The organism is Grimontia celer, assembly GCF_900055185.1.
Lineage (GTDB): Bacteria > Pseudomonadota > Gammaproteobacteria > Enterobacterales > Vibrionaceae > Enterovibrio > Enterovibrio celer.
The window spans coordinates 1,787,815-1,845,485 of sequence record NZ_FIZX01000001.1; the positions used below are offsets into that span (position 1 = coordinate 1,787,815).

53 protein-coding genes and 1 pseudogene (1 of these 54 running past the window's edge) are annotated in these 57,671 nt (G+C 48.1%); 17 read left to right on the plus strand and 37 right to left on the minus strand.

Annotation, left to right across the window (positions count from 1 at the left end; translation table 11 throughout):
- Positions 1–1,084, plus strand: partial view of an ATP-dependent RNA helicase DbpA gene (dbpA, locus tag GCE9029_RS07845; protein WP_062662370.1) — the 3' portion only. Its footprint begins 302 nt before the window's first position; 1,084 of the gene's 1,386 nt are visible here — the last part of the coding sequence; its start codon lies off the left edge, out of view; its stop codon occupies positions 1,082–1,084.
- An 81-nt stretch (positions 1,085–1,165) separates the two neighbouring features.
- Here dbpA and GCE9029_RS07850 read toward each other — a convergent pair whose 3' ends face one another.
- Positions 1,166–3,667, minus strand: coding sequence for a CoA transferase (locus GCE9029_RS07850; RefSeq protein ID WP_062662373.1), 2,502 nt, complete (start codon positions 3,665–3,667; stop codon positions 1,166–1,168).
- A 148-nt stretch (positions 3,668–3,815) separates the two neighbouring features.
- A complete protein-coding gene (locus GCE9029_RS07855; protein ID WP_231870055.1) occupies positions 3,816–4,829 on the minus strand; it encodes a LysR substrate-binding domain-containing protein in 1,014 nt (337 codons plus the stop codon).
- 412 nt (positions 4,830–5,241) lie between these two features.
- On the opposite strand from GCE9029_RS07855, the gene GCE9029_RS07860 reads away from it, so the two are divergent.
- Positions 5,242–6,402: an iron-containing alcohol dehydrogenase gene (locus GCE9029_RS07860; RefSeq protein ID WP_062662375.1), complete on the plus strand. Its 1,161-nt coding sequence runs from the start codon at positions 5,242–5,244 to the stop codon at positions 6,400–6,402.
- A gap of 11 nt (positions 6,403–6,413) precedes the next feature.
- The gene (locus GCE9029_RS07865; protein WP_062662377.1) at positions 6,414–7,907 is read left to right on the plus strand and encodes a CoA-acylating methylmalonate-semialdehyde dehydrogenase; all 1,494 of its coding nucleotides are present in this window, start codon (positions 6,414–6,416) and stop codon (positions 7,905–7,907) included.
- 45 nt (positions 7,908–7,952) lie between these two features.
- Here the strand turns inward: GCE9029_RS07865 and GCE9029_RS07870 are convergent, their stop codons facing one another.
- The 20 genes from GCE9029_RS07870 to GCE9029_RS07955 form a co-directional block, all read right to left on the minus strand.
- Positions 7,953–8,810 (minus strand): bile acid:sodium symporter family protein, encoded by an 858-nt coding sequence (locus tag GCE9029_RS07870; protein ID WP_062662379.1) that lies wholly within the window; start codon positions 8,808–8,810, stop codon positions 7,953–7,955.
- A gap of 71 nt (positions 8,811–8,881) precedes the next feature.
- Positions 8,882–9,943, minus strand: a complete 1,062-nt coding sequence (gene nadA, locus GCE9029_RS07875; RefSeq protein ID WP_039849941.1) for a quinolinate synthase NadA — start codon at positions 9,941–9,943, stop codon at positions 8,882–8,884.
- A 165-nt stretch (positions 9,944–10,108) separates the two neighbouring features.
- Complete coding sequence (gene ybgF / locus GCE9029_RS07880; RefSeq protein ID WP_062662382.1) at positions 10,109–10,843, minus strand: tol-pal system protein YbgF; 735 nt, start codon at positions 10,841–10,843, stop codon at positions 10,109–10,111.
- Between the two features lie 15 nt (positions 10,844–10,858).
- A complete protein-coding gene (gene pal, locus GCE9029_RS07885) occupies positions 10,859–11,380 on the minus strand; it encodes a peptidoglycan-associated lipoprotein Pal (RefSeq protein WP_002538438.1) in 522 nt (173 codons plus the stop codon).
- A gap of 33 nt (positions 11,381–11,413) precedes the next feature.
- Complete coding sequence (tolB, locus tag GCE9029_RS07890; RefSeq protein ID WP_062662384.1) at positions 11,414–12,766, minus strand: Tol-Pal system beta propeller repeat protein TolB; 1,353 nt, start codon at positions 12,764–12,766, stop codon at positions 11,414–11,416.
- 13 nt (positions 12,767–12,779) lie between these two features.
- The gene (tolA, locus tag GCE9029_RS07895; RefSeq protein ID WP_062663172.1) at positions 12,780–13,871 is read right to left on the minus strand and encodes a cell envelope integrity protein TolA; all 1,092 of its coding nucleotides are present in this window, start codon (positions 13,869–13,871) and stop codon (positions 12,780–12,782) included.
- An 8-nt stretch (positions 13,872–13,879) separates the two neighbouring features.
- Positions 13,880–14,326 carry a protein TolR gene (tolR, locus tag GCE9029_RS07900; RefSeq protein ID WP_002538441.1) on the minus strand — a complete coding sequence of 149 codons (447 nt, stop codon included), beginning with the start codon at positions 14,324–14,326 and terminating at the stop codon, positions 13,880–13,882.
- Positions 14,327–14,329: 3 nt separating this feature from the next.
- Complete coding sequence (gene tolQ, locus GCE9029_RS07905) at positions 14,330–15,016, minus strand: protein TolQ (RefSeq protein WP_062662386.1); 687 nt, start codon at positions 15,014–15,016, stop codon at positions 14,330–14,332.
- Positions 15,006–15,419: a tol-pal system-associated acyl-CoA thioesterase gene (ybgC, locus tag GCE9029_RS07910; protein WP_062662388.1), complete on the minus strand. Its 414-nt coding sequence runs from the start codon at positions 15,417–15,419 to the stop codon at positions 15,006–15,008. Before ybgC ends, tolQ begins: the two co-directional genes overlap by 11 nt.
- Before the next feature lie 166 nt (positions 15,420–15,585).
- Positions 15,586–15,870, minus strand: a complete 285-nt coding sequence (locus GCE9029_RS07915) for a cyd operon YbgE family protein (protein ID WP_062663173.1) — start codon at positions 15,868–15,870, stop codon at positions 15,586–15,588.
- A 10-nt stretch (positions 15,871–15,880) separates the two neighbouring features.
- On the minus strand, positions 15,881–15,991 hold the full coding sequence (cydX, locus tag GCE9029_RS07920) for a cytochrome bd-I oxidase subunit CydX (RefSeq protein WP_017008254.1): 111 nt from the start codon (positions 15,989–15,991) through the stop codon (positions 15,881–15,883).
- Positions 15,992–16,006: 15 nt separating this feature from the next.
- Positions 16,007–17,143 carry a cytochrome d ubiquinol oxidase subunit II gene (gene cydB / locus GCE9029_RS07925; RefSeq protein WP_062662389.1) on the minus strand — a complete coding sequence of 379 codons (1,137 nt, stop codon included), beginning with the start codon at positions 17,141–17,143 and terminating at the stop codon, positions 16,007–16,009.
- Between the two features lie 14 nt (positions 17,144–17,157).
- Positions 17,158–18,744 carry a cytochrome ubiquinol oxidase subunit I gene (gene cydA, locus GCE9029_RS07930; protein ID WP_062662397.1) on the minus strand — a complete coding sequence of 529 codons (1,587 nt, stop codon included), beginning with the start codon at positions 18,742–18,744 and terminating at the stop codon, positions 17,158–17,160.
- Positions 18,745–19,204: 460 nt separating this feature from the next.
- A complete protein-coding gene (gene ruvB, locus GCE9029_RS07935; RefSeq protein ID WP_002538447.1) occupies positions 19,205–20,212 on the minus strand; it encodes a Holliday junction branch migration DNA helicase RuvB in 1,008 nt (335 codons plus the stop codon).
- A 14-nt stretch (positions 20,213–20,226) separates the two neighbouring features.
- Positions 20,227–20,856 (minus strand): Holliday junction branch migration protein RuvA, encoded by a 630-nt coding sequence (gene ruvA, locus GCE9029_RS07940; RefSeq protein ID WP_062662400.1) that lies wholly within the window; start codon positions 20,854–20,856, stop codon positions 20,227–20,229.
- A gap of 102 nt (positions 20,857–20,958) precedes the next feature.
- The gene (locus GCE9029_RS26320; RefSeq protein ID WP_157487784.1) at positions 20,959–21,078 is read right to left on the minus strand and encodes a DUF2474 family protein; all 120 of its coding nucleotides are present in this window, start codon (positions 21,076–21,078) and stop codon (positions 20,959–20,961) included.
- Complete coding sequence (cydB, locus tag GCE9029_RS07945; RefSeq protein ID WP_062662402.1) at positions 21,071–22,069, minus strand: cytochrome d ubiquinol oxidase subunit II; 999 nt, start codon at positions 22,067–22,069, stop codon at positions 21,071–21,073. Before cydB (GCE9029_RS07945) ends, GCE9029_RS26320 begins: the two co-directional genes overlap by 8 nt.
- On the minus strand, positions 22,069–23,484 hold the full coding sequence (locus GCE9029_RS07950; protein WP_062662404.1) for a cytochrome ubiquinol oxidase subunit I: 1,416 nt from the start codon (positions 23,482–23,484) through the stop codon (positions 22,069–22,071). The genes cydB (GCE9029_RS07945) and GCE9029_RS07950 overlap by 1 nt, the downstream gene beginning before the upstream one ends.
- Before the next feature lie 167 nt (positions 23,485–23,651).
- Entirely contained in the window at positions 23,652–23,810 is a 159-nt protein-coding gene (locus GCE9029_RS25825; RefSeq protein ID WP_082804302.1) for a DUF3012 domain-containing protein, read from the minus strand.
- 93 nt (positions 23,811–23,903) lie between these two features.
- The gene (locus GCE9029_RS07955) at positions 23,904–25,700 is read right to left on the minus strand and encodes an ABC transporter transmembrane domain-containing protein (RefSeq protein ID WP_062662406.1); all 1,797 of its coding nucleotides are present in this window, start codon (positions 25,698–25,700) and stop codon (positions 23,904–23,906) included.
- Positions 25,701–26,032: 332 nt separating this feature from the next.
- Between GCE9029_RS07955 and GCE9029_RS07960 the strand changes: the two genes are divergently transcribed.
- A complete protein-coding gene (locus tag GCE9029_RS07960; RefSeq protein WP_157487785.1) occupies positions 26,033–27,274 on the plus strand; it encodes a leucine-rich repeat domain-containing protein in 1,242 nt (413 codons plus the stop codon).
- Between the two features lie 75 nt (positions 27,275–27,349).
- Here GCE9029_RS07960 and GCE9029_RS07965 read toward each other — a convergent pair whose 3' ends face one another.
- The 4 genes and pseudogenes from GCE9029_RS07965 to aspS all read right to left on the minus strand — a co-directional run.
- Entirely contained in the window at positions 27,350–27,775 is a 426-nt protein-coding gene (locus tag GCE9029_RS07965) for a hypothetical protein (protein ID WP_062662410.1), read from the minus strand.
- Between the two features lie 257 nt (positions 27,776–28,032).
- Positions 28,033–28,554, minus strand: a complete 522-nt coding sequence (gene ruvC, locus GCE9029_RS07970) for a crossover junction endodeoxyribonuclease RuvC (RefSeq protein ID WP_002538460.1) — start codon at positions 28,552–28,554, stop codon at positions 28,033–28,035.
- 6 nt (positions 28,555–28,560) lie between these two features.
- Positions 28,561–29,307: a YebC/PmpR family DNA-binding transcriptional regulator gene (locus GCE9029_RS07975; protein ID WP_062662412.1), complete on the minus strand. Its 747-nt coding sequence runs from the start codon at positions 29,305–29,307 to the stop codon at positions 28,561–28,563.
- A gap of 270 nt (positions 29,308–29,577) precedes the next feature.
- Positions 29,578–31,341, minus strand: a pseudogene (gene aspS, locus GCE9029_RS07980) (aspartate--tRNA ligase); the annotation flags it as partial.
- Positions 31,342–31,839: 498 nt separating this feature from the next.
- Between aspS and GCE9029_RS07985 the strand changes: the two are divergent.
- Positions 31,840–32,682: a DUF72 domain-containing protein gene (locus GCE9029_RS07985; protein ID WP_062663174.1), complete on the plus strand. Its 843-nt coding sequence runs from the start codon at positions 31,840–31,842 to the stop codon at positions 32,680–32,682.
- A gap of 11 nt (positions 32,683–32,693) precedes the next feature.
- Here GCE9029_RS07985 and GCE9029_RS07990 read toward each other — a convergent pair whose 3' ends face one another.
- From GCE9029_RS07990 to GCE9029_RS08005, 4 genes are all read right to left on the minus strand, one after another.
- Positions 32,694–33,869 carry a hypothetical protein gene (locus GCE9029_RS07990; RefSeq protein WP_062662414.1) on the minus strand — a complete coding sequence of 392 codons (1,176 nt, stop codon included), beginning with the start codon at positions 33,867–33,869 and terminating at the stop codon, positions 32,694–32,696.
- Positions 33,870–33,877: 8 nt separating this feature from the next.
- Positions 33,878–34,663: an outer membrane lipoprotein-sorting protein gene (locus GCE9029_RS07995; protein ID WP_192815503.1), complete on the minus strand. Its 786-nt coding sequence runs from the start codon at positions 34,661–34,663 to the stop codon at positions 33,878–33,880.
- 48 nt (positions 34,664–34,711) lie between these two features.
- The gene (locus tag GCE9029_RS08000) at positions 34,712–37,033 is read right to left on the minus strand and encodes an efflux RND transporter permease subunit (RefSeq protein ID WP_062662416.1); all 2,322 of its coding nucleotides are present in this window, start codon (positions 37,031–37,033) and stop codon (positions 34,712–34,714) included.
- A gap of 247 nt (positions 37,034–37,280) precedes the next feature.
- Positions 37,281–38,066: a TetR/AcrR family transcriptional regulator gene (locus GCE9029_RS08005; protein WP_002538498.1), complete on the minus strand. Its 786-nt coding sequence runs from the start codon at positions 38,064–38,066 to the stop codon at positions 37,281–37,283.
- Between the two features lie 277 nt (positions 38,067–38,343).
- Here GCE9029_RS08005 and cmoA point away from each other — a divergent pair, with 277 nt between their 5' ends.
- From cmoA to GCE9029_RS08020, 3 genes are all read left to right on the plus strand, one after another.
- On the plus strand, positions 38,344–39,072 hold the full coding sequence (cmoA, locus tag GCE9029_RS08010; RefSeq protein WP_062662418.1) for a carboxy-S-adenosyl-L-methionine synthase CmoA: 729 nt from the start codon (positions 38,344–38,346) through the stop codon (positions 39,070–39,072).
- 70 nt (positions 39,073–39,142) lie between these two features.
- Positions 39,143–40,114 carry a tRNA 5-methoxyuridine(34)/uridine 5-oxyacetic acid(34) synthase CmoB gene (gene cmoB, locus GCE9029_RS08015; RefSeq protein WP_062662420.1) on the plus strand — a complete coding sequence of 324 codons (972 nt, stop codon included), beginning with the start codon at positions 39,143–39,145 and terminating at the stop codon, positions 40,112–40,114.
- Between the two features lie 347 nt (positions 40,115–40,461).
- Positions 40,462–41,445, plus strand: a complete 984-nt coding sequence (locus tag GCE9029_RS08020) for a porin (protein WP_062662423.1) — start codon at positions 40,462–40,464, stop codon at positions 41,443–41,445.
- 106 nt (positions 41,446–41,551) lie between these two features.
- Here the strand turns inward: GCE9029_RS08020 and kdgR are convergent, their stop codons facing one another.
- Entirely contained in the window at positions 41,552–42,337 is a 786-nt protein-coding gene (kdgR, locus tag GCE9029_RS08025) for a DNA-binding transcriptional regulator KdgR (RefSeq protein WP_062662425.1), read from the minus strand.
- 759 nt (positions 42,338–43,096) lie between these two features.
- Between kdgR and GCE9029_RS08030 the strand changes: the two genes are divergently transcribed.
- The 4 genes from GCE9029_RS08030 to GCE9029_RS08045 all read left to right on the plus strand — a co-directional run bounded on the left by GCE9029_RS08030 (position 43,097) and on the right by GCE9029_RS08045 (position 47,675).
- Entirely contained in the window at positions 43,097–43,858 is a 762-nt protein-coding gene (locus GCE9029_RS08030; protein ID WP_062662427.1) for an ATP-dependent zinc protease family protein, read from the plus strand.
- A 41-nt stretch (positions 43,859–43,899) separates the two neighbouring features.
- Positions 43,900–45,405 (plus strand): inactive transglutaminase family protein, encoded by a 1,506-nt coding sequence (locus GCE9029_RS08035; RefSeq protein WP_062662429.1) that lies wholly within the window; start codon positions 43,900–43,902, stop codon positions 45,403–45,405.
- 3 nt (positions 45,406–45,408) lie between these two features.
- On the plus strand, positions 45,409–46,392 hold the full coding sequence (locus tag GCE9029_RS08040) for an alpha-L-glutamate ligase-like protein (protein ID WP_062662431.1): 984 nt from the start codon (positions 45,409–45,411) through the stop codon (positions 46,390–46,392).
- Positions 46,393–46,514: 122 nt separating this feature from the next.
- Complete coding sequence (locus GCE9029_RS08045; RefSeq protein ID WP_062662433.1) at positions 46,515–47,675, plus strand: MalY/PatB family protein; 1,161 nt, start codon at positions 46,515–46,517, stop codon at positions 47,673–47,675.
- Between the two features lie 64 nt (positions 47,676–47,739).
- Here GCE9029_RS08045 and GCE9029_RS08050 read toward each other — a convergent pair whose 3' ends face one another.
- Positions 47,740–48,195: a c-type cytochrome gene (locus tag GCE9029_RS08050; RefSeq protein WP_197475331.1), complete on the minus strand. Its 456-nt coding sequence runs from the start codon at positions 48,193–48,195 to the stop codon at positions 47,740–47,742.
- Positions 48,196–48,345: 150 nt separating this feature from the next.
- Here GCE9029_RS08050 and GCE9029_RS08055 point away from each other — a divergent pair, with 150 nt between their 5' ends.
- Entirely contained in the window at positions 48,346–48,960 is a 615-nt protein-coding gene (locus GCE9029_RS08055) for a cytochrome b/b6 domain-containing protein (protein ID WP_062662435.1), read from the plus strand.
- 47 nt (positions 48,961–49,007) lie between these two features.
- Here GCE9029_RS08055 and GCE9029_RS08060 read toward each other — a convergent pair whose 3' ends face one another.
- Entirely contained in the window at positions 49,008–49,631 is a 624-nt protein-coding gene (locus GCE9029_RS08060; RefSeq protein ID WP_062662438.1) for a bifunctional 4-hydroxy-2-oxoglutarate aldolase/2-dehydro-3-deoxy-phosphogluconate aldolase, read from the minus strand.
- Between the two features lie 9 nt (positions 49,632–49,640).
- Positions 49,641–50,555, minus strand: a complete 915-nt coding sequence (gene kdgK, locus GCE9029_RS08065; protein WP_062662439.1) for a 2-dehydro-3-deoxygluconokinase — start codon at positions 50,553–50,555, stop codon at positions 49,641–49,643.
- 358 nt (positions 50,556–50,913) lie between these two features.
- On the opposite strand from kdgK, the gene GCE9029_RS08070 reads away from it, so the two are divergent.
- The 3 genes from GCE9029_RS08070 (at position 50,914) to GCE9029_RS08080 (ending at position 53,260) form a co-directional block, all read left to right on the plus strand.
- Complete coding sequence (locus tag GCE9029_RS08070) at positions 50,914–51,966, plus strand: PTS fructose transporter subunit EIIC (RefSeq protein ID WP_046303262.1); 1,053 nt, start codon at positions 50,914–50,916, stop codon at positions 51,964–51,966.
- Positions 51,967–52,002: 36 nt separating this feature from the next.
- A complete protein-coding gene (locus tag GCE9029_RS08075; RefSeq protein WP_062663176.1) occupies positions 52,003–52,317 on the plus strand; it encodes a PTS fructose-like transporter subunit IIB in 315 nt (104 codons plus the stop codon).
- 118 nt (positions 52,318–52,435) lie between these two features.
- Positions 52,436–53,260, plus strand: a complete 825-nt coding sequence (locus GCE9029_RS08080; RefSeq protein WP_062662441.1) for a helix-turn-helix transcriptional regulator — start codon at positions 52,436–52,438, stop codon at positions 53,258–53,260.
- Positions 53,261–53,275: 15 nt separating this feature from the next.
- On the opposite strand, the gene GCE9029_RS08085 is transcribed toward GCE9029_RS08080, so the two are convergent.
- On the minus strand, positions 53,276–53,785 hold the full coding sequence (locus GCE9029_RS08085) for a hypothetical protein (RefSeq protein WP_062662443.1): 510 nt from the start codon (positions 53,783–53,785) through the stop codon (positions 53,276–53,278).
- Between the two features lie 193 nt (positions 53,786–53,978).
- Here GCE9029_RS08085 and GCE9029_RS08090 point away from each other — a divergent pair, with 193 nt between their 5' ends.
- Positions 53,979–54,773 (plus strand): hypothetical protein, encoded by a 795-nt coding sequence (locus GCE9029_RS08090; protein ID WP_157487786.1) that lies wholly within the window; start codon positions 53,979–53,981, stop codon positions 54,771–54,773.
- A gap of 63 nt (positions 54,774–54,836) precedes the next feature.
- On the opposite strand, the gene ptsP is transcribed toward GCE9029_RS08090, so the two are convergent.
- The gene (gene ptsP / locus GCE9029_RS08095; RefSeq protein WP_062662448.1) at positions 54,837–57,317 is read right to left on the minus strand and encodes a phosphoenolpyruvate--protein phosphotransferase; all 2,481 of its coding nucleotides are present in this window, start codon (positions 57,315–57,317) and stop codon (positions 54,837–54,839) included.
- Between the two features lie 5 nt (positions 57,318–57,322).
- A complete protein-coding gene (locus tag GCE9029_RS08100) occupies positions 57,323–57,619 on the minus strand; it encodes a PTS fructose transporter subunit IIB (RefSeq protein ID WP_002538525.1) in 297 nt (98 codons plus the stop codon).
- Positions 57,620–57,671 lie beyond the last annotated feature (52 nt).

Consider the following 57,671-nt stretch of genomic DNA (forward strand, 5'->3'; position numbering starts at 1 on the left):
CATCAAAGTGCTAACGCTGTGTGGCGGTGTTCCTATGGGTCCCCAAATCGGCTCACTGGAGCATGGTGCGCACATTATCGTAGGCACACCTGGCCGTATTCTGGACCATATGGAAAAAGGCCGCCTGTCTCTGGAAGAAGTAAACACACTGATTCTGGATGAAGCAGACCGTATGCTGGAAATGGGTTTCCAACCTGCGCTCGACGCTATTTTTGACCAGGTACCATCTGACCGTCAAACATTGCTGTTCAGTGCCACTTACCCGGCGCAAATCCAAAGCATCAGTAAGCAAATCATGGCAAACCCAGTGATGGTGAAAGTGGAATCAAACCACGACGACACCAGCATTACCCAACATTTCTACCGCTGTGCAAATAATCGCGAGCGTATGGAAGCGCTTAAGCTTCTGTTGCTGAAGCATCAGCCTGAAAGTGCGGTAGTGTTCTGTAACACCAAACGCGACGTGAAAGACGTAGCTGCTGTATTAGATAACGAAGGCTTCGCTGTGGTTGCGCTGCATGGTGACTTAGAGCAACGCGATCGCGACCAAATGCTGCTGAAATTTGCCAATAAAAGTACCAACATCATGGTAGCGACAGACGTTGCAGCACGTGGTTTGGACATCGAAGCGTTAGATGCGGTGATTAACTACCACATGGCATTCGATACCGAAGTACACATTCACCGTATTGGCCGCACTGGCCGTGCAGGCAGCGAAGGCGCTGCTTATACCTTCTTCGGTGATGAGGATGGTTACCGTGTTGCATTGCTGGAAGATCATCTTGAGCGTGATATCAAACCTTCAGCACTGCCAGATTCCAGCGTATTGAACAATGTGCCACGCACACCTGCCATGGTGACGCTGCACATTGATGGTGGTAAGAAAAGCAAGGTTCGCCCTGGTGATATTCTTGGCGCATTGACCGGTGAAAATGGTATTGAAGGTAAACAAGTCGGCAAAATTAAAGTCACCGATTATCGTTCTTATGTTGCCGTTGAGCGTAGCGTGGCGAAGAAAGCCTTGAAGAAACTCTCCAGCGGAAGAATCAAAGGGAAAACCTACCGCGTTTGGCAGCTTCGCTAAAACCAATAAACTAACAAAAGCCGTCTTAACGACGGCTTTTTAGTCTCTCTAATCTGCACTTAGGTCTGTTGACCTTTGATATCAGCTTGGCAGGAATTCCGCTGACCAACCGTCACTCACAATACCTTTATCAATCAAACTCTGGATATCTGATTCACCAAATCCAAGCTCACCTAACACTCTCCGGCTGGAGCGCCCGAAACGCTCTGTTTGCGGGGCTGCAATAATCTTTGCCTCTTTCGGACGAATCGAATAGTGATCAACCATGGTGGTTACATAGCCGCTCGGATGTTCGTGATGGGTCGAGAACGCATAGCTGCCAGAATCAAACCCAACCTGCCCATCTTGTGGGCGGCTATACCGCTTTCTGAGCCATTCAATGCTGCGTGATTGCGCTGCCGCAACATCTAACTGGGACAATTTATTCAGCCAAACATCATTAGGCTTACGTTTGAATTGATTCGCAAGCATGGCCTTACGCCCTGCCTCGTCACACGTAGAAATACCTCTGAACTCTTCAAGCATTTCGAGTTTATTGATATCGGCTTCGGTCGCATCAAGATATAGCCAGCCATCATGAGTTTGATAGAAGTGCGACAAAGCACCATACCCCAATGCTTCGCGACCAGATGGCTCATCACGAGGCGGCGCACCTTCGTAATCATGACTGTATTTAATCTGTGCCAGATTGGTCGTCGATGACAGTGAAGTTCTGGGGCGCAGCACTTGTCCTGTTTTCGCCCGCACATACAATGCGACCGACATCGCGAGCCCAGCAGCGAAGCCACAATTTACATCCAGCGTTCCAAGGTGAGCATGCTCTTCTGGTGTTTCCGCACCGCCAAAACGGGTCATAATGCCACTGTTCGCTTGAATGATATCGTCATAGCCAATGTAATCTGTTTTCTCTCCGCGCTTAGGTCCACCAAGACAATCCAGACGGCAGAAAATGGCATCAGGATTCAGTGCTTTCAGACGTTCCTCACTAAGTCCCAGAGGCTCTACCTGACGCGAAGGAGCATTGATAACGACTATGTCGCAGGTCTTCACCAAAGCTTCGAAAATGGGTTTGCCTTCATCAGTCAGCATATCGAGCAGCAAGCTCTTCTTCCCAATGTTGGAGAGATAACTGAAGAACACACCGATCAGCGGATCATACATTGGCTTGGTCGGATCCAACTTGATAACCTCTGCCCCAAATCGTGACAAAAATGCCGTGGAATGTGGCCCCGCAATAACGTTTGTCAGATCGAGAACACGGACCCCTTTGAGCCATTGGCGATCGGGCTCGACATTGGGTGAAAGCTCATAGTTTCTATTCAGTCCTGCTTGGCTAAAAAGCCTTTCTGCATCCTGATATTCAGCAAATTTCCGTGGCGCTATGTCGCATAGTTCTTCACCCAATTCTTCAAACCAAACCAAAGGGCCGGGCTGTTTCATCACGCCATATTCAGGGTCATTCACTTCTACGATAAGCCCGCTCTCCAGCGAATAAGGCGCATTGACCCACTCTTGCGTCGAGCGGTGCGGCGCGCCTGGAATACCTCCTTCACCAAAGAGCTTGCCCCATTCTTCAGACGTTTTGGTGATGAAGACATGCTTCATTTTCTCAGATATTTTGGCAGCCCAGTTCGCAGGTAAAGGGTAAACACCAATGGACGTTTCCGCTTCCCATTGAGAATGAGGAAGATAGAGATTTTCGACCTCTGGTAGGCCTTCGGCCACCAGCTCATCATAAATTCCAGCAAGCTCAAGGCAGCGACGCGCGTGGTTACGGTGTGACGGACAGACCACATAGAAATAACGGCCGTCTTTACACTTGTAGGTACGATAAAAAGGGTCTAAGTATTCCTGAAGCTCATCATAGGTGACGTCCATAGGGAGCCCTGCTTCGCGGCGACGGGCAATCTCTTTTTCCCGCATGGTGTGGTAGCGCTCTGGCATACCTTCAATATCGATGGAGTTGTAAGAGAGCCCTTCCATCAGTGCTGCTGCCACTGGCACTTCAATATGATCACCATGGCCACTTTTTTCTCTTTCAAACAATGCCAGTGAAACACCACTTGCCGCCAGCATAGTGGCATAAGCAGAACCCAGCGTGAGCGGAGAAAAGCTAGGATCACAGCCCATCAATACCCGGTTGTAACCCATATCGGTAAACGCACCGGAAGAAGCTGCAATCACCGCTTCTGTTGCTTTCCATTGTTTGCGTAGTTGGTCGTTTGACGCAAAGCCAGGTAGAGAGAGCGTAATCAAGCTTGGGTTTGTTTCACGCAGGGCGTCTAAATCGACCCCCAGCTTCTTCATAGTGCCAGGACGGAAGTTTTCAATGATTACGTCAGCCTGTGAACACAAGGAAAGAGCCCTATCGAGATCAGAACCAGATTTCAGATCCAGCTGAATATTGGTTTTATTGCGATTAAGAACAGCGTTTGCCGAATGTTTCCAAAGTGGTCCGTTAGGCGAGTCAATATGAACCACATTGGCTCCCAAGTCGGCAAGGATCATGGCGACAGCTGGGCCAGCAACATACTGACCAAAATCGACAACATTTAGACCTGAAAACGGCAACGCATTTCTCATTTATCTCGCTCCTTGCTAAAGAGACATAATCATTGAATGAGAACCACCGAAAGGTGAATTCATTGCCGGATGTTAATAACTTTAAACTTCAGCTACCATTAATTTAAATTTGGTCTCGTCATAAATTTTTTAATGCACTTATGTATGACTAGTTATAAAGCGGACGATTTATATTATTTATTTCATCGTTATTCACTTCTTCCATCACCCAGTCAATAAAAGCTTCGGCATGAGGATGTAAGAATCGGGAATTATGGTTAACCAGATAAAAAGCTTCTGTTGTTAAAACTTCCTGTTCGAATAAGGAGATAAGCTTTTCACTTTCGAAATAACCTTGAAGTAAACTACTCCTCCCCAAAGCTATACCACCGCCGTTAGCGGCCACTTCAAAGGCATTGATTAAAGTATCAAACTGACTGCCAAGGTTAAAATCGGTGTATGGCATACCAATAGACTGAAACCATCTATTCCAGCCGTCTTCGTAACCGATAACGTGTATCAGATTTTCATTGACGATATCTTCAGGAACGGGTTTTCCTTCAAAACGGGACGCGTAGTTTGGACTGCAAACCGGTTGGAGCAGATCCCATGTAAGCCTGCGAGCTTCGTACTGCTGCCATCGGCCGTTGCCGTAGATAACTTCGAGATCACAATCAGGTGCCCGCTGTTGGCTATTCACCCAAATATTGCTGGTAATCTTGAGGTTGATATCCGGGTACCTCTCATAAAAATCGGGTAAACGCGGAGCAAGCCAGTTAACAAAAAAGACCAGATTAACCCTAACATTCAGAAGTTTATTTCTTCCCTTCCCAAATAGCTCGTCGGTCACCTCGTTCATTTTCTCAATAGACTCATGAAGCACAGGTAAGTACGCCGCGCCCGCTTCCGTCAACTCTAAACCTCTCGGCAACCTGACGAAGAGCATAGTACCGAGCTGGCTTTCCAGTGCTTTGATCTGCTGACTCATAGCGGCCTGTGTTATGTGTAATTCCTGCGAGGCATGGGTAAAGCTAAGATGCCTTGCCGCAGCTTCAAACGACCTAAGCCAGTTCAGCGGAGGTAGCCGTTTCTTCATGTGTTGTGTTCCTTGCATCACGTTAAAATCATCAGTTTTTTTGAGAAAAATCCACCTTGCCGCCATCAAAAAGTGCCGACTTTTCATTTTTATAAATTCACTATTTACACCCAATCAACACAGAAAGAAATGGTCAGAATGTAAAAATAGTGACACACGGCTTCAATGCATAATTATTTTTATACCAATGACTATAAATTTATTAATTGATGAAAAGTATTGGATTATGAAAGGTTACTAACTCGAGTAAAACACACCTTACTTACCTAAATGCGACATATGTAAGTCGCAAATTAGTAAATTTAGAACATCAAGATAGCAAATTAATAAAAAATCATAGTTTTATTAATCTGGTAGCGTTTTAAAAAGAGCATCGCAATGAGTTCAGAGGTTAATTTGCAGAGGGAGGCAATATTTTCGTCGTACTTGCTTTCCAGTGATGACCCTGTACACAGTCGCTATCCGAGAAACCAAATACCAATACAGTAGGAACCATAGAATGAGCACTTCAGTTGCTATGCCACGGATGATGGAATTCGGCGAAGACGCGACCAAACGTCTGCCGGATATCGTGAAAGGATTTAACGCCTCTCGTGTACTGATCCTTACTGACAAAACCATGGTTCAGATGGGCTATGCCACCATGGTGACAGAACTGCTGTCAAAAGCCGGGATTCAAAGCCAGATCTACGCTGACACCATTCCAGAGCCAACCTCACAGTCGATTGAAGAAGCGGTCTCAGTGACACGCGATAGTCAGACTGACTGCATTGTGGCCCTTGGAGGCGGCAGCGCCATCGACAGCGCCAAGGCGATTAGTATGCTTGCCAGTCACGGCGGCATCATGCGTGATTACAAAGCACCTCGCATCGTTAATGAAACCGGTATTCCTGTGGTAGCAATTCCAACCACAGCGGGTACTGGTTCGGAGGTGACTAAGTTCACCATCATTACGGACTCCGAGACCGATGAAAAGATGCTGTGTATTGGCCTGGGTTTTCTTCCTGTCGCTGCTTTGGTGGACTACAAGTTGACCATGTCCCTGCCCCCTCGTATCACTGCGGACACAGGGATCGACGCACTTACTCACGCCATCGAAGCTTACGTCAGTAAGAAAGGAAACCCGTTCAGCGATTACAATGCGTTGGAGGCGATGCGCCTTATCGCACCAAACCTTCGCAAGGCCTATCACGAAGGCCAAAATGTAGAAGCGCGTCAGAAAATGATGATGGGCTCCACGCTCGCAGGCATTGCCTTCTCCAATGCCTCAGTTGCCTTGGTTCACGGTATGAGTAGACCTATCGGTGCGTTTTTCCACGTACCGCATGGGCTGTCCAATGCCATGTTGCTGCCAAGTATTACCGCCTTTTCCATTCCTGCTTGCCCTGAACGTTACGCACAGTGCTCGAAAGCGATGGGATTGGTTGATGAGTCTGTCAGCATAGAAGAAGCCAATAGCCGCCTGCAGCAAGAGTTACTGGCACTCAATGAAGAACTAAAAGTCCCCACTTTGGAAGAGTTTGGTGTAGTAAAAGATGATTTTGATGCCGCGCTCGACACCATGATTCAGCAGGCTTTTGGATCCGGTTCCCCAGGGAATAACCCAAGAGTGCCAACTGAAGACGAGATGAAAACACTCTACACCAGCCTCTGGAAATAGGAGAAAGATAAATGACGGATATCGGGCATTTGATCAACGGAGAGATCAGAGAAACTTGTTCCAGAAAGCAAGCTGTGTACAACCCAGCAACGGGTGAGCACGCAAAGGATGTATTGTTAGCGCCCGTTGAGCTGGTGGATGAAGCGGTCGAAATCGCAAACGCTGCGTTCCCTGAATGGCGCAACACACCAGCCATTAAACGCGCGCGCATCATGTTTCGATATAAGCAACTGCTCGAAGACAATAAGGAAACGATTTGTCGATTGATTGGTGAAGAGCACGGGAAAATTCAGCACGACGCAATGGGCGAGCTTCAACGTGGTATCGAAAATGTCGAATACGCTTGTTCCGCAACGGAACTGTTGAAAGGTGAGTTCAGCAAAAACGTCGGCGCAGGCATCGACTCCTGGTCTGAACATCAGCCACTCGGTGTCGTTGCAGGTATTACCCCCTTCAACTTCCCCGCAATGGTGCCGCTATGGATGTTCCCTATGGCATTGGTTTGTGGGAACTGCTTTATCCTCAAACCGTCTGAACGCGACCCCAGCGCAGCACTATATATTGCTGAACTCCTGAAAGAAGCAGGATTGCCGGACGGTGTTATGCAGGTTATTCAAGGCGATAAAACCGTGGTAGACAGACTGCTGGAAAGCAAAGGCATTGAAGCCGTTAGCTTTGTTGGCAGCACACCGATTGCGCAGTACATCTACGAAAAGGCGAGTCAGTCCGGCAAACGTTGTCAGGCTCTCGGCGGCGCGAAAAATCACGCGATTGTCATGCCAGATTGCGACATGGAAAACGCGGTGAACCAGTTACTTGGTGCAGCCTTCGGTTCTAGCGGTGAACGCTGTATGGCGCTGTCTGTGGCAGTAGCAGTCGGTGATGACGCGGCTGACAGATTAGTCGGCAGTCTCGCAGAGAAGCTTTCGTCACTGCGTGTTGGACCTTTCTATGACAACGACAATGATTTCGGCCCTGTGATCACTCAAGAGCACAAAGAGAAAGTCGAAGCTTATATTGCTTCTGCCGCGGAAGATGGTGCGAGACTTGTGGTTGATGGACGACACCCACACGTCGAGGGCTATGAAAATGGCTTCTATGTGGGGGCAACACTCATCGACAATGTACGCCCAGACATGGTGAGTTATCAGGAAGAGATCTTTGGTCCTGTGCTACAGGTCGTTCGCGTGAATTCCATGGAAGAAGCCATGACACTCATCAACGAGCATAGATATGGCAACGGCACCTGCATCTTCACCCGAGACGGTGAAGCGGCACGTTACTTCTCTGAACACATCAAAGTCGGCATGGTCGGGATCAATATTCCTCTGCCCGTTCCTGTGGCTTATCATAGCTTTGGCGGTTGGAAGCAATCACTCTTCGGGGACCTTCATGCGTATGGCCCAGATTCAGTGAAGTTCTATACCCGACGTAAAACCATCACCCAACGTTGGCCATCAGCCAGTGTACGTGAAAGTACTTCTTTCTCTATGCCAACGCTGTAATTTGAAAACACAAAGGAAAAAGAGCTGCCAATGGCAGCTCTTCTTTTAGATAGCTATAGAACTCTGCCTGCGCTTATTAAGTGCAATCAAGATCACTGCTGGAATATTCATCAACACCCCGTAAAGCAGAGGCGTCAATGCCAGTTCAGGCTGCTGAAGTTGCACGACAGCGACGAATATCGCTGTGCCTGCGTTTTGAATACCCACCTCAATGGCAAAAGTTCGGGTGAGCTTTCTATCGCCTGAAAACAGCTTTGACACAGCCACGCCCAAGCCCATTCCCAGCAAACACAGTGACAGCACCATCACGGACGCAACGGAGAACAGTTGAGAAAATACAGCCGTGTTAGCAGCAAGCGTCACTGCCACAGTAAAAAACAGCGCCCACAAAGCTGATTTACCTGCCAAAACAGAGAAACGTGTAAACCCTTCACCTTTCACAAAGTGATTGAGTAACATACCAATAGTCACTGGCAACAAAGTGACAGCGACAAGCTGAAGGATGGCCGTTTTTACTGGAATCACTGCAGATACATCTGAAAGCACCAAAGGCAGCATCAGAGGTAAGCTGAAAGGAATAATCAGGCTGCTGACCGCTGTCATGGTGATAGAGAGTGCAGAGTCTCCACCTGCCAAATGACTTATCGCGTTGGAGGAAGCTCCACCCGGAGCCAGTGCCAGAATCCAAAGACCCACAGCAACCACTTCTGGCAATGCAAAAACATGAATCAGGATGTAGGCAATTAGCGGCAAACCAACAAGCTGAGCCGTTAGTCCAGCTGCAATTTTTCCCGGGTACTCCGCCACGCGTTTGAAATCAGCCAATGACAAGGTAATGCCGACACAGAACATCATCCAAGCCAGTGCGATTGGAAGCCCTATGGTTAACATTGCTTGTGCCATGTTTATTCCTCAATATTTGGAAACAAAAAAGGCGAACATCATGCCCGCCTTCTGATTAACTTTCTTTGACCTTACGCGTTGCCTTTAACCTGCAATTGCAGAGAAGCAGCAAAATCTAGCATACGATTCAATGGAATAAGAGATTTCACTCGGATCGCTTCGTCAACGAAGATTTCATGCTCTTCGCCACCCTCACGCAATGCCAGTTCGATTGCTTTCAAGCCGTTCATTGCCATCCAAGGACAATGTGCACAGCTTCGGCATGTTGCACCGGCACCGGCGGTTGGCGCTTCAATCAGCTCTTTTTCCGGCACCATTTGCTGCATCTTGAAAAAGATGCCTTTGTCAGTCGCGACCACCAGTTGTTTGTTTGGCAACTCTTTCGCGGCTTTAATGAGCTGGCTGGTTGAACCAACAGCGTCTGCAAGCTCTACAACACTGGCTGGGGATTCTGGGTGAACAAGAATCGCAGCGTCTGGGTAGACTGCTTTCATGTCTCTCAACGCTTTCGCTGAGAATTCGTCGTGCACCACGCATTCGCCTTGCCAAAGCAGCATTTCTGCACCGGTCTTATTCGCGATGTATGAGCCTAAATGGCGGTCAGGACCCCAGATAATTTTCTTATCTTCAGCGTCGAGGTGTTCAACAATTTCCAGCGCGATAGACGAAGTGACTACCCAATCCGCACGGGCTTTAACAGCCGCAGAAGTATTGGCGTAAACCACCACAGTGTGGTCAGGGTGAGCATCGCAGAATTCGGTGAAGCGATCTTCCGGGCAGCCCAAATCTAATGAACACTCTGCTTCAAGCGTTGGCATCAGAACCGTTTTTTCCGGAGTAAGGATTTTGGCACTCTCGCCCATAAAGCGAACGCCGGCAACCAGAAGAGTCTTGGCAGGATGTTTGTTACCAAACTTCGCCATTTCCAGGGAGTCACCGACGAAACCACCGGTTTCTTCGGCCAGCGCCTGGATTTCAGGGTCGGTGTAGTAGTGAGCAATCATCACTGCATCTTTTTCCTTAAGCAGCTGCTTGATGCTCGCGATGTAGTCAGTTTTCTGTTGCTCGGACAAGGCCTCCGGCTTCGGAGGGAAAGGATATACTGTCTCTGCAGTATTAATAATCTGGCTCATCAACTTACTCAGATTTGGCTTCCAATCCGGTCATTATACCCAGCTTGGTATCGAGTTTTCATCTTTTATGACGCTAAAGCGTAATATCAATGACACCCAAGTTGAATCATTTAGATATAAGAAAGCCAGCAATCATGCTGGCTTTCTTGATTGACACTTTTGACCTTATTGGCTCAACTGCTTCTCAGCTTGTTTTGCCGTGGTTGTGCCAGGATATTCCTTCACAACTTTCTCAAAGAGAGTTTTAGCTGTTGCCGCATCTTTCTGGCGGTCAGCAATAATGCCCAATTTCAACAGTGCATCGGCGCGTTTACTTGATTTGGCAAACTGGCTGACAGCAGTGAAGTTTTTCTTCGCATCGTCTAACTGGCTTTTTGAGAAGTACAATTGACCCAGCCAGTAGTGTGCGTTTGGCTTGTAAATTGATTCAGGGTATTTCGCCAGGAATGCGTTGAACGCTTCTGTCGCGCCTGCATAGTTCTTCTCTTTCAGGATGAGATTGACTGCCGCATCATATTCCGTATTCTCAGACTGATTCGCCGAGTATTTTTCCGTTGAAGCATTTTCTTGAGGCTTAGCTTCAACAGCAGGTGCCGGTTTCGCATTTCTCAGCGAATCAATCTCGCGGTAGAGATCTCGCTGACGTTCCAGCATCTGATTTAATTCGTAATTATTTCTTTCGACCGTGCCACGCAACTCATCGAGTTCGCTCGCCATCTGGTCTAGTTGGCGCTGCATGTCGATTTGCATCTGGTTTCGAGCTTCCAGCATTCGCTCCAAGCGCTCAACAGAGCTACCACTACCGCCCAACTCAGTCACCGGAGCAGGTGCGGCAGCCACAGGGGCTGCCGCACTCACCAGTAACGCCAGCGATAGAGCACGCAAAGTGTTACTGTTCATAAGATTTACCTTTAATTAGTAAACCAGAACCGCACGACGGTTCTTCGCGTAAGCTTCTTCACCCTGGCCAAGAACCAGTGGCTTTTCTTCACCGTAGCTTACGATAGAGATTTGAGATGCTGGTACGCCCAGTGCTTGCAGGTACTTAGCAACTGCATTTGCACGACGCTCGCCCAGCGCGATGTTGTACTCAGGAGTACCACGCTCATCTGCGTGACCTTCTACAACTACTTTGATGTCTGCATTAGCGCGCAGGAATTCTGCGTGTGCATCCAGCATATCTTCAAACTGTGGCAGAACAGAGTAATCGTCGAAGCTGAAGTAAACAGTTTGAGACTGACGCAACTCGTTGTTACGGATCTCTTGCTCAGTCAGGCCGCCTTGACCGCCATCAACTGGAGTCACAACAGTAGTTTGTGAACCGTTGTTAGTTTCGGTGCCAGTGCTGTCGGTAGAGCTGTCGCTTGAGCTACATGCCGCCAGAGTAAACATAGGCAGCGCTACAGCCAAACCCTTAAGTACTTTATTAACTTGCATCTTGTTTTCCTTATATCAAATAAGCGCAAATATTTATTGGAACGGGGACCATGCTGGGGCTCTCACCCGGCCATTAGTAGCTGGTAGTCTTGCTTTGAAGCGTCCATCAATGGACACCAAAGAAAGCACGTTATTACGCCCGTAAACTGAGCTGTAAATGACCATACTGCCGTTTGGCGCCAGGCTTGGAGATTCATCCAACATAGTTTTCGTTAGAATCTCAACAGCACCCGTTTGCAAATCTTGTTTTGCAATGTTGTAGCCTGAGTCCGAGCGGTGAACCATCACCAGGTATCTACCATCCGGGGTAAGTTGACCGCCGAGGTTCTGGCTACCTTGCCAAGTAATCCTATTGGTAGAACCATCGGCTAAATTTACTCGATAAATCTGTGGTTTACCACCCCGGTCTGAGGTAAAGATCAAAGACTGCCCGTTTGGATCCCAGAATGGTTCGGTGTTATTCGCACGGCCTTTGGTGATCTGGTCCATCTTGCGCGTCTTCAAATCCAACACGTAAACCTGAAGACTGCCAGTTTTCGACAGTACCATCGCCAGTTTGCTGCCGTCCGGAGAGAAGCGTGGCGAACCGTTGTGACGTGGAAATGACGAAATCATTTCACGTTCACCGGTGTAGATATTCATCAGGAATATCTGAGCCTGACCATTCTCGAAACTCACGTAAGCCAATTGTTTGCCGTCAGGAGACCATGCCGGTGACATCAAGGGTTGCTTGGAACGAAGTACCAGCAATTCGTTGTAGCCATCGTAGTCCGCAATACGAAGTTGGTAAGGGTGTTCCGCTTTGTCGTCGATAACCACGTACGCGATGCGCGTCAGGAATGCCCCTTTTTCGCCCGTTAACTTCTCATAAACCAAATCAGAAATGCGGTGCGCATACTGACGAAGTTGCTTGTCGCCAACCACTTTGCGGTTGTTCAGCAACAAGTGGTCTTTAGTCAGCACCAATTCACCAGTTGTAGACAATCCTTTGCTCTGACCGCCAGTCAACTGACCTCGGACGATATCGATCAGTTGGTAATTGATAAGGTACTTGCCATCCGCTGTTGGGCTGATCGTACCTGTTACCAACGCATCCACACCCATCGCTGTCCAGTCATTAAAATCCACTTGCTCATCGTTGTATGGCGTTTGTGGCATTTTATCAGTAGGCACTGGGCTAAACTTGCCGCTTCGCTGTAAATCCGAAGCCACGACCGCTGAAACATCCGTAGGAAGCTTGCCCTCGCCTTCCCATTTGAAAGGAACAATGGCAATTGGGCGCGCGGAGTCAATGCCTTCAGTAATGAAAAGCTCCAATGCTGCGTTAGCAGCCCCAGCCCAAAGCATAAGTATGAATGCTGACAAAGCATTCCATCGTTTTAACATCCTAAATCCTCTCTTAACGCTCAAAATTGAGGTTCAAATCCCTCAATTTCGCTACGACATCAGAGTCTGATGGCATAGGGAATTTTCCAATCTTTGTCACGCTCGCTTTTGCAGAACGGCAAAGTGTTGCATTTCCAGACAACGTCGTGACATCCACAACTAGTCCGTCGGGTGCCAATCTAAGATTCAAGCGGCATTTTTGCCCAGCCATACTCGAGTCAACCAGCCAGTTTTGCTGAATCATATTGGTAAATCGAGCTGACCATTGTGCTACTTCACTGGCTATTTGTTGCCCTCGAGCCGATCCTCTGCTTTCAGATTCCGACTCGAGACCGCTAAAAAGCTCGTTGAGGGCAGCCTCCTGCTCTGCCTGCTTACGCTTCGCTTCTGCTGCTTTACGCTCAGCTTCTTTACGCGCAGCTTCGGCTTTGCGGGCTTCCTCTTCGGCTTTTTTCTTCTCGGCTAACTTACGCTGGCGTTCCTCTTCCGCTTTGCGTGCTTCTTCTTCAGCACGCTGCTTTTCGGCCAGTTTACGTTGACGTTCTTCCTCAGCTTTACGTTGCTCTTCCACGGCGCGCTGACGGTCTGCTTCTGCTTTCTTCGCTGCTTCTTCCGCTTTGCGTTGTTCCTCTACGCGACGAACACGCTCAGCTTCGGCCGCAGCAGCTTTCTCCTGGGCAATACGCGTGGCTTCTTCAGCTTTGCGCTGCTCTTCAGCGGCTTTTTTCTTGGCATCAGCAATGCGCTTGCGCTCAACTTCTGCTTCACGAGCCTCTTTCTCAGCAGCCAGTTTTTCTGCTCTCAGCTCACGCAGACGTTTTTCTTCCTGCTCACGCTGCTGCTCAAGCAAATCAGCTTGCTGTTCCAAACGACGGAGACGATCGTCTTCCTGACGTTTGGCTTCATCACGCTGCTGGCGAATTTTTCTCGCCTGCTCGTTCACCACACTTGGGTCTATAACGACAGCTTCAATGCTTTGCCCTACAGGTTGGTGCGAGACTTTCGTAAAGTCCGCCCCCCAAAGCAAGCCACCGAATAATGCAGCATGCAGCAATACAGAAACAAAAGTTGCGCCTGTGTAACTCGATTTCTGAGTTTTCTTCATTCCATCTCTCATGAATCAAGCGGTTCCGTCATCAAGCCGACTGATGAAACCCCAGCTTGGTTCAATGCATCCAAGGTGAGAATGATTTCTGAATACGGCACGCGTCCATCACCACCAACAAGCACAGGTGATTTAGGGTTAATTTCTAGCTCTGCCTTCACGCGGATAAGTAGATCCTGAAGTGACAGACCGCGTTGCATGTCTCCGTTATTCACGGAAAGTCCTAAACCGCCGTTCTGATCAACTTCTACGATAATAAACGCGCCGCTGTCTTCTTCTTTTGCAAGCTCCGCTGCCGTTTTAGCATTCGATGTTTGTGGAAGATCCACATCCACACCCTGCGTCACGAAAGGCGCTGTCACCATGAAAATAATCAAGAGTACCAACATCACGTCAATGTATGGCACCACGTTGATTTCGGCGTTCATTTTCCGCCGTTTACGCTGGTAAGGCATACATTACTCCTTCGGTGAAGCAAACGCCTGACGGTGAAGAATGCTCGAAAACTCTTCCATGAAGTTGATGTAGTTGTTCTCAAGCTTGCCCACTTTCGCAGTAAATCGGTTGTACGCCATCACTGCTGGGATAGCAGCAAACAGACCCATTGCAGTTGCAACCAGTGCTTCCGCGATACCCGGTGCAACCATGGCGAGAGTTGCTTGCTTAACAGCGCCCAGCGCGATAAATGCGTGCATGATGCCCCACACAGTACCGAACAGGCCGATGTATGGCGTGATTGAACCGACCGTCGCGAGGAATGGCAAATTGGTTTCCAACGATTCCACTTCTTTTGAAAGAGAAACACGCATTGCACGGGAAGTCCCTTCCATCACCGCTTCCGGCACTTTGCCGTTGCTACGGTGAAGACGGGCAAATTCTTTAAAGCCAGAGTAGAAGATTTGCTCACTGCCTGACAGGTTGTCTTTACGCGCCTGCACTTCCTGGAACAGTTGAGACAAGTCCATCCCGGACCAGAATCGGTCTTCAAAACGCTCCACTTTCGATGACGCTTCTGAAAGCACCTGCGAACGCTTTATGATCATTGCCCAAGACACGACAGACATGCCTAGCAGAACCAACATGACTGCTTTAACCAGCAGACTCGCCTGCAAGAACAGGTCAAGAATTGAAAGTTCAGCGCTCACTTAAAATCTCCGATTGAATCGATTTAGGGATGGATTTCGGTTTCATTTTCTCAGAATCGACACAGGCTACCTTAACGGTGGCACGACACAACACATCGCCTTCTGAATTCACCAAATCTTGACAGAATGTGAGGGTCGCACGACGAACTTCAGGTACCGTTGTTTGAACGGTGAGTTCTTCGTCAAGCCTTGCGCCTTTGAGGAAATCAATGTCCATGTGACGTACGACAAACGCCGTATGTTCTTCAAATAATGTATGTTGATGGACACCAATGCTGCGCAGAAGTTCGGTTCTCGCACGCTCGAAGTATTTGAGGTAGTTCGCATGATAGACGATCCCACCAGTATCGGTGTCTTCGTAGTAGATGCGAACAGGCCAGCAGAACGGATGGAGAGTCCTCATCCTGATAATTACCTGAAATCCATAGTAAGGTTTAGCGAAATACTATAACTGACTTACTCAGTGTAATAAAAGCACCAAGCGACGAGGCTGGTCACGAATGGCGCAAAATAAAACAGCCCAGCTGTTTTAGGCCGGGCTGTCGGTAACAGAGTGTTACAACGGGATGTCAAAGAAATGCTTTTACAAGCACAAAACTCATCACTACCCACGCAAACGGTGGAAAGAAAACGAGCTGCCAAAGCCAGAATCTTGGTTTGAAGGCCATTCCGTGAATCATTCCAGTACAGGTTGCCCAAATCAGTGCAGGTCCATTGGCTACGGTAAAGCCGCCAATCTTATCCGCGAAAGTTTGAGGGTCCCACATGACTAACCCGCCGCATGCTAACGCCATTGCCAGCGATAGCAGCATCAGCACACGGATATGAAGACGGTCATGGAGACCGTCTAGCATAGTCGTGAACTTAGTCTTCACTGTCATGATCCATGGCTTCGGTGTGTTCTAACCAAAGCGCATTGATAATACCGAACGAGCACGCCAGCAATACACCCAGAATCCAAGCGAAATACCACATGGTTAACTCCTTCTCTTAGTACAGTGAGGTTTTGTTTTCTTCGATGAACTTGTCATCCAGACGACCGAACATCTTGTAGTAACACCATGCGGTGTAAGACAGGATGATTGGCACCATCACAATTGCTACGCCCGTCATAATGTTCAGCGTCAACTCGCTCGACGTCGCATCCCACATCGTAAGGCTGTGCGATGGGAACAAGCTAGAAGGCATCACGAATGGGAACATCGCAAAACCTGCCGTCAAAATCACACCCGCAATCGCCAGGCTGTTGAACAAAAACGCAAAACCGTCACGCTCGAAACGCGCACATACGGCAACCAACAGTGGCATAAATACCGCCAACGCCGGTGCAGCCCACAGTAGCGGGTAAGCTTCGTAGTTATTGAACAGTGCACCGGTTAAGGTCATCACTTCTTTGTTCAATGGGTTCGACGTTGCATTGGTCATGATTTCGCTTGTGATCACATAGCCTTCAATGCTTTGCGCCCAGAAGCCAGCAAGTGCAAAACATACCGCAGTCAGAATCGCAGAAATCTGCGCCACGTTACGTGCACGTACATGAAGTGCATCAGTGGTTTTCATCTGAAGATAAGTCGCGCCTTGAGTCACGATCATGAACAAGCTGACTAAACCACATAGAATCGCAAACGGATTCAGCAGGCCAAAGAAAGAACCACGGTAAGTTGGGATCAGGAACTCGTTCAGTTCAAACGGTACACCTTGCAGCAAGTTACCAAATGCCACACCAAAGATGATTGGCGGCACGAAGCTACCCACAAAAATGCCCCAGTCCCAGGTTTTACGCCAGCGTGGGTCTTCAATTTTCGAACGGTAGTCAAAACCAATTGGACGGAACCACAGAGCCGCCAGTGTCAGAATCATCGCTAGGTAGAAACCTGAAAACGACACCGCATACACCAAAGGCCACGCTGCGAACAGCGCACCACCAGCGGTGATCAACCAAACTTGGTTACCATCCCAGTGAGGCGCAATGGAGTTAATCATCACGCGACGCTCGTTATCGGTTTTACCAATAACTGGCACCAACGCGCCGACACCCATATCAAAGCCATCGGTAATCGCGAAGCCGATCAGCAGAACACCAATCAGTGCCCACCAAATCAGACGTAGAATCTCGTATTCAAACATGTCTCACGCTCTCCTTATGCTTCAACTTGACGCGCAAGATCCGTTTCCGGGGTCTTTAGCTTTTCAAAGTGATAACGGCCTGTTTTTAGGCTGCTAGGGCCTAAGCGCGCGAATTTAACCATCAGGTACACTTCAGCAATCAGGAACACTGTGTACAGTGCAACGATCGCAACCAGTGAAGTGATAATTTCTGACGCAGGAAGGTTAGATGCTGCCATGTGTACTGGCAGAATTTCACCCACCGCCCAAGGCTGACGACCATACTCAGCAACGAACCAACCCGCTTCACAGGCAATCCATGGCAGTGGGATACCAAACAGAGCCAGTTTGAGAAGCCATGGTTTTTCATCGATTTTCTGGCGACAAGTTTGATAGAACGCCATACCGAAGATGAACAGCATTGCGAAGCCACACGCTACCATGATGCGGAAGCTCCAGAATAGCGGTGCTACCTGTGGAATAGAGTCTTTTGCCGCTTGTTTGATTTGTGCTTCTGTCGCATCAACAACGTTTGGTGTTTGTTGTTTCAACAGCAGACCAAAACCTAGGTCTTTCTTCACGTCGTCAAACGCTGCCAGGTTTTCAGGTGTTCTTTCACCCGCACGCAATTTCTCAAGCAAGCCGTACGCAATCATACCGTTACGGATACGCGCTTCGTGCTCATCAACGATGTCATGTAAGCCCGTTACCTGCTTATCGAAAGAACGCGTCGCGATGATACCCATCACGTATGGGATCTTAATCGCGTAATCCGTTTCCATGGTTTCTTGATTAGGGAAACCGAATACGGTGAAGGCAGCTGGTGCTGGCTCTGTGTGCCATTCCGCTTCGATGGCGGCCAGTTTGACTTTCTGAACGTCGCCCAGCTCATAGCCAGATTCGTCACCCAGTACGATAGTAGACAGAATGCCTGCCATACCAAATGATGCAGCAATCGCGAAAGAGCGGCGCGCAAACGCAACGTCACGACCTTTCAACAGATAGTAAGCACTGATACCCAGAACGAACATTGCACCTGTGGTGTAACCTGCCGCAACGGTGTGAACAAATTTCACCTGCGCAACCGGGTTAAGTACAACTTCAGCAAAGCTCACCATTTCCATTCGCATGCTTTCGAAGTTGAACTCCGCACCCACAGGATTTTGCATCCAGCCGTTAGCGACGAGAATCCAAAGCGCAGAAAAGTTGGAGCCAATGGCGGTCAGCCAAGTGACGGTAAGGTGTTGGCGCTTGGAGAGACGGTCCCAACCGAAGAAGAACATACCGACAAGGGTAGATTCCAGGAAGAAGGCCATCAGCGCTTCGATAGCCAGAGGGGCACCGAAAATATCGCCGACATAGTGAGAATAGTATGCCCAGTTAGTACCAAACTGGAACTCCATGGTGAGGCCGGTAGCGACGCCCAACGCGAAGTTAATACCAAATAGCTTACCCCAGAACTTGGTCATGTCCTTGTAGATTTGCTTATCGGTCATCACATACAGCGACTCCATGATGGCTAGCAGGAATGCCATACCCAGAGTCAGTGGGACAAACAAGAAGTGATACATCGCAGTCAGTGCAAACTGGAACCGCGACAGATCAACAATATCAGTTAACATAGTAACTCCTTCATCGTCAGGCTGACTGACGCACGACACTTACGTATCGTTAAGTAAATGCTTAATCACCTGCGAGCCAAACAGCTCGCGCTTAACTGAGCTTCCTTACGGGGACTGTGTAAACAGCCATCCCTCTTTATGTTGCACGAATGTGCTGCACTGGTTAGGATTTTGTTAAGCATCTCCTAATATAGTGCCAGCTAATACTAAACATTCTGAGGACGAGCTTCAAAGCCTTTGGAGCAATCTCACATTGACTGCTGTCAAATTAATCAACTTTGGGTGTTCAAATCGTTTGAATTCAAGATCCAGATCAAAACAAAACCCAAATTAGACGTTGGCAGATATAGAAACTTTCTAGCACGTGACATTTGCACTAGAAGTATTGTTCAGAGAGGAAAAATAGCAAAGGCTGACACTAGGCCAGCCTTTAAAAAGAGGGAGATATAGTGGTGCTTGCTCACTCAGGCATATCAAATCCAAAATGAAGATATGCTCGCTGACTTGCAATACGCCCTCTTGGGGTGCGCTGCAAGTAGCCTTGTTGGATAAGATAAGGCTCTAACACATCTTCGATTGTGTCTTTCGCTTCACCAATTGCCGCGGCAAGGTTATCTAAACCAACCGGGCCACCGTCAAACTTCTCGATAATTGCAGTGAGAAGCTTTCTGTCCATGTAATCGAAACCTTGGTTATCGACATCCAACATGTCCAACGCTTTTGATGCCACATCCGCATTGATACGACCATCAGCTTTGACTTCCGCATAGTCGCGAACACGGCGAAGAAGACGGTTCGCGATACGTGGCGTTCCACGTGCACGTCTCGCGATTTCAAATGCACCTTCTTCATCCATATCCAGATTCAGGCAATTCGCGCTGCGTTGAACAATGCCTTTGAGGTCGGCAATGTTGTAGTACTCAAGGCGCTGAGTAATGCCGAAGCGGTCACGCAGTGGTGAGGTTAACGAACCAGCACGTGTCGTTGCGCCCACTAGCGTAAATGGTGGCAAGTCGATCTTGATAGAACGAGCAGCCGGGCCTTCACCAATCATGATATCCAGTTGGTAGTCTTCCATCGCTGGATACAACACTTCTTCCACAACAGGACTCAAGCGGTGAATTTCATCAATGAAAAGAACATCGTTTGGCTCAAGATTGGTCAGAAGCGCCGCCAAGTCACCCGCTTTTTCCAGCACAGGACCAGAGGTCGTGCGAATATTCACTTCCATCTCATTGGCAACAATATTTGCTAACGTGGTTTTACCCAGACCTGGAGGCCCAAAGATCAGCAAATGGTCGAGGGCTTCTTCACGTTTACGCGCCGCATGAATAAAGATCTCCATCTGGTCACGGACGTGATCCTGACCTTGATAATCTGACAGCATCTTTGGGCGAATAGCGCGGTCAATGACGTCGTCTTCACGGCTCGGTGGTACCGTGCCCATCAGTCGATCAGCTTCAATCATTCCAAATCACCCTATTAGACCATTGAGCGCAGCGCATCACGGATAATCGCCTCGCTCTTCATGCCGTCAACGGCCACTTGCTTGACCACTTTCTCAGCCTGTGCAGCTTTGTAGCCCAGTGCTATAAGTGCACTGATCGCTTCATCTTTCGGATCATTCGATGCCGCAACAACAGTTTCATTGCTTGCTGCACGGCGGGCCGCGGCATCGGCATGTGGTGTGAAGAGGTCGAAGGCATGCCAGTTTTTCAGGCGATCACGCATTTCGATCACCAAACGTTCTGCAGTTTTCTTACCAACACCCGGGATTTTGACTAGCGTTGAGACATCTTCACGCTCGACGCTGTCGACAAATTGAGTTGCCGTCATACCGGAAAGAATCGCCAGACCCAGTTTAGGACCAACGCCATTGGCTTTGATGACTTCGCGGAATAAAGCACGTTCGATGGTGGTGTTAAACCCATAGAGGAGCTGCGCGTCTTCACGCACCACGAAGTGAGTGTAAACAATCGCTTCTTCACCCACTTCTGGCAATTCATAGAAGCAGCTCATAGGCATACTGACTTCGTAACCCACGCCATTAACTTCCAGCAGGATTTCAGGGGGTTGCTTTTCAAGCAAAATTCCGCGTAATCGGCCAATCACAATCAAAACTCAAATTGTTGCTAATAATTGTGATTAGGATAATGAACAACTGGATAGATATCCAGTTTTAAAGCTGAGCGGGTACTTGAAATGGCTATGTGATCAGACTAATCCGACCCACTGCATGGTGTAGCGAATGAAATAGGCAAGTGCCGTCACAGCAAACACACCAGCAAACCAAAGGCCGACAAACCACGCAAAAGCTTTGCCCTGTTTATTCATGATACCCCTCGTCAGCTCTGACCTTCCCGCGGAACACCCAGTAGGAATATGCAGAATAAATGATGATGATTGGCAGCAAAACCACAGCGCCAGCGAACAGGAATGCAAGGCTATTGTCTGGTGCAGCTGCATCCCAAAGGGTCACCGCCCTTGGCACCATGTAAGGGAATATACTGATGGCGAAACCGGCAAATGCCATCAGATATATCATTAGTGTCCAGCAGTACGCTGCTCCAGCGCGACGCAAACTTAACGCATGCCAAAGTTGGTAAGCCGCGAACGCTGAAATGGCAGGAATAAGGAAAAAGCCCGCAGCATTGGGGAAAGTAAACCATCTCGCGGCGATATCGCTGGAGATAAACGGAAGCCAAACACTCACCACACCGATGGCTCCGAGGAACAAGAAGGTGAGTCTTTTGCACTTTGGAAAGAGTTTTTCTTCGATACTCCCGGAAGTCTTGATCAGTAGCCAGCAGCCACCGAGCAAGGTATATCCTGCTGTTACTGCAAGACCGCAGAAGAGGGAAAAAGGCGTCAGCCAGTCAAACCAGCCCCCAGCGTATTGCCTGTCTGCAACTTCAATTCCTTGTAACAAGGTGCCAAGAATCATCCCTTGGGAAAAGGTTGCCACCATCGAACCGCCCGCGAAAGACCAGTCCCATAGGTAACGACCCTTTTTGGTACGATAGCGATACTCAAACGCAACACCACGAAATATCAGACCAATCAGCATTGCAATAATGGGTGCGTAGACAGCAGGCATGATGATGGCATACGCCAAAGGGAAGACCGCAAACAGTCCTCCCCCACCCAGTACCAGCCAGGTTTCGTTGCCATCCCAAATAGGTGCGATGGAGTTCATCGCGGCATCTTTCTCGTCGTCATTTAACGAGGGGAAAAGTATGCCAACGCCAAGGTCGAAGCCATCAAGAATGACATAGGCGAATACTGCAAAGGCGATTATCACCGCCCAGATAAGTGCGTAATCCATTATGACTCCTTGCCGGGCGATGGTTCCGGATTAATCGCAATGTCTTTGCTTGAGTTACCATGCGAAAGTCGGGTAACAATGCGCCCATCCAAGTCCTGCTCGTACTTGGTTGGCGACTTTCTCATCAGCTTCAGTAAGTAGTAGATACCTGCACCAAATATCACGAAATACACCACCACGAACACGGCGAGGGATGCACCAACGGCACTGGCATCAATCGGTGACACGGATTCCGACGTTCGGAGTAATCCGTATACCGTGTATGGCTGACGCCCTACTTCGGTAGTCACCCAACCCGCCAAAATTGCTAAGAATCCGCAAGGCGCGGCATATACGCAGGTCCTTAGAAACCATGACGTTTCATACAGGGTTTTCTTGTAGCGAAGCCATAGAGATACCAATCCTATACCCAGCATCAGGAAGCCTATTGCCACCATGATGCGAAAACTCCAGAACACAACAGCAACAGGCGGCCTTTCTTCAGCCGGGACCGACTTGAGACCTTTGATTTCACCATCAACAGAATGGGTAAGAATAATGCTACCCAACTTTGGAATTTCGACTTTGTAATCAACCGTTTCGGTCTCTTCGTTTGGAATACCAAACAGGATAAGGGGCGCGCCTTTTTGAGTTTCAAAGTGCCCTTCCATGGCGGCCACTTTCATAGGCTGGTGTTCAAGCGTGTTAAGACCATGAAGGTCACCGGCGACAATTTGAATTGGCGTGACCAAAACCGCCATCCACATGCCCATCGAAAGGCTTATCCGACCCAGTTCGTTGTGGGGCGCGCGCAGTAAATGCCAAGCACCGACACCCGCCACCATAAATGCCGTAGTCAAATACGCAGCAATGACCATATGAACCAAGCGATAAGGGAAGGACGGATTGAACACGACTTCGAACCAATCTGTGACTATAAATTGGCCTTTGTCATTGAAGTCAAAACCTGCTGGGGTTTGCATCCAACTGTTTACGGACAGTATCCAAGTGGCGGACAGTAAGGTGCCAAATGCGACGACTGCAACGGCCAGGAAATGAAGTTTAGGACCGACTCGCTCACGCCCAAAAAGCATAATACCCAGGAAACCCGCCTCAAGGAAAAACGCGGTGAGCACTTCATACCCCATCAAAGGGCCCAGCACTGGGCCGGTTTTGTCGGAGAATACGCCCCAATTCGTTCCAAACTGGTAGCTCATAACAATCCCGCTCACTACGCCCATACCGAATGTGACAGCAAAGATTTTCGTCCAGTACTTTGAAAGCTCTAGGAATTGGTGCTGCTTGGTTTTCAGGTGCAATGCTTCCAACACCGTGATGTAGCTGGCAAGCCCGATAGAAAAGGCGGGGAATATTATATGAAAAGACACGGTGAACGCGAACTGAATTCGCGCCAGGTCTATAGCAAGCTCCGACATACCCAACTCCACGAAACGTGAGTGACCCTAGTTGGAACGTCAAGCTTTACGACTGAGATCACTTTTATGGAGAATTCATCATCAGAGGTGACTTACCTAACAGAGTAATAAAAAAAAAAGCGAGCCACGCTCGCTTTTTAGTGTCGGGTTGAGGCTTAGTGTTTCGCTCAGAAGATACAGTGTTTTGCAAAATCAGTCGCTTCGTTTGTCGACCAATCGCCTTTTGGTTTTTCTTTTATCTCTTTGCACCACTCTTCACTGCCCACTTCCGGTGAACAGCCAGCAATCACAAACAATACTGCAAATACGGCTAGTAGCTTTTTCATTTTAGAGTCCTATCCTTTCGAGTTATTTACAACACTGCATCAGACTGATGACTAATCTGTAAAGTCACTCAGATAAATCATGGAATTAACCCGTCATTCGCCGACAATTTTTGCTGGCGTTTCCTCAATGGCAGACACCAACTGCAATGCAGCAAACTCACGGTAAAGCGTTGACGAACCCATCAATTCATCATGCGTTCCTGTGGCGACAATTTGTCCTTTATCCATTACCAAAATCTTATCTGCATTGACCACGGTTGCCAGACGGTGAGCAATCACTATCGACGTTTTGTGCGACATAAGTTCATCAAGCGCTGATTTCACTTTGTGTTCACTCACGGCATCCAGCGCACTGGTGGCTTCATCTAGCAGGAGAATTGGGCGATCTGCCAATATTGCACGGGCGATAGAAATACGTTGCTTCTGACCACCTGATAAACGCACGCCACGTTCGCCCAACTCAGTATGATAACCATCAGGAAACTCCACGATAAAGTCATGCGCTCTCGCCGCTTTACAGGCAGCTACCACAGCTTCTTCGCTGGCTTCAGGCGCACCATAACGCACGTTCTCAAGCACAGTGGTCGCGAAAATGACAGACTCTTGTGGCACCAGAGCAAATTGCTTTCTCAAGGTTTCAATCGATAGGTCTGAAATGCTGGCGCCATCAATATCAATGTGTCCTTCCTGGACATCAAAAAAGCGTTGAAGCAGAGCAAAAACAGTGCTTTTCCCGGCTCCGCTTGGGCCAACCAGTGCGATGCGCTCACCCGCTTTTACATTGAAAGAAAGAGAATGAAATACGGGAAGATTTTCATCACCGGGATACGAGAACGAAACGCCATCAAAACGAACAGCCCCGGAAACGGGTTCCGTTAACTGGCATGGGCTCTCCGGCTCCTGAATGTCCTGCTCCATTTGAGATAATTCAATCAGGCGTTCAGTCGCACCGGCTGCCCGTTGTATGTCCCCAATCACTTCGCCAATGGTGGCCACACCACCGGCCACTAATAACGCATAAAACATAAAGGCTGACAGCTGGCCAGCGGTCAATGAGCCTTCCAAAACGCTCAATGCGCCAACCCAAGTGACCAGCACGATGGCCACAATAGAGAGGAATACCACAGAGCCCATTAAGGTCGCGCGATAACGAATTCGTGTTTTGGCAGCATCCATAACCGACTCGACGCGACCATTGAAATGATGCGCGTCAGCTTCTTCATGGTTGTAAGACTGGACAGTTCGAATTTCGTGCAGCGTTTCATCCACATGGGCGCCAAGATCAGCCACACGGTCCTGACTCACACGAGCCAATCGACGCACTTTTCGTCCCAGCACAAAAATAGGCACCAAGACAACTGGAACCGCCAGTAATACAAGTCCAGTCAACGTAATGCTGGTGAACGCCATCATCACTAAGCCGCCGATAACTGACACCCCAGAGCGCAGTGCCATTGAAAGACTGGAACCCACTACCGTCTGCAGAAGCGTTGTGTCTGCGGTAAATCGGCTGATGACTTCACCCGTTCTTTCTTTGGCGTAAAACGAAGGTGAAAGTTTGAGAAGATGGTGATACACAGTCATGCGGATATCCGCACTGACGCGCTCACCAAGCCAGCTCATCAGATAGAAACGACAGAAGGTTGCAAAGCCACTGACCACCGTAATACCGAGGATAACCAGAACCAGTTTATTCAACTCGTTGGCATTGCCAGAAAGAAAGCCTTCATCAACCACAAGCTTCACAGCCTGCCCAAGCGCCAGCCAGCTTAGGGAGCCAAGGAAAAGGAAAAATACTGCTCCCAACACATGAAAACGGTAAGGATTAAGAAATTGAGCTATCCAACGTATGATCGAGCGGGTTGAGCTTTCAGAATTTGAAGAAGACATTAACTACCCTAACAAAGAGATATCACTTTATCTAAAGCGAGTGCTCGGATAAGAGACCGAGCGTGTAAGTATGTATCGATCACGAATCATCATTCAAGCGCTGTACTTGGCTTCTCGATATGCTTTCAAAGGCCCATTCAAATCGCGTCTAACCCGATGATTGCTCATACCCGAATCATACCCAAACAATGCCCATCTATTCTCACCCTGAGAGCTTCATTTGAGCTGACTCGATAAGTTGGTCAATTCGGTGAGAAGCATGGCGCAATAACCGACGATTTCAATTCTTCGAACATCCCATCTTCCTTAACAATATTGGCTCATTATTTTGAATGGAAGCACATGAAATCATGAGAAATAAACTGCTAATTGCGTCAATGGCCCTTGCTTTATCAGGATGTGGCGGTGGTGGAGGTAGCGATAGTGGCTCTTCAAACAATGTCAATTCGCTCTCATCTGTGAATTTTGCTGACAGCGCACTAAAATCTTGCGTTGAAGCTACTGGGATCACCAATATTCAAAACATCGAAATGCTCGACTGCCAAAATGTTGGCATTACAAGCCTCTCTGGCCTGGAAAAACTTCCAAATCTTTGGTTTCTGGCGCTATCTGACAACCAATTGAAGAGCGTCGACCTTTCCGAATTTAAAAGCCTAAATAGCATCTGGTTAGACAACAACGAATTAGAGACGATTACCTTACCAAGTAGCCAAGAGCTGACCTATTTATACCTTCAAAACAATTTCCTTACTTCAATAGATGTATCCTCTCTCCCTGACCTTTTAACACTGGACGTAGACGGTAACCTTCTCACTCAAATAGAACTTGGTGGCAACGAGAAGCTCACGGAGATTAATGTCAGCAATAACAAGTTGAGCAACATTGATCTGACTGCCAATCCTTTACTGGAAGACATTTGGGTTTCGGGTAACAACCTCACATCGCTCAACCTTGCTGTTCAAGACCAAGCTGATTTTGTCATCGCTCACGACAACCAACTTGTTGACCTGGCACTCCCAACAACTGATACCTTGACATATCTGGCACTGGATAATAATCAGCTAACTAGCCTGGATGTCAGCGGCTATCCGAACTTAGAAAGCTTGGGGATAAAAAACAATCAGCTGTCTTCACTTGATGTAACAGCATTAGCTAAGTTAGAAAGCCTTGATGCTAGCGGGAACGCTATTGGTAATGTCTCGTTGACTGGCAACCCCAAGCTTGCAACGCTTTATCTATCTGGTACTAATGCAACCAGCCTCGACTTTTCAGGTAACCCAACGCTGAGGATCTTAGATGTTGGGAACAACACTTTAAGCAATATCGATTTAACAGCCAATAGCAACTTAGAAATCATCAACATCCGTAGCAATACCATTTCGAATGTTGACACTAGCAACTTATCAAAGCTCAAATGGTTTACCGCCAGCGACAACAATATTTCATCACTTAACTTTGACAACAACCCAAAGATTGAGATGATTCTGCTTAGCTATAATCCTCTAGACACTGCAACCCAGACTCACCTTGACACATTGGAGGAGAGTGGTGTCAGCGTTGTATATGGACCTTAAATTGTCAGGGTTTTAAATAAGCAAAAGGCTGCTTATCGCAGCCTTTTATTTTGAACAAAACCAAAGCACAAGAGATTAATCGACTTGTTCACTGTCGCCTTTTCTTGTTTGGTAAAGCAAGAATGCCGCCGACAACCAAACTAAACACGCCATCACAAACAATGTGCCACCGTCGTTACCGACCACTTCGCCTACTTCATTAAAAGCAGGCTGCGCAACACCAATTGGTGTAAACAAGTGGAAGAAAATCGCGCCTGTCATAGTACCGACAGCCATCAGAGCGCCCAAAGCATGAAGGCGCGTAAACAGCAGAATGGATGCAATCAACTCGGCGATACCCACCATGTACGCACCATATTGGCCAAACCATGCAAGTCCAGACCACTCGCCCAAGGTGCCGAAAATAAACTCAGTCTCTGGAGAGCCAGTGAACTTGAAGAACAACGATTGAATAAACACAAACGCAATAAAAATGCACAAACCTGTTTTTAAATATTTCATAGTTTTTCCCATTCGAAACATAGATATCCCTTAAACAACCATAGAAAAGAACGGGAATTTCTCTAATCAATTTCAAATCAAGCTTAATATGTTCAAAAATTTAGAACGAGAAGTGCCTCTACACTCTGACCTTCCCAAGAGAACATTGAATTCATTGGCATTAACTTAAAACGTCAATTGGAGACAGCGTTAGAAATTTATAGATAAAGAAAAAGCAGCCAATTGGCTGCTTGGGGAAGTAATAAGTCTAGGTAGGTTTATCTATACCGCCCGCGCCTTGCGCTCTTCGCCTGCCCCGCCATAGCAACTAGCGTATGGTTGGTGTGGGCGTGACAAATCGCGACGGCTAAGGCATCTGCCGCATCAGCTTGTGGCGTTGATGGCAATTTCAGCATGTGGACGACCATGTGCTGAACCTGCTTCTTATCTGCACTGCCTTTGCCAACCACGGCCTGCTTTATCAAGCGGGCAGCGTACTCGGAAACTGGCAAACCCGCATTTACCGCGGCAACAATAGCACTTCCACGTGCCTGACCGAGCTTAAGTGCTGAATCCGCGTTGCGCGCCATAAACACCTGCTCGATGGCAAACGTATCCGGCTGGAACTGGGTAATCACTTCGCTGACACCAGCATAAATCTGGCCTAATCGCCCGGCCAAATCTTCAGAATCAGTTCGGATACAACCGCTGCCAAGATATTCCAGATGCCTTCCTTGATGACGGATCACGCCGTAGCCTGTGATCCGCGAACCCGGGTCAATCCCGAGAATAATAGCCACGTATGATTATTCCAGTGTTGCTGCGACTTCGTCAGAAATATCGCCGTTGTGGTAGACCTCTTGAACGTCATCAAGATCTTCAAGTGCATCAATCAGACGAAGCAGTTTAGGTGCTGTGGATTCGTCCAGATCTGCTTTAGTTGAAGGAACGAGCGTAACTTCTGCGTTTTGCGCTTCAAACCCAGCAGCATCCAACGCATCTTTCACAGCACCGAACTCTGCTGGTGTTGTGTAAACGTCCATCGAGCCATCTTCATGAGTCTCAACGTCATCCGCACCACCTTCCAACGCCGCTTCCATCACTGAATCTTCATCCAAACCTGGCGCATAAGAAATGACACCTTTTTTGTCGAACAGGTAGCTCACGCTTCCGTCAGTGCCTAGGTTTCCGCCCGCTTTAGAGAACGCATGACGAACACCGGAAACGGTGCGGTTGCGGTTGTCTGTCATACATTCAACCATGACTGCAGTCCCTGCTGGACCGTAACCTTCATAGATCACGGTTTCCATGTTCTCTTCGCCTTCACCACCCGCACCGCGCGTAACAGCGCGGTTAACAGTGTCTCGGGTCATATTGTTTGACAGTGCTTTATCAATCGCAGCGCGCAAACGAGGGTTGTTCTCTGGCTCAGGACCGCCTTCTTTCGTCGCCACCACGATTTCACGAATTAGCTTGGTGAAAATTTTACCGCGCTTGGCATCTTGCGCAGCTTTACGGTGTTTGATGTTAGCGAACTTACTATGACCTGCCATTTCTCACTCCTCTATCAGCGGCCGACACACCACTGACGTTATTGTTTAATCATGGATTTATAGCAAAACAGCTATAAACTTTCTGAGATAAAGCCCATATCTGCTTGCTTTAAAGGCATAATCTAGAAACAAATAAAGCCAGATAAACTGGCTTTATTTTCTAGAAGTCAGCGCGGATTACGCGTTGTTTTCTTTTTTTTCACGTGAGGTGACAGCGCCAACTTTAATATCTGGTATTTCACCTGGCTGGACTGACTTTGGCTCAGGCAATTTGAGACTCACTGCTACTTCAATCCCCAGCTCCTCAAGCGCTGCAGGGTTAGCAAGGCTTGGTGCATCCGTTAGCAAACACGCTGCTGCAGTGGTTTTCGGGAACGCGATAACATCACGGATGTTTTCGGTGCCACATAGCAGCATAACAAGACGGTCAAGACCGAATGCCAGACCCGCGTGTGGCGGTGTACCGTACTTCAATGCTTCAAGCAGGAAGCCAAACTTCACTTTTTGCTCTTCCGCCTCGATACCCAGCAGGTCGAATACCGCTGTTTGCATTTCAGGGTTATGGATACGAACAGAACCACCGCCCACTTCGTAGCCATTCAGAACCATGTCGTAAGCGTTAGAATTTACACTCTCTGGGTTCGCTTTCAGCTCTTCAGGAGACACGTTCAGTGGAGACGTGAACGGGTGGTGCATCGCGTGCAGGTTACCTTCATCGTCTTCTTCGAACATTGGGAAATCAACAACCCACAGTGGTGCCCACTTGCTGGTATCAGTCAGACCCAGATCGGTACCCAGCTTCAGACGCAGTGCACCCATCGCTTCGGTCACCACTTTCTTGCTGTCAGCACCAAACAGGATGATGTCACCAGACTCTGCGCCAGTGCGCTCAAGAATGCCGTTAACCACATCTTCAGTCAGGAACTTAGCCACTGGAGACTGAATGCCTTCCATGCCTGCTGCACGGTCGTTCACTTTCACCCATGCCAGACCTTTCGCGCCGTAAATACCAACGAACTTGGTGTAGTCGTCGATTTGCTTACGAGAAAGCTCAGCACCACCCGGTACACGGATAACTGCAACACGGCCTTTCGGATCGTTTGCTGGGCCAGAGAAGACTTTGAATTCAACGTCTTTCAGCAGGTCTGCTACATCAACCATTTCCAGCGGGTTACGCAGGTCTGGTTTGTCAGAACCGAAACGACGCATCGCTTCAGCGAAAGTCATTTGTGGGAAAGCGCCCAAATCAACGTTAAGCAGCTCTTGCCACATGTCGCGAACCATACGCTCAGTCACTTCGCGCACTTGTTCAGCGTTCATGAATGAGGTTTCGATATCGATTTGGGTGAATTCCGGCTGACGGTCTGCACGCAAGTCTTCGTCACGGAAACACTTAACGATTTGGTAGTAACGGTCGAAACCAGACATCATCAGCAGCTGTTTGAACAACTGTGGAGACTGAGGCAGTGCGTAGAAGCTACCTTTATGAACACGGCTTGGTACCAAGTAGTCACGCGCGCCTTCTGGGGTCGCTTTGGTCAGTACTGGCGTTTCGATGTCTAGGAAGCCGTTGTCATCCAGGAAACGACGGACAAAGCTCGACGCTTTTGCGCGCAGCTTGATACGGTCACTCATTTCAGGACGACGCAGGTCAAGATAGCGGTGCTTCAGACGCTGTTCTTCAGAATTGTTCTGGTTGAAGTCCAGTGGGAGTGGAGCTGCACGGTTGATGATCTCAACGCCACGCGCCAGCACTTCTACTTCACCCGTCGCCATACCTTTGTTGATTTGGCTGTCAGGACGCAGACGCACTTCACCGGTGATCTTGATACAGAATTCGTTACGCAGTTGGTTAGCAACCTCGAAGATATCTTTCATATCTGGGTCTACAACTACCTGAACGATACCTTCACGATCTCGCATATCGATGAAGATAAGACCGCCTAAATCGCGACGACGGTTAACCCAGCCGCATAGTTCTACAGTTTGCCCTGCGAGGGCTTTGTTCAGGTGACCACAATATTGGGTGCGCATATGAATTTCCCGATCTGTTACTTACTGTCCTTTTACGCCACAAGACGCAAAGTATCGAATGAGGGTTTGCAGCTTTCACTGCTGATGCCCGCTGGAAAAATTGCACCAGCGAACCTCTAAATATTTCAAAAAGACGGTGCATTATAAAGGAAAAAATGAGCCTGCGGTAAATCGTAGCCAGACTAAGGAGGGAAATCGTCGCAACTGCGCAAAAAAGCAGCAAAGATTGACCTCTCGCCAGTGTTATACCAATCACAGTAGGTAGCTGATCAGAAATAGCGCAGGAAAAATGCTCGAGAACAAGGCAAAAAATTTCGATACGTAGTTATTCTACAATCAAATTTTTCAACGCAGTTATCGAGCATTTTAACAAGCTAGGATGAGCAGATATTTACTACGATTGGTATTAATTCCACAATAGCCGCTCAAACAACAGAAAGGACGCTAGGTTTGCAAACGCCGCTTTCCCAACTGACTTCGCCGCCAATCCGCCTTGGTATGACTCAATGGTCACACAATTCATGGCAGCGTGTATTCTATCCTTCAGGCACAAAAAGCGGCGAACGACTGGCCCGTTACGCTGAAGTGTTTAATTCTGTGGAAGGTAACACCACCTTTTACGCGAGTCCTTCCCACGCCACGGTGGCGAACTGGAAAGCGGCCACCAGCGATGCATTCAGCTTTACCTTTAAGTTCCCCCAACCCGTGACGCACCAAATGATGCTGCGCCATTCCGATGAAATGGTCTCAGAGTTTATTAATCTGATGCAGCCACTCCATGAGCGCATAGGCCTTTGGAAAATTCAGCTTCCCGCTGCGTTTGGCCCTGAAAATTTACGCGACCTCAAACACTTTCTGAGCGCAATGCCAAAAGGCTTTAAATTGGGTGTGGAAGTTCGTCATCTCGCGTTCTTTGCCAAAGGTGAAGAAGAACGTGCATTGAATGCGATGCTGATGGAACTTGGCGCCAACCGCATCATCATGGACAGCCGCCCTGTTTTCGCAGTTCCACCAGATACCGACGCACTGCTTGATGCTCAACAGAAAAAGCCGAAAGTCCCTGTGCATGCTATTTCGACGGCAGAAACCCCCATGGTGCGCTTTATCGGCGACCCAACACTTGAGCGAAACGATAAGTTCTTTGCCAACTGGCTGAAGAAGATCCCGGTCTGGATAAATGAAGGTAAAACGCCTTACCTCTTTATTCACACCGCCAATAACGACGAAGCGCCGCAGTTAGCGGCGCGTTATTACGAAAAGCTGTGCGAGCACATTACCCTGCCACCGTTAGCCCCCTTAATGCCGGAGCAACCAAACAGTAGCCAGATGAGTTTGCTTTAGAGTGGACCTTTTCAAAAGTACCAACTGATTTCCGCTTCGAGAAAGTCATCTTTGCGGAGCGAGTAAACAGGATCAGATGGGGTATCAGAATCAAACATCCAACCTGTGACTGTCCAGCTCCAGTCGTTACTGAAACGCCCACTGGATTCAAGCCTAACAGTGACCGAATCAGAGTTATCGATATCCACTGTGCCACCAACCAGAAACTCGGTGCCGTCTAAATCGTTCAATACCCAACGAAGTCCGGCAAACAGATCATTCTGACCGGCCACTGGCGCTTTTTCACCGCGGTTGTCATAAAGGTATTCCACCAAAAAGCCAAGATCGGTCATGCCATCATTGACGCCAACATAGGTGTATTCAAAGCCGCCAGTCAACGCAGTGTGATTGTCTAAGCTGAATCTTCTAATAGCTTCTGCTTTCCACAGCCAGTCTCCGAAAATCGCCTGCACATCCAGTCCAACCTGACTCATCAAGGCGTAATACGGCTGCACAGAATTCGACAAACCCTGCACGAAATATGGATCCCGATTAGTGCCATGAAAAGCACTGACACCAAAGTCCCATTGGTCCCACATTAGCGAGTAACGCCCCGCCACGTCCGGATACCACTCTTCATGTCGCGATTCGTATTGCGCTTCTGTATCGCCCAACCCAGGGAAAGCCAACCTGCCATCATTACTGGCGAAGGTTCGTTCCCGAAAGTAAGGAAGCAAGTACAGATCAAGCAGGCTGTCATCAAACTCCCAACCCATGCTCACCATGGGTTGCCCGAGTTTTACTTCACCATCAATTGCTTCGACTGCGTCAGTTTGGTTAATCACATCGACTAAATGTTGTGACTCCGTTACGCCCCAGAAAACAATTCCGATACCCGCTCGAATTTCGTAATTGCTGTCATAGTGTCGCCACAAGGCTTCGCGAACATCACCATGAGTGCGGTCATCGTCCAGAGAATCCCAACGGAAAAACGGCGAGAACACAAAACTCGAGTTGCCCTCTTCAGTTTCCCAATAAAGCTCTGGCTCTATCGCCACAGAAGTCTGGCTTTTGCTTTGTCCCATCAACCCGGTTTCTGCAAACTGACGCTGCTGAAATGAGATTTCGCCTTCTGCCTCAAAATACTCGAAGGCAGAAAGGGGAAGCGCTGTCAGCGCCAGTGCTGCCCCCAATACTGCTGATTTCATCCAACCTCCTAGCGTGCACGTTTCAGGCTGGATTTGGAGAAATCTTTTTCTTCAAGTCCCGTATTGAATGCCAGTTTGCTGGTGGTCAATGTGGTGACTTTTCCGGTTTGGTGGTTTTCCATCACCATTTCAAGCGCACGCCAATACTGGTCCATATACTGCTGATAATCCGCGAAGCTCAGGGTTTTCAGCAAAGTGTCACGACGGTCGTAAAACTCGATTTTCAGCGGGCGATAGTGCTCTTTATCCAGCCACACTTTCTGACGGGTATAACCGGAATATTTGTCAGTCGGAATTTGCTCCACCACAAAGCTATCCAGGCCTTCGACAGACTCATCACCTAAATAGTTAAAGCGATATTTTTCCAGTTCAAATGAGCTCAGATCTTCATAGGCAAACTCACTGCCCATAAATGGACCTGATTTGTTGCGCGATGCAATTCGCTTAGTGCGCTTAAGCGCTGGCAGATATAGCCACTGATCATCCGGGCCTGTCACGTGTGAATAGTTCAGGAATACCGTGCCACGCACATCGCGCGGCTCATCAAAAATCGTCAGGCCCTTATCTCCGTCATCTGCCACTTCCAATGTGTTGATGCGCAGTTTGCGCTCACTGGTATCACCATTGGCATTTTGCAGCACCATCGTCAGGGTAGAAGCGCTGTCGCCCCACCCTTCATCACGCTTTTTGCGCTCTTGAGCAATTTCCAAACCGCGAGCTTCATCTGCCATCAGCGGCATTGATACGCTCAACAAGCTCAATGACACTACCACCGCCTGACTTAACTTCTTCATCGTACTCATAGTTCTCTCCTTGATTCTTTTTGTCTTTTGTCTGTTCGTCTATTGGGCGGTTTGTGTAACCAGTTTTTCCGATTCACGGGCGTAAGACTTGCGGTCGGCAACCAGCAATACTGCAGGCAGAAGAATGAAATCGACTACCAGCGCAATGAAAATCACCATGGCACTCAACATGCCCATATCAGCGTTCAAGCGGAATACGGACGTTGCCAGCACACTAAAGCCTGCCACCAACACCACTGTGGTGATCCACAGTGCACGGCCTACGGTGCTGAATGCGTAACGGATACCTTCTTCAACATTGCGCCCTTGAAGACGCGCATAGCGATACTTGGATAGGAAGTGAACCGTGTCATCCACCACGATGCCAAGCGTAAGGGTCACGACAATAGAAAGTCCCAGATTGATTTCACCTGAAATCAAAGCCCACAAACCAAAACCGATAATGGCAGGAGCAAGGTTAGGCACCAGACTGATAGCACCCAGTCGCCATGAACGCAGCGCAAACACCAACAGACCAGAAATCAGCACCAGTGCAATCGGCAAAGTCTTGAGCATGCTTTCCATATTGGTTTCGCCAATGTGGGCAAACATCAGGTTCGGACCGGAAGAGGTCATGTCGAACTGCGGCGCGTTAGCGGCAAACCATTTATCCATGCGCTGCTCAAGATCGATAAGTTCAACGCTCCCCAAGTTGTCGACTGTAAGCAGCAACTTCACTGCGGACTTATCAATGTTTACTTCATTGTTCAGGTCTAGGCCGTAAGGTAGGGACATCTCGTATAGCAACAGGTATTGCGCCGCTAGCTCGGGATCGGTTGGCAATTGATAGTAAGATTCATCATCGCCATGCATGTTTTTGTTCAAACGCTTAAACGTGTCTGAGATAGACGCAACATGGTCGACTTCCGGTTGAATACGTAGCCAATCCGTAAAACCGTTCACGGCTTGTAAAAACTCAGGCTGGGTGATGCCTTGAGGCTGGCCTGATTTAATCGACAAGCTGATGGCCGTGGTACCGCTGATGTTTTCTTCCATAAAGTCAGCAGCCTGACGGAAGGTGTTTTCAGGGCCAAAGTACTCCACTGAGTTGTCATTTACTTGGTTCTGAACCAGCAGCATGCTGCTCAGCACCACCACAACAGCACTGACAGGCAAGATCATTTTGTGGTGGCGAATGACTGAATCAGCAATCCAGCCCATCACCTTGTTGCCAGAGCTTTGCGATTGCTTCACTTTCACAGGCATCAGTTGTAGCAATGCCGGCAGCAAGGTAACGGAAAGGAAAAACGCAATCATCACACCCACCGCTGCCAAGTTACCCATGTCTCGCAGTACCGGTGAATTTGAGGCATTCATCATCAGGAAACCGATAGATGTGGTGACCGAGGTAATCAACAGTGCAAGGAAGTTCAGCTTCAAGGCATAGCTGATAGCCTCAGATTTCTCTTTCCCTTCACGAAGCGCATGAACATAAGACGTGATCAGGTGAACACAATCCGCCACCGCCAACGTCATAATCAGCGTCGGTACATTCACGGTGCCGTTATTGAGGTAGTGCCCCACCCAGCCAAGTAATCCCATTGTGCTGGCGATCGTGAGTACGATGACCACCAGCGTCGCGAAAACAAACTTCCAAGAACGCAGCATGAAACCAAGAAAGACTAAAATCACTAGGAACATCATGGGCACAAGGGTATTGCCATCATCCATGGCAGCAAGTGCAAAGGCATTGTTCAACGCAATGATCCCGCCAAGATGAAACTCAACATCGCTGTGCGACTGGCTAACTCGGTCTAGTAACTGGTCAGCAAAAACAGATATTTCATTGACCTCAACACTCTGGTCACCGTCAGGAAGTTGGAATGTAATCGTCACGACAGCGACACTGCCATCCTGTGACACACTTGAACCCACAAGTCGCGGTTCGTTTAACGCGACATCTCGGATATAAGCGAGACGTGATGCATCCAACTCGATGTAATCCGCTGCTAAATCCTCCACCAACAAGTCATCTTCTTCTGCTGACGTATGCTGATAATTGGTAATGGAATCAACGCGGCTGGCATATGGCGTTTGCCAGGCTTCATCGGTCAGTTGCTTCACCAGTGACAGGTTTTCTTCAGTGAAGATGTTGCCATTTGATGGTGCCACGACAATGGAGAGGGTATCGGTTTTGTTGAAGGTGGCTTCCAGCTCTTTAAACGCCTGAAGTTGAGGGTTTCCTTCATCAAAAAAGATTTGGTAATCGCCGCGGAAATACAGTTTGGAGGCACCAAACGCCGCAAGCAGGGAAATCAAAACACTAAGGATTAAAAACAACCATGGCCTTAAAGTTGGCCATTGGGAAAGATCTCTGTTCATCACAGGCTCCGTTTGTGACGATTCGTCAATAAATCCGCTTTAAAAAGCCAACACAGTGGCTTAGTAAGACTCAACAGATTTCCGAACCAACCTTGACGAAACGTCAAAATTGGAAAAATTAAAAAGCGCTAATGCGCCATGACAACGTTCCACACAATGGGAAGTTGACGATCCGTCATATATGACGTTTCGTCAATATAGATCAACCAGTATCACATTGAAAGTGTTTTTTGACGATTCGTCAGAGTTAGGCTTTTTGCCCGAGAAGAGCAAGTTCCTCAGAGAAGAGTTCTTTCCTTGCACGGGCCCAGGTTTGCTCATAGTCGAACTCAGTCGACAACGGCTTCCAACCAAGACCATCCAGCAGGAAGTTAATGTTTTGAAGGACAATATTGTGATTCAGTTGGCGTGACACACAAGTGCTGTGTTCCGCGTTATGAACCAAGGCGTTGGTACCAAACCCCATCGCCCAGTTAGCAAACACAACGTTGTCTGATGTCACACCAGGATTCAACACCAGCTCACCCGAATTAATACCGTTTTGGATGAACGCATCACCAATAGATACCGCTATTTCTTCCAGCTCATTGAGTTTTTCCAGGCGCTCAGGCGCACTTTTTTCTGTCACAGCAGGCGTGCGGCTGACCATGGCACACATGGAAAGAATGGGTTCGAGTTGGGAGAAAACGAAGTAACCTGCATGCATGGCGATACATTTCTCGCGACTGGAGCCATCAAATGCCAAAGAACGTTTAAACATTGGTAGCTCACGACTTAGCGCTTCAATCGCCAGGGCCGCAATCAGGTCTTCTTTACTGTTAAAGTGATTATAAATTGTTCCCTTGGAGTACGAGCTAGCTGCAGCCACTTTATCCATAGTCAGTTGAGCAAAGCCTTCACGCATCACAACATCACGCGCGATTTCCAACAGCTCTTTCTCTCTGTCACGCATGGCAAGCTGCTTGCGGCTCAAAGACGAAGTATCGACGTTGTAAATCGCTGACATTCTGTTTTCGATGGTTTGCTCTAACATAATCACTTCCTGAACAAGATCAGCTCACTTATAGCATGGAACATGACAAAACGGAAAACGGTCGCTGTATTTAAAAGCTGACAACTTGACGAAATTCAATGACCCGACAATTCATACATTGAGCTCAACACAAGCAGGATAGAGACAAGCGAAGCAAAATTCTCTACAATACGCGCCCTTTGGATGCTGGATGGAAACTGGCATCAACGAGTGTAGTAATGCCGAATCTCAGGAATGAAGAGATTGACGGTAAATGGTTCTTTTTAGGCAGGTTCAGATGGCAAATCGCGACAATATTTTTGCTGCGCCAATTGAAAAACTGGGTGACTTTACGTTCGACGAAAACGTCGCCGAAGTTTTCCCGGATATGATTCAACGCTCGGTGCCGGGCTATAGCAACATCATATCTGCGATTGGTATGCTCGCTGAGCGTTTCGCCACTGATGGTAGTCGTGTTTACGATTTAGGTTGCTCGCTGGGCGCAGCAACTCTGTCTATGCGTCGCCATATTAAAGCGCAAAACTGCACCATTATTGGCGTTGATAACTCTCCTGCAATGGTTGAACGCTGCAAACTTCACGTCAATGCTTACCGCTCAGATACTGATGTACAAATCCTCGAAGACGATATCCGCAATGTCGATATCCAAAATGCTTCTGTGGTCGTGCTGAACTTTACCTTGCAGTTTTTGACCCCAGACGATCGTCAGGCGCTTCTCGAGAAGATCTTCGCTGGCCTCAAGCCAGGTGGCATTCTTATTCTCTCTGAGAAATACAATTTCGCCGATGAAACTGCGAACGAGCTTCTTATTGACCTACACCACGATTTCAAACGTGCCAACGGTTATAGCGAGCTGGAAATAAGCCAAAAACGTAGTGCACTGGAAAATGTGATGAAGCCAGACAGCATTGATACCCACAAGCAACGCCTGAGTGATATCGGTTTCAGTAGCGTAGCAGTATGGTTCCAGTGCTTTAACTTTGGTTCCATGTTTGCCATCAAGTAACTACTAGAGCTAAACAAATTCATCGCGTTAGGTAAGCTGGCGCAACACGAAAAACCAAAAGACGATACCTATGTTCGATTTTTCTGACTTCTACCAATTGATTGCTAAAAACCGTCTGCAGAACTGGCTGAATGTATTGCCAGCGCAATTGACGGAGTGGCAAAACCAGCCACATGGTGATCTGCCAAAATGGATGCGCGTGCTAAAGAAGATCCCGATGGATGCGCCTTCTACGATTGACCTGAAAGACAGCGTGACCATTGGTACAGAAGACGAACTGCCGGCTGGCCAGCGCGCGAAGATTGAAAACCTGCTGCGCGCATTCCACCCGTGGCGCAAAGGTCCTTACAATGTTCATGGCATCAATATAGATACTGAGTGGCGCTCGGACTGGAAATGGGATCGTGTGCTACCACATATCTCTCCACTGAAAGGCCGCTATGTGTTGGATGTAGGCTGTGGCAACGGCTACCACATGTGGCGCATGCTGGGTGAAGGTGCAGAGCTAACAGTAGGTATCGACCCTTCTGAGCTGTTCCTCGTTCAGTTCGAAGCGATTCGCCGAATGATGGGCAACGACCAACGTGCTCACCTGCTTCCGCTGGGTATCGAAAAACTGCCAGAGTTGAAAGCATTCGACACTGTATTCAGCATGGGCGTGCTGTATCACCGTCGTTCACCACTTGATCACTTAATCCAATTGAAAAACCAATTGGTGAAAAATGGTGAGCTCGTATTAGAAACCTTGGTGATTGATGGCGATGAAAACGCCGTGCTGGTGCCATTTAGTCGTTACGCACAAATGCACAATGTCTACTTCTTCCCTTCCGCGAAAGCACTGAAAGTGTGGCTGGAGAAAGTCGGGTTTGTGGACGTGCGTATTGTTGATGAATGTGTAACGACAATAGACGAGCAGCGCACAACAGATTGGATGACGCATAACTCGTTACCAGATTATCTCGATCCAAACGATCCATCGAAAACGGTTGAAGGATATCCGGCTCCTAAACGAGCCATTTTGGTGGCGCGTAACCCAGACTAAAAATATCCTTTCTAATATACCCAAAGGCAGCCTAGTGGCTGCCTTTTGTCGTATTTTCGCTTCATATTGTTAAATTTACCGAAATTTTCCTACCATTTTATATTGATCCGCAGCCAAATTTTGAGTCGATCCAGATCTCTTTATTGAATGAAAAGTTAATTGTTTCATTATTTATTCTCGAGTCACCACAAGAATATATCCCATAAGTTTCGCTAAGTCATTGTTCATAATTTTTTGAAACATTATTTCAATTTTATCTCTTATTCGTTTCATGAATATTTAATTCGAGACACAAGCAGCAAGTATTGGATGTGTCCAGTGAGATACGTACGCAAAAGGAACGAATAATGAAACTAAAAACTCTTGGCCTGATTATCCCGGCAATTTTGGCTTCAAACGCAGTAGTGGCTGCGGATGTATATACAAACGACACTTTGACTCTATCTGTTTCGGGGCATGTAAAAGCTAACAGCACTTCATCAAATGCTAAGAAAAATGGCGAGTCTACTCAGAAAAAAGAATTCCACGTTACATCAAGTGGTGAAGTTGCTTTTAGTGCGGCTTACCAATTGAATGACGACGTTAAACTGACAGGTTCTGCTTATATCAACGGCAGTGACGGTCTGGAAGGTTTTAAGCTATCGGGTTCACATACCAAGTATGGCGTGCTTTCTCTGGGTGATACCGGCAGCTCTTTCGGTGCACTGGAAAAAGCAAACGGCTTGGAAATCACCAATATCTACGCAGTTAGCCAAGGTGGTGTAGGTCAAAATGGTGTTCGTTACACCAAGTCCGTCGGTGACTTCGATTTCTCTGCGAACTATGAAGCAAAAGAAAGCCAGGTAAACGACAATGGCGAGAAAGATCCTTCAAACTACGCAGCATCCGTTAACTACGGAGGAAGCAACTTCTCAGTTGCAGCAGTTTATGGTTCGGACGGTGACGATGCACAATCCTATGGTGTAGGAGCAGACGTGACATTTGGATCTCTGAAGGTAGGTGCTGCCTACGTTGACTTCCAAAATGCGGGCTCTTTGACTGTTAACGCTGATGTTGATGCTATCGACCTGAACACACCAAACAGCGGCGAAACTTACGCGCTGACTTCAATTTATACCCTCGATGATTTGGCGCTTTTTGCCACTTACCAGCATGCAAAAGGCAATGCGGTAGATAAAGCGTTCGATATCGACACTTACGCGACAGGCCTAACGTACAAGGTAAGCGATAACTTCACAACTTGGGCGAACTATCAGGTTGGTGAAGGTAAGGATGGCACAGACCGTAAAGAGGGTGACGTCATTCGTTTGGGCGTGAAACTCACGTTCTAACGGATAACCGTGGGGCAGGCCGGCCCCACAATGCACTGCTAATTTCTTTTTTATTTTTACGACTCCTTTGAGCTATCACCATGGTGATAGCTCCTTTTTTTGGTCGTCAGGCAGCAGCGCTTTGTTGATGAGGATAATCCTTACAACCCAGTTTTGATGAGATGGCTGCGGCTGCTTGATGCAAAGCCTCAACATATCGACCACAGGTTTCCTCTGAATAACGGATGCTTGGCATAGCAACAGCAATGGCTGCTATCACTTTTTGGAACCTGTCGTAAACGGGCACTGCGACAGAGATAACCCCTGCCTCACTTTCTTCCCTGTCAAGCGCATACCCTTTCTTACGGGCAGCTTCGAGCTTAATTAACAATGTTGCGTAGTCAGTATTATCCCCGACTTCTGATACGTTCCAGACCTCTCGCAATTCCGCCTCAGATTTTTGAGCCAGAAGCACATTACCTATCGCCGTGCTGTGTAAAGCTTGCCGGCTACCGACACGAGCCTGAACACCGAGGCTATACGCTGCATCGAGTTTGTGGGCAAACACAAAGCTGGAGCCGTCAGGCACGCCGAGATGCACAGCCTCCCCTGACAGTGAAAACACCTTATTCATCTCAATATCGGCGATTGCTACCAAATCCAGATACTCGAGGGCAGAAGCACCCATTTCGAAGAGCTTTAAGGTCAGCGAGTAATGTTCTGAGTCCCCTTCTTGGGCAACAATGCCGAGTGTCTTCATGGTCTGAAGAAAACGGTAAACGGTACTCTTGGACATCATCAGCCGTTGCGCCAGTTCACTCACGCCAATGTCTTTTTGCGTACTCAATGCCTGCAAAATCGCAAAGGTCTTGAGTACCGAAGAGACTGACTCAGGCTGGTTGATCGCCGACATAACACAGTTTCCTTTTACTTCTCATTAATGGGAAAGTACGTTCATTGTATCCGACAAGGTTTGAGCTATTTTCGTTAATGACTCAAACGCAGCAAGCGAATGTCTATGCATTGTAAGTCGCTATGATAAAGAAGTTGAAACAGCGTTCCATTGTAAAAACCTTCAATTTCCATCTGAGTTCACTCTTTTCGACATGACCTTCATTTTTATTGGCCCGCCGTAACTCGCGTCGCTGCACGTTTTTTGTTCCGACATCAGAAACAGCTATCGATTTTTTAGTTTGTCATGCCTATGTGAAAGATTACGAAATTAGAAGCAAAAAGGTTTATTCAAAACAGAATTTCAGCCTGAATGTTTAAATATAAATTCATCGCCACAATGAATGGATAAGAAAGTTACACCAACAGTGATTAGTGATTTGTATTAAATTGCCTTTGTCATTCAATTTTACACTCTTTGGAAAGCAGCCTTATCGGGCTCGCATAAAGAAGATGTTATTTGCCTCAGCAAAGAACAGCCCCAAAAACCCTAAGAATTATGTGTGCCAACTTCGAGCGCACCGACCTTAAAATCCCTCCATTCCATTTTTTGTGACTGAATTCCCATACTCAAAGATCAGAAAACTTGCCACGAAACAGAATGTTCAGATAAGCGACAATCCTGACTCAGATATGACAAATCACCCTTCTCGCTTCGTTTTTTTCGGGATAAACTACACTCCTATTTTCAACGCTTTAACCACCCAGCACGGAGCTCCACATGCTAACTCGCAGCGGATTGCTGATTCTTTTCTCTGCTGTCCTCTCTGGCTGCAGCATTACATCTCAGGAACAGCACCAGCAAACCCTGAATGCAATCAGTAACATAGAGACCAACATTCAGAGTGACTACTCGTCGCTAAACCAAAGTGTTCAAACACAGCAAGAACAAATCGCAACCCTTGAACAACAGGTTGCTGATATGTCTGACACACTCAAAATCATGCGTCAGAATCAGGCCCGCGAAGCAGCGAACCGATCAGAGCCACAGGTGGTCTACGTCGAAAAAGAAGTACCTGTGCCGCAAAAATCAGATAAAGCTGTGCTTGGTGAGCAAGAGTGGGTATGGATTGATGCTGCAGGCTCCAACTACAAAGCCCGCGTAGATACCGGTGCTACCACTTCTTCATTGAACGCTACTGATATTCAGGAATTCGAACGCGACGGAAAAACTTGGGTACGCTTTAACCTTGCCCATACCCAGAATGGCGAGGATGAATCTGAGCCGTTAGCGACTATTGAAGCACCGGTGACCCGCTGGGTGAAGATCCGTCAAGCTTCCACTGAAGGTCTTGAGCGTCGTCCGGTTGTAGAACTGCGCGTTAGATTAGGTGAATTGCATGAAAAAACGCAGTTTACACTGGCTGACCGTTCACACATGGAATTCCCGGTTCTTCTGGGTCGTGAATTCTTTAAAGACATTGCCGTTGTTGACGTCTCTCAGTCTTACATCCATCCAAAGTTTGTTGCCGAAAAGAAATAGCGCACTGAACTACCAACCACAGTGCCAATAACGAGGAAAGAATGACTTCACGCGTTCCTTTTTATTTACTCATTAGCCTGCTGATCATTGTCGGCATGAGCATGAGTATCTACCGCCATAACGTCTACGGTGTGCCGTGGACAGCGGGACAAAAACACCAAGTGTGGGAAGTGGAAGCCCGCGTTGAATTCCAAGCCAAAGGCGAGCCAGTCAAAGTGTCACTGGCTACACCGGATACTCAGGAAGGCTTTACACTCATCAATGAAAATACCAGCTCTCCAGGCTACGGATTTGCATTGATCAACACCGAAGATGGCCGCCGAGCAGAGTGGAGTAAGCGCGAAGAAAACGGCCAACAAATCCTCTATTTCAAAAACCAAATGCTGGTTGATGAAAACGCCAACTATCCTATCGAGCCGCCTCTCGGCAATGTCACACCTGCAGTGCTTGATGGCCCTATAAAAACGGCGGCAGATGCTCTTCTCGAACAAGCAAGACAACGCTCCGCGGACAATGTGACGTTGGCACGTGAGCTCATCAAACAATTCAACGACAAAGAAAGCCAGAATGCTGCCCTTCTTACCAAAGAGATGAGTAAAGCTCAGGCCATTGTCGCGATACTTTCCTTAGAAGGCATCCATGCTCGCGTTGTCGGGGCGTTGCAACTGGAAGACGGACGCCGCCGCCAAAACATCATTCCAATGGTCGAAGTGTGGGATAACGAAGAATGGCAACTGTTTAACCTTGATACCGGCGTGCAAGATACCTTTGAAAATCTTCTGATTTGGAATGAAAAAGGTACACCGTTACTAGAAGTGATGGGTGGCACCAACAGTCAGGTCAGCTTCTCCATCATCGCCCAGGACATAAGCCCTCAACAGGCGACTGATGAAAAGATCCAAGCAGAAAGCTTACTGAATTTCTCTATCCACAGCCTGCCAATCGAAGAACAGGCAATGTTCAAAACCATCATGCTGATCCCAATTGGTGCGCTGATTGTGGTGCTGTTGCGTGTACTGGTCGGCCTCAAAACCTCCGGTACCTTCATGCCAGTGCTGATCGCTGTTGCTTTTGTTCAGACGCAATTGGTTCCGGGGTTGGTTGGTTTCCTGCTAATTGTCGGTACAGGTCTAATTATCCGAAGTTACCTTTCGCGGCTTAACTTGCTGCTTGTGGCGAGGATATCTGCCGTGATTATCACGGTAATCATGATTATCTCTGTCTTTACGGTCGTCGCGTTCAAGATTGGATTGGTTGAAGGTCTGACGATCACTTTCTTCCCAATGATTATCCTTTCCTGGACCATCGAGCGTATGTCGATTCTTTGGGAAGAGGAAGGCGCGAAGCAAGTGCTTATTCAAGGTGGTGGCTCACTGTTGACCGCAGTGTTGGTTTACCTTGCGATGACCAATGACTTCGTGCGCCATCTTACCTTTAACTTCGTTGGCATTCAGTTGGTTATTCTTGCGCTTATCCTGATGCTGGGTAACTACACTGGCTACCGCCTGAGCGAATTGAAGCGATTCAAGCCACTGGTAAAGGATTAAGGCATGCTGGATTTCCTAAAGAAATACACATCGCCTTTTAAGCTGCACAGTGCAGGCATCATGGGAATGAACCGCCGGAATATCAGCTATATCGGCCGATACAACAAGCGTAGTCTTTTCCCTCTGGTGGATAACAAGCTTAAAACCAAGCAAATTGCTCAGCGTGCGGGAGCCACGGTTCCAGAACTGATTGGCGTCATCAGTGAGCAGCACGACGTGCCAACCATTCATGAGATGGTAAAAGACTGGCCGGGCTTTGTCATAAAGCCTGCTCAGGGCTCGGGTGGTAAAGGTATTCTGGTGGTGACCTCAAACAAAGATGGCGTCTACAAAAAACCATCTGGCTCTGAGGTCAGCAAAGAAGAAGTGGAACGCCACATCACCAACACTTTGGCGGGTTTATTCTCGCTGGGTGGTAAGAACGATGTCGCTGTCGTAGAAAACCTTATCCAGTTCGATGACGTGTTTGATGGCTTCAGCTATGAAGGTGTACCAGATATCCGCGTTATCGTGTTTAAAGGTTACCCTGTGATGGCGATGATGCGTCTTTCTACTGCCGCTTCCGATGGTAAAGCGAACCTTCACCAAGGTGCGGTGGGTGTCGGTATTGATATCGCCACGGGTAAAGCGTTGCGTGCTGTGCAGTTTAACCGCCCTATTGAGCATCACCCTGACACAGGCCGTCTGCTTAGTGAGCTCCATGTTCCGCACTGGGAGCTACTGCTAACTCTCGCTGCAAGCGCATGGGAGATGACAGGCCTTGGCTATCTCGGCACAGATATGGTGCTCGACAAAGAAAAAGGCCCAATGGTGCTGGAACTCAACGCCCGTCCTGGTCTGGCGATTCAAATTGCTAACGGTTGTGGACTGCTACCAAGACTTCGTCATATCGAGGCAATGGGAGAAACTGCTCACCTCACGACACCGGAAGAGCGTGTGGCTTATGCTGCCAAGAATTTCTGCGGCACCCATACGCCAGGACATTAAGTTCAAACAGGATACGTCACTCGGGCTTCGGCCCGATTTTTGTTTCAGACAACGACTCCCCCTTTCCCATTCCCATCTAGTTTCAGTAAGCTAGGGTGATTGACCCTATAGGAACACTGAGAATGGACGCATCAACCCACCAATTTGATTTTGATAAAGAAGTCGACCGCACAAAAAGCCATAGCGACAAATGGGACAAATATAAAGGTCAGGACATCCTGCCAATGTGGGTTGCTGACAGTGATTTCCAATCCCCACCAGCGGTAATAGAAGCACTGCAGGAGCGCGTATCACATGGTGTTTTCGGCTATACCCATGCGTCAGAAACCCTGACGGATATTTTCGTCAAGCGCATGAAAACCAAATACAACTGGGATATTCAGCCTGAGTGGGTAGTCTATCTTCCGGGCTTAGTATGCGGACTTAACATCGCCGCCCGTGCTTTAACGGATGAAGGCCAAACCATTGTTAGTCCTAGCCCAATCTACCCGCCTTTTATTTCTTCTGCCAAGTTTGCTGAACGCCCTTTAGTGAAAGCCCCAGTGAAGCTAGCAGAAGGACGCTGGATGCCGGATTTGGAAGAAGCTGAAGAGCAACTCTCTGGTAAAGGCGGTTTACTGCAAATGTGTAACCCGCTGAACCCGGGTGGGACGGTTTATACCCGCGAGGAATTGGAAGCGACGCTCGCTTTTGCGGAAAAACATGACTTGTTTGTATGTTCAGACGAGATCCATTGCGACTTGATTCTGGACGGTGAAAAGCAACATATTCCATTCGCAAGCATCAGTGAAAGTGCCGAACAGCGCAGCGTGACACTCATGGCACCGAGCAAAACATTCAACATCGCTGGGCTTGGTGCGTCAATTGCCATTATTCCGAATGCAAAGCTTCGCCAGCGATTTAGTAAGATTAAGCGTGGAATCGTACCCGGTGTTAACGTGCTGGCTTTCACCGCTGCCAAAGCAGCTTATCAACATGGCGAAGCTTGGCTGCAAGAGCAACTTTGCTATCTCGCAGGCCACCGCGATTACCTGATGCAGGAAATCAACGCCCTGCCCAGCATGAAGCTGGAACACATCGAAGCCACTTACCTTGCTTGGATTGATTGCAGTGACTTGCCTGTCGACAATCCGCATCGATTCTTTGAAAAGGCTGGCGTGGGTCTTTCACCTGGGCTGGATTTTGGTAACCGCAAGTTCGTCAGACTGAATTTTGGGTGTACCCGTAAAACGCTGGAAGAAGCAGTGCGTAGAATGAAAGCTGCCGTCAGCTCGTTGGCTTAACCGGCTTTAGACCAAAGAAAAACAGCGCCAAAAGGCGCTGTTTTTGTCTGTTCGTTATACCTGATTAACGCTTGGTACGAAAACCTCGGTGACACGCTTTACAGGAGCGGTCGGCACTTTTGATTGCCGCTTCCAGCGCATCATCATCTTGCGCGACGGCCGCATCAGCCATGGAAACAAAGCTGGTTTGGAGGCCATCAAGACCAGATTCAAACTTATCCCACTTAGTCCAAACTGCTGGTTTACTGCGGCTGTCAAAGCTACTGCCTTCAGGGAACATCCCTTTCAGCGCACCGACTGTGTCGGCGTTTTTGATTGCCAGATTACGGATGGTCTCCCAATCCGAGTCACTGCCATCTTCGGCTTTCTTCAAGCTTTTGAATGTGTCTGCAATAGAGAGGAAGTTTTGCTGGCGATTATCAATCACTTCAGAAAAATCCTGCGCCATCGCTGAACCAGACACCATCAGCAGAGCACTGACCAACCCGATTGCTTTACTTCTTGTTGCAATTCTTTTCACGACTTTATCCCTGTAATGCTGTTGAATCGACGAATAACATCATAAAACCTAACAATTTTATGGATATTTCCGTTAAAACTCGACAGAAAAATTGTAACGTTTCGCGTTAAACTCCAAGCCTACATTTTCTGGGAAAATCAGGAACAAATCATGAAGATATGGGACGCACCGACCCGCATTTATCATTGGCTACAAGCTGTATTGTTTACGGCGATGTGTGTGACCGGATTTCTTCAAGAAGGTCCGCACCTGACCATTGGCCTCGCGCTCGCTGCTTTGCTGGTTTGGCGAATCCTATGGGGCCTAGTTGGTAGCAAGACCAGCCGATTTCTGCATTTTGTGAAATCACCGCGTTCAGCCGTGAACTACCTCCTCGGTAAAGAGAAGCATCACGGTGTCGGCCATAACCCTGCCGGCGGACTGATGGTTATTCTCATGCTGTCATTGCTCGTATTTCAGTGTTTTATCGGGATGGCCCAAGCTGGGTATTTTGACGATTACATCAGCGACGAAAGCTGGCTGTATGACATCGATCTTCTGGCTGCTCTACACCTTTATGGCGCGTATTTGTTGATGGGATTAGTTGGTGTGCACCTAGCAGCAATAGCCATTTACAGCGCAAAAGGAAAATCATTGGTGAAAGCGATGATTACGGGACGGCAAGCGCAATTGCAACCCACTTCCCTGTTCTTCCGGTCGAACAAGCGGGCGGGAGCGATACTGCTCGGGATAGGTGGATTTCTCACTTACTTCGTTTCTGGTTGATACAAAAACAGCGCCCCGCAGGCGCTGTTCTTTATTCAATTTAATTGTTAAGCAATGATGCCAGCCACTTCCCGAACCAGTACGGCCAGTTCATCCCAGCGAGCCTCATCAATCAGGTTGTTTGGCACCATCCAGGTTCCGCCACAAGCAATCACAGAAGATACCGCTAAGTAGTCCTTCACATTCTTGGGGCTAACGCCGCCAGTCGGCATAAACTTCACTGGATACACTGCTGACATGGCTTTCAGCATGGCAACACCGCCAGAGGCTTCAGCAGGGAAGAATTTCAAGGTTTTTAGACCCATTTCCATCGCCTGTTCAACCAGACTTGGATTGTTCACACCCGGTACAATCGCCATACCTTTTTCCTGACAGTACTTCACCGTAGTGGGGTTGAAACCCGGACTCACGACAAAATCAACACCCGCTTCGATAGCAGCATCGACTTGTTCTTTATTGAGCACGGTACCTGCACCAATCAGCATGTCAGGAAAGGCATCTCTCATGTTGCGTATGGCCTGTGCCGCCTGCTCGGTGCGGAAAGTTACTTCTGCGCACGGCAACCCGTTTTCAATCAACACTTCTGCCAGCTTCGCTGCTTTTGATGCATCGCTGATAGCAATTACTGGCACCACTTTGATGGCATCAAGTTTCTTTTCAATCTCAGTCATCGTTCTACCTTAAATCGTCGGCATGGCGCTCAATGGAATGATTGCACCATGATGTTGAATCACTTGTCCAGCCAGCTTATGACCAGCTTGAGCGGCCGCTTCCACGCCACCGCCAGTTAATCGTTTAGCGAGATATCCTGCACTGAAAGAATCCCCCGCTGCCGTCGTATCGACCACCTGAACCACTTTCTCTGCTGAGACTTCAGTACGTTTCTGGTGAGTGAACACTTCGCAAGGTTTAGCTCCATGCTTATAAACCACTTCGCTGACACCAAGGCTTTGAGTACGCAGCAATGACGCTTCAACCGTTTCATCTCCCCAAAGCGCCTGTTCATCATCAAATGTCAGCATGGCAATGTCAGTAAGCGCTAACACTTCTCGATAGGCAGCCTGAGCTTCTTCAAAGGAATCCCAGAGCGCAGGCCGGAAGTTATTGTCGAACACCACCCTGCAATGAGGTTTAATAACGGAAAGAAGAGAGAACAATGTCTGTCGCGCTTCACGCGGTAAAATAGCCAGACTGATTCCGCTTAAATAGACGAGGTAAAAGCCCGCCAGACTGGCTTTCAGCGCCTCAGTGTCAGTTTCATTCAGCCAGAATTTGGCTGCTGAATCATTGCGCCAATAATGAAAATGCCGCTCGCCATTTGGGTCAGTGGAAATGCTGTAAAGGCCGGGAAGTTTGGTCGCGCTGCGATGAACGTATTGGGTATTGATGCCTTCCGCATTCCAGCGCGCGAGTAACTCTTCACTGAAAGGATCTAGGCCTAGGCCAGTGAGATAGGCAATGTCCGCATCTGGAAGCATCCGACTCAGGTAAACCGCGGTATTCAGTGTGTCTCCACCCATTCCTTGCACAAGCGCATCGCCTTGGCGACTGAGCTCTACCATGCATTCACCAATGAGTGCGATGCGCAGTGTCATAACGTTCTGAAGTCTCCGCGAAAATCGAACGCCAACTATCGCATAAAGCCTCTGCATATGACATTGCAACGCCGCCACACATCCCCCATCTGTGATGGACCACATTGTTTTAAAAAGCGTTACCTCTACCTTCTTCCTAGGGAGCATATTTCATGCTTCCTATCTGCTATCGCTCTCTCATTTTCAGCCTCGTAAGACACTGATCTATAGCGATATGTGATTGCCTTCTCAGTCGAATCAAGATGCAACATTTCTCCAGTAAAGGGCTTATTTGTCCAATATATTAAGCAAAATACCGGGCGCATAATCAGACCAACTCAAAACACAAATCTAATAACTCGAAATAAAGGTCTGAATCATGAAAACGAATATTGCTGAACTAAAACGGCACCTTCTCACCGGCACCAGCCACATGCTTCCATTCGTTGTTGCAGGTGGTGTTCTGCTGGCTCTGTCAGTCATGCTGAACGGTAAAGGTGCAGTGCCAGAAGGTGTATTCCTGGAAGGTCTGTGGGACATGGGTATCGCAGGTTTCACCCTGTTCGTTCCAGTACTGGGTGGCTACATTGCTTACTCTATCGCTGACCGTCCTGCACTGGCTCCGGGTATGATTGGTGCTTACCTGGCTAACCAGGTTCAAGCCGGCTTCCTTGGCGCTATCGTGGTGGGTTTCATCGCGGGTTACGTCGTTCTGCAACTGAAGCGCATCCCTCTTTCCAACAAGCTTAAAGCGCTGTCTACCTACTTCATTATCCCTATCGGCGGTACCTTCATTGTATCTGCACTGGTGGTATGGGTTATCGGTCAACCAATCGCAGCATTCATGGCATTCATGAACGAAGGTCTTCAATCCATGGCTGGCGCTTCTAAAGCGATTCTGGGTGCGGTACTGGGCGGTATGACGGCATTCGATATGGGCGGCCCAATCAACAAAGTTGCCACCCTGTTCGCACAAACTCAGGTGGGCACACAACCTTGGCTGATGGGCGGCGTAGGTGTAGCAATCTGTGTTCCACCACTGGGCATGGCACTGGCAACTTTCCTTGCGCCTAAGAAGTACTCTGCGGAAGAACAAGAAGCGGGTAAAGCGGCGGCAATCATGGGCTGTATCGGTATCACTGAAGGTGCTATCCCATTCGCAGCAAACGACCCAGCGCGCGTTATTCCAGCCATCGTGGCAGGCGGTATGGTCGGTAACATCGTGGCCTTTATGGCGGGTGTTCTGAACCACGCACCATGGGGTGGTCTGATTGTTCTCCCGGTTGTCGAAGGTCGAATGATGTATGTCGTCGCAGTTATCGCTGGTGCAGCAACCACAGCACTGATTGTGAACGCACTGAAGAAACCTGTCGCAGACCGCGAAGAAGAAAAACAAGCACAAACCGAAGAACTGGAACTGTCCTTCGATTAACGAACAAAGCAATAAGAAATACATAGGTAAATGAATATGAAATTAATTGGTGTAACTTCTTGCCCTTCTGGCGTAGCACACACTTACATGGCAGCCGAAGCACTGGAAACAGCAGCAAAAGCAAAAGGCTGGTACGCGAAGATTGAAACCCAAGGCGCGATTGGTATCGAAAACGAACTGACCGCTGCTGAGATCGAAGCTGCTGATGTGGTTGTCCTGACAAAAGACATCGCTATCAAGAAAGAAGAGCGCTTCGCAGGTAAGAAGATTGTCCGAGTCACTGTAACTCAAGCAGCGAAACAAGCCCCTGAAATCATCGCCAAGCTTGAAAGCATGCTGGCGCAAGCGTAAGTAAAATCAAACCGCGGCTAGGTTCCCCCTGCCGCGGTTTTTCCGTTCAGGCTCGTAAGGCAAATCCTTTTAAATCTCCTTTTCCACGCTTTACGCTTCGTTTTAGAAGGCTCCACTCATGCAACACAACATCGCCACTTCCCTCAGCAACTTTCATGGCACGCTTACAAAGGTATGTTGCAGTGAAAACACGCCGCCCGAGGGCGCGTATCAGGTAAACTTCAACCGTCTGGAAGTGATTCTAGAAGGGAAATACGACCTGATTGTGGATTCAAGAAATGGCGAGAAGACGCTGGCTTTGCAACAGGGAGAGATGGTTTACATCCCTTCCAATGCTTGGAGCAAACCCACTTGGGAAAACAGCTGCAAGATGATGTCGATACTGTTCGGCAAGCATCAGGTTGGTTTTAGCTTCGTACATTTCGATGAAGACGAAGGCTACGTCGATGTGCAAAAACACGCCATGCCTCTCCCCACCTCCATGGCCGTGGAACATGTTCTGGATGCACTCAACAGCATGACCGATGAAAGCCGCTCAGTCGTGATGGCGGACCACCTCGCCAATGCGTTGTTGGTTTACTGCAATGAACTACTGCAAGGCCCGCAGCAAGAGAAAGTCAGCCGTGGAGAGAAGCTTTACCGAAGCATGTGTATTTACGTGCAGGAAAATTTCCACAAAGACATCACCCGCGTTTCCGTCGCCAGCCGCTTTGGCGTTTCCTCTGCACATGTCTCCCGTCTATTCAACCAAGAAGGCTCAGTGAAATACGCCGATTACGTCACCTACGTCCGACTCGACCGCGCCAAATTTATGCTCAAAAAGTACAACTTTAAAGTGGACGAAATTGCCCACCGCTGCGGGTTTAAAGACACCAATTACTTTTGCAGGGTGTTTAAGCAGAAGACGGGGAAAACGCCGAGTGAGTATCGATTGGGGGCATAAGCGGCACCAAAATAGCTATCTTTTGGATACTATTACTTTAGCGCCAAGTTCATGGATCTTTTTACCATCATGATAGATATCAAATTTTAAGAATCGAATTCTAGGCTTTTTCGGGTGGTCAGCGAGTTCAAATTTCAAAAAACCTCCTTCACTAGTAACTACTGACACCATCCGTCGGTTGACCCGATAATGGTAATCATCCCTTAAACTCATATACCATTCATTTTTCAACGCACGTGCTACGACACTCTTCTCAATCGGCTTACCCTCAGAGTAAATATGAAGTTCTTCATTGCCAGAAGATATGGCGGCCTTTACTTCATCTTCAAAATCAATGAAAGAATATGCATCCACAACAAACGTTGTAGCGCCAACGCAAAGCGTAACCGCGACTACCCCCACCAATGTCCTTGCTCGAACAATGTTTGTTGCAAAGTAGACAATCGACAGAACGAAAGACGCCAGAAACATAATTATGGTGACAAGGCTTAATTGCCTTGTCAGTACGAACAATTCAACGTCCATTTTTACCTCTTGGAAACAACTAAGAAAGTACACTAAATAATTGGCTCGGTACTGAGTTACTGAAGAAAAATTAGCAGTTGATTTTTGATAGATCCCAAAAGCAAACAATGCATTAACCTAGTTGAAATTCCACTAGTTCAATTCTCCACTGTCTGACTATAATGCAAGTCAAAACTTAGACATCCAACTTCCTATGCATTCCAAGAAACTACTGATTGCCGCGGTGCTAGCATTTTTAAGCTCAAATCAATTGCAGGCTCATGATTACAGGCGTTTTCCAAACAACACAATACTCCATGACCAAAGTACGGGCAGAAACGCCATTCTAACTAACTGCTCAAAGAGCTCAAATGAAGTACTAAAATGCACTTTCTTTCAAATGACGCTCTCTTATAAACTTGAACCTAAAGATCTTGAGTCAACGTTGCTAAATGAGATCAACGAAATACAAAATGACGACCAAACAACAGATAAAGAAGCAATCAATGACGCACGCTCTCTTTGCTCTAGTCAAAGTGAAGAAAACAAACGCGTAAGAAAACACTTCGTTGAGTTACTAGACACTCCACAAAGCAACTTTGCCAGAGGAGTCATTGGTATATTAGATAGTGCATGCAAGGTTGAAACTCGATTAGACGCTGAAGAGTTGTTTATTGAGTTAACCAAAATTCAAAGAGAATTCGACACAAAAACCTGTAAAATCTGGCCAAACAGTTGGACTGAAGAGTTCTATTGGAAAACAACCACCTCCGGTGAGTATTGGCTAACTCAAAGTGACCCATCAGGAGAGTGTGGAATTATTAATATTTCAACATTGAAGCAAGACTCAACATCTTTGTGGAATTACGAATCCAGTAGAGTAGTGACAAACCCTCAAGGTACGGATGGCTTACTTCAATGCTCTGAAGTGGAGGAGCGCAAAGCTAAATACTCTTGGAAAAGCCAAGACCATTTAGTGGACTGTAAGTCCATAAAATTCGGTTACTAAAAAGCCGCTCGTAGGGAGCGGCGAATAGAAACCCGTTTGATTGGGTGTTGAATTACATCGTTTTTATAATGCTAGCTCTGACGTTAAGAAGGCGATCATTTCGTCTTCCGTGTTCATCGTTTTCAGGGTGTTTCTGAAATTCTCGTGGATGAGTTTGCGGGCAAGGCCGGAGAAGATGCGCATATGCTGGTCGCCCTGGTTTTTGTTCAGGGTCAGCATGATTACAAACTCTACTTCGCCGTCTTCTTCATCACTCCAGCGCACCGGTTTGTTCAGGCGGGCAATGGAAATCGATGAATGAACAATGTTGTCTGACTTGGTATGCGGAATCGCAAAGCCATTACCCAGACCGGTCGTGAAGACTTCTTCACGCGCCCAGATATCGGCTTCCAACTCTCCCACCAAATTAGTGCGGCCTTGAATGCCAAGGTTGCCAACCAGCGTTTGAATGGCTTCTTCCTTGGAGCTGAATTCGCAATCCAACAGCACACATTCGGTGGCTAGTAGCGGCTTGTCTTCCTGAGAGCGACTGAACGCTTCCAGCAAATGCTCCACTTCTTCGATAGTCGCGCAGTTGCAAGCCTGAATGAAAAGCTCACGGCAAAGCTGGGCATCCAGTTGGCTCAATTGCGCCTTGGTGGTCGCAATGCTTGGCGCTGCCATGCTGAGCTCATCCAACCCAGCACCAACCAGCAGTGGCAACACTTTCTTGTTAGCGCCTAATTCGCCACATAGGCCCACCCATTTGTTGTGCGCGTGTGCACCACTGACCACAGCTTCCAGCAGACGCAGGAACGACGGTGCCAGACTGTTGTAAAGCTTCGCGACGTTGTCGTTGTCACGGTCAACCGCAAGCAGGTATTGGGTCATGTCATTGGAACCAATGCTGAAGAAGTCTACTTCCTTGCAGAACTGATCCATGATGAAGGCAACGGATGGAATTTCGACCATGATGCCAAGCTCGAACTCACCATAAGCCACGCCGTCTTGTTCCATTTGCGCTTTGACTGTGTTGATCTGCGCTTTCACCCAACGGATCTCTTCGATGCTTTGGATCATCGGGATCATCACCTTGGTTTTTCCAAAAGGTGCGGCGCGCAAAATGGCGCGGATTTGGGTGTGGAACAGGCTGATAAATTGCGGATAGATACGCACTGCGCGATACCCAAGGAACGGATTATGCTCATGTGGCAGGTTCAGGTATTCGATAGGCTTGTCGCCGCCGATGTCCATGGTACGGATAATCACTGGCTTGCCTTCTGCCGCTTCCAGCACCGTTTTGTAAGCGTGGAATTGCTCGTCTTCGTCTGGTGCCGTCGCGCGGTCCATAAATAGCATCTCAGTGCGGAACAGGCCGATACCTTCAGCACCTTTGGCGAAAGCCGGCTCAGCTTCAACGGTACAAGCAATGTTCGCGGCGATTTCAATCTCTTTGCCGTCTCGGGTTTTACCGGAAAGATGGGTAAATGCGCCTTCTTTCGTTGCCATTTGTTCAGCAAGCCAGATGGCGCGTTCAAAGTAGGTCGCGACATGCTCAGACGGTACCAGAGCCACCAGACCCAAGCTGCCATCCAGATAAATCAATTCACCTTCCTGCGCAGCACATTCCGCCACTGCAACACCGGAAACCGCGGGAATATTGAACGCGCGGGCAAGGATAATAGTGTGAGAGGTAGAACCTGCCTGCGTCAGGATGAGACCTTTTAGGTGCTCGCGATCCAGACCCAGGAACTGGCTTGGCGTCAGGTCGTTTGCGATAACAATCGAAGGCTCAGTCAGCGTAAATTCTGTCGAGATATTCATCTCAGGGTGGGCAGCGATCAGCAATTGAAGTGCGATGTCTTTGATATCCAACACACGTTCTTTGAGGTAGTCAGAGCTTGATTGCAACAGGCTTTCACATATCACATCAACCGCAAGAATAATCGCCTTGGACAGCGTTTCACCTTGCTCAACGAAAGTCACCACTGAATGGTTCAACACTTCGTCTTTCAGAATGCTCAGGTGCGCTTCGATAATGGCCTTTTCCTGACCTGATGCGCTTTCAGCGTGATCCAGAAGCTTCTCCGTCACCAGAGTTTTCGCATGATCAAACGTCATTGCTGATTCAGCACTTTCGAACATTGACAGTTCCACTTCGCTGTAACGAATCAGTTTACCCTTGCCAATGCCTGCCGACAGACGTTTCGCATTCACCAGTGTCGGGTGATGACGCATCAGCGATTGTGGCAGCGTTACCTCGCCCTCATCCATCACCACCAGCTCTTCGTCGCAGTGCGGGAATTCGTTGTGAAGGTATTTCGCCAGCACGTCGAACGCGGCTTCTGCGTCTTCACCTTCAATCAGCATGGAACAAGGGTCATTGAGTAGCGTGTCAGTACCTACTAACGACAGGACGCTTTTCGCTGAACCTTCGTTATTGTTACGCAGGTTTTTCAGGGTAAAGGAGCTTTTGAATTGGGCACACACTGCTTCAAGATGATTTGCAGGGCGAGCATGAATGCCGTTTGGCAGCTCACAGGTAAATGCGACTTCTTTTTTCATTTTGTTCACTTAAATTTTTTCAAAAGGGCAATAGGGTGATTGATGGCTTCCTGCACCGAGGTGATGGTGAGCGTTTTTCCGGCATAGCGGTCGCTTTCAGAGGGAGTAATTTCGGTAGCCAACAAGATGTGATCCGCGGAATCAAACTCGCGTTCAGAGATTTTGTTTTCGATGCCCATTGCGCCCTGGGTTTCGACTTTTATTTGAATATTCAGGGTGCGTGCCGCTTCAACCAGTCGGTCTGCAGCCATGTAACAATGGGCGATGCCTGTGTGGCAGGCAGTGATAGCAACAACTTTCATAGCATGGCTTTTTGTTTGATTCGGATGCCCTCATGCTATGCCTTTCGATCCC

Bases quoted from the DNA above. Each gene is read 5' to 3' on its own strand.
- GCE9029_RS07850 (WP_062662373.1), bottom strand. From the start codon at position 3,667: ATGAGAAATGCGTTGCCGTTTTCAGGTCTAAATGTTGTCGATTTTGGT.
- GCE9029_RS07855 (WP_231870055.1), bottom strand. From the start codon at position 4,829: ATGAAAAGTCGGCACTTTTTGATGGCGGCAAGGTGGATTTTTCTCAAA.
- GCE9029_RS07860 (WP_062662375.1), top strand. From the start codon at position 5,242: ATGAGCACTTCAGTTGCTATGCCACGGATGATGGAATTCGGCGAAGAC.
- GCE9029_RS07865 (WP_062662377.1), top strand. From the start codon at position 6,414: ATGACGGATATCGGGCATTTGATCAACGGAGAGATCAGAGAAACTTGT.
- GCE9029_RS07870 (WP_062662379.1), bottom strand. From the start codon at position 8,810: ATGGCACAAGCAATGTTAACCATAGGGCTTCCAATCGCACTGGCTTGG.
- nadA (WP_039849941.1), bottom strand. From the start codon at position 9,943: ATGAGCCAGATTATTAATACTGCAGAGACAGTATATCCTTTCCCTCCG.
- ybgF (WP_062662382.1), bottom strand. From the start codon at position 10,843: ATGAACAGTAACACTTTGCGTGCTCTATCGCTGGCGTTACTGGTGAGT.
- pal (WP_002538438.1), bottom strand. From the start codon at position 11,380: ATGCAAGTTAATAAAGTACTTAAGGGTTTGGCTGTAGCGCTGCCTATG.
- tolB (WP_062662384.1), bottom strand. From the start codon at position 12,766: ATGTTAAAACGATGGAATGCTTTGTCAGCATTCATACTTATGCTTTGG.
- tolA (WP_062663172.1), bottom strand. From the start codon at position 13,871: ATGAAGAAAACTCAGAAATCGAGTTACACAGGCGCAACTTTTGTTTCT.
- tolR (WP_002538441.1), bottom strand. From the start codon at position 14,326: ATGCCTTACCAGCGTAAACGGCGGAAAATGAACGCCGAAATCAACGTG.
- ybgC (WP_062662388.1), bottom strand. From the start codon at position 15,419: ATGAGGACTCTCCATCCGTTCTGCTGGCCTGTTCGCATCTACTACGAA.
- GCE9029_RS07915 (WP_062663173.1), bottom strand. From the start codon at position 15,870: ATGCTAGACGGTCTCCATGACCGTCTTCATATCCGTGTGCTGATGCTG.
- cydX (WP_017008254.1), bottom strand. From the start codon at position 15,991: ATGTGGTATTTCGCTTGGATTCTGGGTGTATTGCTGGCGTGCTCGTTC.
- cydB (WP_062662389.1), bottom strand. From the start codon at position 17,143: ATGTTTGAATACGAGATTCTACGTCTGATTTGGTGGGCACTGATTGGT.
- cydA (WP_062662397.1), bottom strand. From the start codon at position 18,744: ATGTTAACTGATATTGTTGATCTGTCGCGGTTCCAGTTTGCACTGACT.
- ruvB (WP_002538447.1), bottom strand. From the start codon at position 20,212: ATGATTGAAGCTGATCGACTGATGGGCACGGTACCACCGAGCCGTGAA.
- GCE9029_RS26320 (WP_157487784.1), bottom strand. From the start codon at position 21,078: ATGAATAAACAGGGCAAAGCTTTTGCGTGGTTTGTCGGCCTTTGGTTT.
- cydB (WP_062662402.1), bottom strand. From the start codon at position 22,069: ATGGATTACGCACTTATCTGGGCGGTGATAATCGCCTTTGCAGTATTC.
- GCE9029_RS07950 (WP_062662404.1), bottom strand. From the start codon at position 23,484: ATGTCGGAGCTTGCTATAGACCTGGCGCGAATTCAGTTCGCGTTCACC.
- GCE9029_RS25825 (WP_082804302.1), bottom strand. From the start codon at position 23,810: ATGAAAAAGCTACTAGCCGTATTTGCAGTATTGTTTGTGATTGCTGGC.
- GCE9029_RS07955 (WP_062662406.1), bottom strand. From the start codon at position 25,700: ATGTCTTCTTCAAATTCTGAAAGCTCAACCCGCTCGATCATACGTTGG.
- GCE9029_RS07960 (WP_157487785.1), top strand. From the start codon at position 26,033: ATGGAAGCACATGAAATCATGAGAAATAAACTGCTAATTGCGTCAATG.
- GCE9029_RS07965 (WP_062662410.1), bottom strand. From the start codon at position 27,775: ATGAAATATTTAAAAACAGGTTTGTGCATTTTTATTGCGTTTGTGTTT.
- GCE9029_RS07975 (WP_062662412.1), bottom strand. From the start codon at position 29,307: ATGGCAGGTCATAGTAAGTTCGCTAACATCAAACACCGTAAAGCTGCG.
- GCE9029_RS07985 (WP_062663174.1), top strand. From the start codon at position 31,840: ATGACTCAATGGTCACACAATTCATGGCAGCGTGTATTCTATCCTTCA.
- GCE9029_RS07990 (WP_062662414.1), bottom strand. From the start codon at position 33,869: ATGAAATCAGCAGTATTGGGGGCAGCACTGGCGCTGACAGCGCTTCCC.
- GCE9029_RS07995 (WP_192815503.1), bottom strand. From the start codon at position 34,663: ATGAAGAAGTTAAGTCAGGCGGTGGTAGTGTCATTGAGCTTGTTGAGC.
- GCE9029_RS08000 (WP_062662416.1), bottom strand. From the start codon at position 37,033: ATGAACAGAGATCTTTCCCAATGGCCAACTTTAAGGCCATGGTTGTTT.
- GCE9029_RS08005 (WP_002538498.1), bottom strand. From the start codon at position 38,066: ATGTTAGAGCAAACCATCGAAAACAGAATGTCAGCGATTTACAACGTC.
- cmoA (WP_062662418.1), top strand. From the start codon at position 38,344: ATGGCAAATCGCGACAATATTTTTGCTGCGCCAATTGAAAAACTGGGT.
- cmoB (WP_062662420.1), top strand. From the start codon at position 39,143: ATGTTCGATTTTTCTGACTTCTACCAATTGATTGCTAAAAACCGTCTG.
- GCE9029_RS08020 (WP_062662423.1), top strand. From the start codon at position 40,462: ATGAAACTAAAAACTCTTGGCCTGATTATCCCGGCAATTTTGGCTTCA.
- kdgR (WP_062662425.1), bottom strand. From the start codon at position 42,337: ATGTCGGCGATCAACCAGCCTGAGTCAGTCTCTTCGGTACTCAAGACC.
- GCE9029_RS08030 (WP_062662427.1), top strand. From the start codon at position 43,097: ATGCTAACTCGCAGCGGATTGCTGATTCTTTTCTCTGCTGTCCTCTCT.
- GCE9029_RS08035 (WP_062662429.1), top strand. From the start codon at position 43,900: ATGACTTCACGCGTTCCTTTTTATTTACTCATTAGCCTGCTGATCATT.
- GCE9029_RS08040 (WP_062662431.1), top strand. From the start codon at position 45,409: ATGCTGGATTTCCTAAAGAAATACACATCGCCTTTTAAGCTGCACAGT.
- GCE9029_RS08045 (WP_062662433.1), top strand. From the start codon at position 46,515: ATGGACGCATCAACCCACCAATTTGATTTTGATAAAGAAGTCGACCGC.
- GCE9029_RS08055 (WP_062662435.1), top strand. From the start codon at position 48,346: ATGAAGATATGGGACGCACCGACCCGCATTTATCATTGGCTACAAGCT.
- GCE9029_RS08060 (WP_062662438.1), bottom strand. From the start codon at position 49,631: ATGACTGAGATTGAAAAGAAACTTGATGCCATCAAAGTGGTGCCAGTA.
- kdgK (WP_062662439.1), bottom strand. From the start codon at position 50,555: ATGACACTGCGCATCGCACTCATTGGTGAATGCATGGTAGAGCTCAGT.
- GCE9029_RS08070 (WP_046303262.1), top strand. From the start codon at position 50,914: ATGAAAACGAATATTGCTGAACTAAAACGGCACCTTCTCACCGGCACC.
- GCE9029_RS08075 (WP_062663176.1), top strand. From the start codon at position 52,003: ATGAAATTAATTGGTGTAACTTCTTGCCCTTCTGGCGTAGCACACACT.
- GCE9029_RS08080 (WP_062662441.1), top strand. From the start codon at position 52,436: ATGCAACACAACATCGCCACTTCCCTCAGCAACTTTCATGGCACGCTT.
- GCE9029_RS08085 (WP_062662443.1), bottom strand. From the start codon at position 53,785: ATGGACGTTGAATTGTTCGTACTGACAAGGCAATTAAGCCTTGTCACC.
- GCE9029_RS08090 (WP_157487786.1), top strand. From the start codon at position 53,979: ATGCATTCCAAGAAACTACTGATTGCCGCGGTGCTAGCATTTTTAAGC.
- ptsP (WP_062662448.1), bottom strand. From the start codon at position 57,317: ATGAAAAAAGAAGTCGCATTTACCTGTGAGCTGCCAAACGGCATTCAT.
- GCE9029_RS08100 (WP_002538525.1), bottom strand. From the start codon at position 57,619: ATGAAAGTTGTTGCTATCACTGCCTGCCACACAGGCATCGCCCATTGT.